The 56,193-nt window shown below is 54.6% G+C and carries 56 protein-coding genes and 2 tRNA genes (1 of these 58 only partly in view); 31 read left to right on the top strand and 27 right to left on the bottom strand.

Going from position 1 to position 56,193, the window contains the following annotated elements; translation table 11 throughout:
• Positions 1-1,440, top strand: partial view of an NAD-dependent DNA ligase LigB gene (gene ligB / locus ENTMO_RS0101240; RefSeq protein ID WP_010426437.1) — the 3' portion only. 231 nt of this gene lie to the left of the window's left edge; 1,440 of the gene's 1,671 nt are visible here — the last part of the coding sequence; its start codon lies beyond the left edge, outside the window; the stop codon is at positions 1,438-1,440.
• A gap of 2 nt (positions 1,441-1,442) precedes the next feature.
• On the opposite strand, the gene ENTMO_RS0101235 is transcribed toward ligB, so the two are convergent.
• A complete protein-coding gene (locus tag ENTMO_RS0101235; RefSeq protein WP_010426435.1) occupies positions 1,443-2,060 on the bottom strand; it encodes a trimeric intracellular cation channel family protein in 618 nt (205 codons plus the stop codon).
• A 205-nt stretch (positions 2,061-2,265) separates the two neighbouring features.
• Positions 2,266-3,129 carry a YicC/YloC family endoribonuclease gene (locus ENTMO_RS0101230; protein ID WP_010426433.1) on the bottom strand — a complete coding sequence of 288 codons (864 nt, stop codon included), beginning with the start codon at positions 3,127-3,129 and terminating at the stop codon, positions 2,266-2,268.
• Between the two features lie 125 nt (positions 3,130-3,254).
• Between ENTMO_RS0101230 and rph the strand changes: the two genes are divergently transcribed.
• Positions 3,255-3,971, top strand: a complete 717-nt coding sequence (rph, locus tag ENTMO_RS0101225) for a ribonuclease PH (RefSeq protein ID WP_010426431.1) — start codon at positions 3,255-3,257, stop codon at positions 3,969-3,971.
• 67 nt (positions 3,972-4,038) lie between these two features.
• Positions 4,039-4,680, top strand: coding sequence for an orotate phosphoribosyltransferase (pyrE, locus tag ENTMO_RS0101220; protein ID WP_010426430.1), 642 nt, complete (start codon positions 4,039-4,041; stop codon positions 4,678-4,680).
• 83 nt (positions 4,681-4,763) lie between these two features.
• On the opposite strand, the gene slmA is transcribed toward pyrE, so the two are convergent.
• From slmA to coaBC, 3 genes are all read right to left on the bottom strand, one after another.
• A complete protein-coding gene (gene slmA, locus ENTMO_RS0101215; RefSeq protein WP_010426428.1) occupies positions 4,764-5,360 on the bottom strand; it encodes a nucleoid occlusion factor SlmA in 597 nt (198 codons plus the stop codon).
• A 120-nt stretch (positions 5,361-5,480) separates the two neighbouring features.
• Positions 5,481-5,939, bottom strand: coding sequence for a dUTP diphosphatase (gene dut, locus ENTMO_RS0101210; RefSeq protein WP_015570042.1), 459 nt, complete (start codon positions 5,937-5,939; stop codon positions 5,481-5,483).
• Entirely contained in the window at positions 5,917-7,128 is a 1,212-nt protein-coding gene (gene coaBC, locus ENTMO_RS0101205; protein WP_010426424.1) for a bifunctional phosphopantothenoylcysteine decarboxylase/phosphopantothenate--cysteine ligase CoaBC, read from the bottom strand. The genes dut and coaBC overlap by 23 nt, the downstream gene beginning before the upstream one ends.
• Positions 7,129-7,301: 173 nt before the next feature.
• On the opposite strand from coaBC, the gene radC reads away from it, so the two are divergent.
• The 4 genes from radC to mutM all read left to right on the top strand — a co-directional run bounded on the left by radC (position 7,302) and on the right by mutM (position 9,494).
• Positions 7,302-7,967, top strand: coding sequence for a RadC family protein (gene radC / locus ENTMO_RS0101200; protein ID WP_010426422.1), 666 nt, complete (start codon positions 7,302-7,304; stop codon positions 7,965-7,967).
• Between the two features lie 218 nt (positions 7,968-8,185).
• On the top strand, positions 8,186-8,422 hold the full coding sequence (gene rpmB / locus ENTMO_RS0101195) for a 50S ribosomal protein L28 (RefSeq protein WP_002436699.1): 237 nt from the start codon (positions 8,186-8,188) through the stop codon (positions 8,420-8,422).
• A gap of 22 nt (positions 8,423-8,444) precedes the next feature.
• Entirely contained in the window at positions 8,445-8,612 is a 168-nt protein-coding gene (rpmG, locus tag ENTMO_RS0101190; protein WP_003024094.1) for a 50S ribosomal protein L33, read from the top strand.
• Between the two features lie 72 nt (positions 8,613-8,684).
• The gene (gene mutM, locus ENTMO_RS0101185; protein ID WP_010426416.1) at positions 8,685-9,494 is read left to right on the top strand and encodes a bifunctional DNA-formamidopyrimidine glycosylase/DNA-(apurinic or apyrimidinic site) lyase; all 810 of its coding nucleotides are present in this window, start codon (positions 8,685-8,687) and stop codon (positions 9,492-9,494) included.
• Positions 9,495-9,496: 2 nt separating this feature from the next.
• Here mutM and coaD read toward each other — a convergent pair whose 3' ends face one another.
• The 7 genes from coaD to rfaQ form a co-directional block, all read right to left on the bottom strand.
• The gene (gene coaD / locus ENTMO_RS0101180) at positions 9,497-9,976 is read right to left on the bottom strand and encodes a pantetheine-phosphate adenylyltransferase (protein ID WP_010426415.1); all 480 of its coding nucleotides are present in this window, start codon (positions 9,974-9,976) and stop codon (positions 9,497-9,499) included.
• Positions 9,977-9,979: 3 nt separating this feature from the next.
• Positions 9,980-10,750 carry a glycosyltransferase family 2 protein gene (locus ENTMO_RS0101175; protein WP_010426413.1) on the bottom strand — a complete coding sequence of 257 codons (771 nt, stop codon included), beginning with the start codon at positions 10,748-10,750 and terminating at the stop codon, positions 9,980-9,982.
• On the bottom strand, positions 10,750-12,024 hold the full coding sequence (gene waaA / locus ENTMO_RS0101170; protein WP_010426410.1) for a lipid IV(A) 3-deoxy-D-manno-octulosonic acid transferase: 1,275 nt from the start codon (positions 12,022-12,024) through the stop codon (positions 10,750-10,752). Before waaA ends, ENTMO_RS0101175 begins: the two co-directional genes overlap by 1 nt.
• Positions 12,025-12,090: 66 nt before the next feature.
• Positions 12,091-13,080: a glycosyltransferase gene (locus tag ENTMO_RS0101165; RefSeq protein ID WP_010426408.1), complete on the bottom strand. Its 990-nt coding sequence runs from the start codon at positions 13,078-13,080 to the stop codon at positions 12,091-12,093.
• Positions 13,081-13,094: 14 nt separating this feature from the next.
• A complete protein-coding gene (locus ENTMO_RS0101160) occupies positions 13,095-14,192 on the bottom strand; it encodes a glycosyltransferase (protein WP_029484913.1) in 1,098 nt (365 codons plus the stop codon).
• Between the two features lie 2 nt (positions 14,193-14,194).
• Positions 14,195-15,322 (bottom strand): glycosyltransferase family 4 protein, encoded by a 1,128-nt coding sequence (locus tag ENTMO_RS0101155; RefSeq protein WP_010426403.1) that lies wholly within the window; start codon positions 15,320-15,322, stop codon positions 14,195-14,197.
• Positions 15,322-16,389, bottom strand: coding sequence for a putative lipopolysaccharide heptosyltransferase III (gene rfaQ / locus ENTMO_RS0101150; RefSeq protein ID WP_010426401.1), 1,068 nt, complete (start codon positions 16,387-16,389; stop codon positions 15,322-15,324). The genes ENTMO_RS0101155 and rfaQ overlap by 1 nt, the downstream gene beginning before the upstream one ends.
• Before the next feature lie 150 nt (positions 16,390-16,539).
• Here rfaQ and ENTMO_RS0101145 point away from each other — a divergent pair, with 150 nt between their 5' ends.
• Positions 16,540-17,496: a polysaccharide deacetylase family protein gene (locus ENTMO_RS0101145; RefSeq protein ID WP_010426399.1), complete on the top strand. Its 957-nt coding sequence runs from the start codon at positions 16,540-16,542 to the stop codon at positions 17,494-17,496.
• 23 nt (positions 17,497-17,519) lie between these two features.
• Here ENTMO_RS0101145 and ENTMO_RS0101140 read toward each other — a convergent pair whose 3' ends face one another.
• The 6 genes from ENTMO_RS0101140 to rfaD are packed head-to-tail and all read right to left on the bottom strand — an operon-like array spanning position 17,520 to position 23,714.
• Positions 17,520-18,731, bottom strand: a complete 1,212-nt coding sequence (locus tag ENTMO_RS0101140; RefSeq protein ID WP_010426398.1) for an O-antigen ligase family protein — start codon at positions 18,729-18,731, stop codon at positions 17,520-17,522.
• Complete coding sequence (locus ENTMO_RS0101135) at positions 18,719-19,627, bottom strand: glycosyltransferase family 2 protein (RefSeq protein WP_010426396.1); 909 nt, start codon at positions 19,625-19,627, stop codon at positions 18,719-18,721. Before ENTMO_RS0101135 ends, ENTMO_RS0101140 begins: the two co-directional genes overlap by 13 nt.
• Positions 19,628-19,632: 5 nt before the next feature.
• Positions 19,633-20,742, bottom strand: a complete 1,110-nt coding sequence (locus tag ENTMO_RS0101130; RefSeq protein WP_010426393.1) for a glycosyltransferase family 9 protein — start codon at positions 20,740-20,742, stop codon at positions 19,633-19,635.
• Between the two features lie 3 nt (positions 20,743-20,745).
• The gene (gene rfaC, locus ENTMO_RS0101125; RefSeq protein ID WP_010426391.1) at positions 20,746-21,729 is read right to left on the bottom strand and encodes a lipopolysaccharide heptosyltransferase RfaC; all 984 of its coding nucleotides are present in this window, start codon (positions 21,727-21,729) and stop codon (positions 20,746-20,748) included.
• A gap of 3 nt (positions 21,730-21,732) precedes the next feature.
• Positions 21,733-22,779, bottom strand: a complete 1,047-nt coding sequence (rfaF, locus tag ENTMO_RS0101120; protein WP_010426390.1) for an ADP-heptose--LPS heptosyltransferase RfaF — start codon at positions 22,777-22,779, stop codon at positions 21,733-21,735.
• 2 nt (positions 22,780-22,781) lie between these two features.
• Positions 22,782-23,714 (bottom strand): ADP-glyceromanno-heptose 6-epimerase, encoded by a 933-nt coding sequence (gene rfaD, locus ENTMO_RS0101115; RefSeq protein ID WP_008502707.1) that lies wholly within the window; start codon positions 23,712-23,714, stop codon positions 22,782-22,784.
• 215 nt (positions 23,715-23,929) lie between these two features.
• Here rfaD and kbl point away from each other — a divergent pair, with 215 nt between their 5' ends.
• Both kbl and tdh read left to right on the top strand, forming a co-directional pair.
• Positions 23,930-25,126, top strand: coding sequence for a glycine C-acetyltransferase (gene kbl / locus ENTMO_RS0101110; RefSeq protein WP_010426385.1), 1,197 nt, complete (start codon positions 23,930-23,932; stop codon positions 25,124-25,126).
• A 9-nt stretch (positions 25,127-25,135) separates the two neighbouring features.
• On the top strand, positions 25,136-26,164 hold the full coding sequence (tdh, locus tag ENTMO_RS0101105; RefSeq protein WP_010426384.1) for an L-threonine 3-dehydrogenase: 1,029 nt from the start codon (positions 25,136-25,138) through the stop codon (positions 26,162-26,164).
• A 27-nt stretch (positions 26,165-26,191) separates the two neighbouring features.
• On the opposite strand, the gene ENTMO_RS0101100 is transcribed toward tdh, so the two are convergent.
• From ENTMO_RS0101100 to gpmM, 5 genes are read right to left on the bottom strand one after another with little or no spacing between them, the layout of a single operon-like run.
• The gene (locus tag ENTMO_RS0101100) at positions 26,192-27,106 is read right to left on the bottom strand and encodes a hypothetical protein (protein ID WP_010426382.1); all 915 of its coding nucleotides are present in this window, start codon (positions 27,104-27,106) and stop codon (positions 26,192-26,194) included.
• Positions 27,107-27,121: 15 nt separating this feature from the next.
• The gene (locus ENTMO_RS0101095; RefSeq protein ID WP_010426380.1) at positions 27,122-28,327 is read right to left on the bottom strand and encodes a glycosyltransferase; all 1,206 of its coding nucleotides are present in this window, start codon (positions 28,325-28,327) and stop codon (positions 27,122-27,124) included.
• 9 nt (positions 28,328-28,336) lie between these two features.
• Positions 28,337-29,287, bottom strand: a complete 951-nt coding sequence (locus tag ENTMO_RS0101090; RefSeq protein WP_029484912.1) for a divergent polysaccharide deacetylase family protein — start codon at positions 29,285-29,287, stop codon at positions 28,337-28,339.
• 3 nt (positions 29,288-29,290) lie between these two features.
• Positions 29,291-30,550: a murein hydrolase activator EnvC gene (gene envC / locus ENTMO_RS0101085; protein ID WP_029484911.1), complete on the bottom strand. Its 1,260-nt coding sequence runs from the start codon at positions 30,548-30,550 to the stop codon at positions 29,291-29,293.
• 33 nt (positions 30,551-30,583) lie between these two features.
• The gene (gpmM, locus tag ENTMO_RS0101080; RefSeq protein WP_010426374.1) at positions 30,584-32,128 is read right to left on the bottom strand and encodes a 2,3-bisphosphoglycerate-independent phosphoglycerate mutase; all 1,545 of its coding nucleotides are present in this window, start codon (positions 32,126-32,128) and stop codon (positions 30,584-30,586) included.
• Between the two features lie 248 nt (positions 32,129-32,376).
• On the opposite strand from gpmM, the gene ENTMO_RS0101075 reads away from it, so the two are divergent.
• The 5 genes from ENTMO_RS0101075 to cysE all read left to right on the top strand — a co-directional run bounded on the left by ENTMO_RS0101075 (position 32,377) and on the right by cysE (position 35,486).
• Positions 32,377-32,808 (top strand): rhodanese-like domain-containing protein, encoded by a 432-nt coding sequence (locus ENTMO_RS0101075; protein ID WP_010426372.1) that lies wholly within the window; start codon positions 32,377-32,379, stop codon positions 32,806-32,808.
• Positions 32,809-32,819: 11 nt separating this feature from the next.
• A complete protein-coding gene (grxC, locus tag ENTMO_RS0101070) occupies positions 32,820-33,071 on the top strand; it encodes a glutaredoxin 3 (RefSeq protein ID WP_010426371.1) in 252 nt (83 codons plus the stop codon).
• A gap of 32 nt (positions 33,072-33,103) precedes the next feature.
• A complete protein-coding gene (secB, locus tag ENTMO_RS0101065) occupies positions 33,104-33,571 on the top strand; it encodes a protein-export chaperone SecB (RefSeq protein ID WP_003860835.1) in 468 nt (155 codons plus the stop codon).
• On the top strand, positions 33,571-34,590 hold the full coding sequence (gpsA, locus tag ENTMO_RS0101060; RefSeq protein WP_010426366.1) for an NAD(P)H-dependent glycerol-3-phosphate dehydrogenase: 1,020 nt from the start codon (positions 33,571-33,573) through the stop codon (positions 34,588-34,590). Before secB ends, gpsA begins: the two co-directional genes overlap by 1 nt.
• Before the next feature lie 74 nt (positions 34,591-34,664).
• Positions 34,665-35,486 (top strand): serine O-acetyltransferase, encoded by an 822-nt coding sequence (cysE, locus tag ENTMO_RS0101055; RefSeq protein ID WP_010426365.1) that lies wholly within the window; start codon positions 34,665-34,667, stop codon positions 35,484-35,486.
• A 55-nt stretch (positions 35,487-35,541) separates the two neighbouring features.
• Here the strand turns inward: cysE and ppiC (ENTMO_RS0101050) are convergent, their stop codons facing one another.
• Complete coding sequence (gene ppiC / locus ENTMO_RS0101050) at positions 35,542-35,823, bottom strand: peptidylprolyl isomerase PpiC (RefSeq protein ID WP_010426364.1); 282 nt, start codon at positions 35,821-35,823, stop codon at positions 35,542-35,544.
• Positions 35,824-35,873: 50 nt separating this feature from the next.
• Positions 35,874-36,155, bottom strand: a complete 282-nt coding sequence (gene ppiC / locus ENTMO_RS0101045) for a peptidylprolyl isomerase PpiC (RefSeq protein WP_010426363.1) — start codon at positions 36,153-36,155, stop codon at positions 35,874-35,876.
• A gap of 112 nt (positions 36,156-36,267) precedes the next feature.
• On the opposite strand from ppiC (ENTMO_RS0101045), the gene rep reads away from it, so the two are divergent.
• On the top strand, positions 36,268-38,292 hold the full coding sequence (gene rep / locus ENTMO_RS0101040; RefSeq protein ID WP_010426362.1) for a DNA helicase Rep: 2,025 nt from the start codon (positions 36,268-36,270) through the stop codon (positions 38,290-38,292).
• A 51-nt stretch (positions 38,293-38,343) separates the two neighbouring features.
• Here rep and gppA read toward each other — a convergent pair whose 3' ends face one another.
• Complete coding sequence (gene gppA / locus ENTMO_RS0101035) at positions 38,344-39,828, bottom strand: guanosine-5'-triphosphate,3'-diphosphate diphosphatase (RefSeq protein WP_010426361.1); 1,485 nt, start codon at positions 39,826-39,828, stop codon at positions 38,344-38,346.
• A 6-nt stretch (positions 39,829-39,834) separates the two neighbouring features.
• Positions 39,835-41,103, bottom strand: a complete 1,269-nt coding sequence (gene rhlB / locus ENTMO_RS0101030; protein WP_010426359.1) for an ATP-dependent RNA helicase RhlB — start codon at positions 41,101-41,103, stop codon at positions 39,835-39,837.
• A 144-nt stretch (positions 41,104-41,247) separates the two neighbouring features.
• Here rhlB and trxA point away from each other — a divergent pair, with 144 nt between their 5' ends.
• The 15 genes from trxA (at position 41,248) to ENTMO_RS0100955 (ending at position 56,172) form a co-directional block, all read left to right on the top strand.
• Positions 41,248-41,577 (top strand): thioredoxin TrxA, encoded by a 330-nt coding sequence (gene trxA, locus ENTMO_RS0101025; RefSeq protein WP_004386384.1) that lies wholly within the window; start codon positions 41,248-41,250, stop codon positions 41,575-41,577.
• 341 nt (positions 41,578-41,918) lie between these two features.
• Positions 41,919-43,178: a transcription termination factor Rho gene (gene rho, locus ENTMO_RS0101020; protein ID WP_001054528.1), complete on the top strand. Its 1,260-nt coding sequence runs from the start codon at positions 41,919-41,921 to the stop codon at positions 43,176-43,178.
• A gap of 244 nt (positions 43,179-43,422) precedes the next feature.
• Complete coding sequence (wecA, locus tag ENTMO_RS0101015; RefSeq protein WP_029484910.1) at positions 43,423-44,526, top strand: UDP-N-acetylglucosamine--undecaprenyl-phosphate N-acetylglucosaminephosphotransferase; 1,104 nt, start codon at positions 43,423-43,425, stop codon at positions 44,524-44,526.
• A 13-nt stretch (positions 44,527-44,539) separates the two neighbouring features.
• Positions 44,540-45,586: an ECA polysaccharide chain length modulation protein gene (gene wzzE, locus ENTMO_RS0101010; RefSeq protein ID WP_010426345.1), complete on the top strand. Its 1,047-nt coding sequence runs from the start codon at positions 44,540-44,542 to the stop codon at positions 45,584-45,586.
• 56 nt (positions 45,587-45,642) lie between these two features.
• The gene (gene wecB, locus ENTMO_RS0101005) at positions 45,643-46,773 is read left to right on the top strand and encodes a non-hydrolyzing UDP-N-acetylglucosamine 2-epimerase (protein ID WP_010426343.1); all 1,131 of its coding nucleotides are present in this window, start codon (positions 45,643-45,645) and stop codon (positions 46,771-46,773) included.
• On the top strand, positions 46,770-48,032 hold the full coding sequence (gene wecC, locus ENTMO_RS0101000) for a UDP-N-acetyl-D-mannosamine dehydrogenase (protein WP_010426341.1): 1,263 nt from the start codon (positions 46,770-46,772) through the stop codon (positions 48,030-48,032). The genes wecB and wecC overlap by 4 nt, the downstream gene beginning before the upstream one ends.
• Complete coding sequence (gene rffC, locus ENTMO_RS0100995) at positions 48,029-48,706, top strand: dTDP-4-amino-4,6-dideoxy-D-galactose acyltransferase (protein ID WP_010426340.1); 678 nt, start codon at positions 48,029-48,031, stop codon at positions 48,704-48,706. The genes wecC and rffC overlap by 4 nt, the downstream gene beginning before the upstream one ends.
• Positions 48,707-48,710: 4 nt before the next feature.
• Positions 48,711-49,841 carry a dTDP-4-amino-4,6-dideoxygalactose transaminase gene (rffA, locus tag ENTMO_RS0100990; protein WP_010426339.1) on the top strand — a complete coding sequence of 377 codons (1,131 nt, stop codon included), beginning with the start codon at positions 48,711-48,713 and terminating at the stop codon, positions 49,839-49,841.
• A gap of 1 nt (position 49,842) precedes the next feature.
• The gene (gene wzxE / locus ENTMO_RS0100985; RefSeq protein WP_010426338.1) at positions 49,843-51,093 is read left to right on the top strand and encodes a lipid III flippase WzxE; all 1,251 of its coding nucleotides are present in this window, start codon (positions 49,843-49,845) and stop codon (positions 51,091-51,093) included.
• Positions 51,090-52,169: a TDP-N-acetylfucosamine:lipid II N-acetylfucosaminyltransferase gene (locus tag ENTMO_RS0100980; protein WP_010426337.1), complete on the top strand. Its 1,080-nt coding sequence runs from the start codon at positions 51,090-51,092 to the stop codon at positions 52,167-52,169. The genes wzxE and ENTMO_RS0100980 overlap by 4 nt, the downstream gene beginning before the upstream one ends.
• Positions 52,166-53,518: an ECA oligosaccharide polymerase gene (gene wzyE, locus ENTMO_RS0100975; protein ID WP_010426336.1), complete on the top strand. Its 1,353-nt coding sequence runs from the start codon at positions 52,166-52,168 to the stop codon at positions 53,516-53,518. Before ENTMO_RS0100980 ends, wzyE begins: the two co-directional genes overlap by 4 nt.
• Before the next feature lie 12 nt (positions 53,519-53,530).
• The gene (gene wecG, locus ENTMO_RS0100970) at positions 53,531-54,271 is read left to right on the top strand and encodes a lipopolysaccharide N-acetylmannosaminouronosyltransferase (protein WP_010426335.1); all 741 of its coding nucleotides are present in this window, start codon (positions 53,531-53,533) and stop codon (positions 54,269-54,271) included.
• A 196-nt stretch (positions 54,272-54,467) separates the two neighbouring features.
• A complete protein-coding gene (gene thrP / locus ENTMO_RS0100965) occupies positions 54,468-55,853 on the top strand; it encodes a bifunctional threonine/serine APC transporter ThrP (protein ID WP_010426333.1) in 1,386 nt (461 codons plus the stop codon).
• Positions 55,854-55,955: 102 nt separating this feature from the next.
• Positions 55,956-56,032, top strand: a tRNA-Arg gene (locus ENTMO_RS0100960).
• 64 nt (positions 56,033-56,096) lie between these two features.
• Positions 56,097-56,172, top strand: a tRNA-His gene (locus ENTMO_RS0100955).
• The last annotated feature ends 21 nt before the right edge of the window (positions 56,173-56,193 follow it).

Below are 56,193 nucleotides of genomic sequence, written 5' to 3'. Positions count from 1 at the left end.
TCAGAAGAGAAACTCCCCGCGCTGACGGGGAGCGTAAAGCATCCTGTTGCCCATACGGGCGTGCACAAAGTGACCAGCAAAGAGGAACTAAGACAGTGGATGCGTTACCGACGTAACCTCTGGATACAGCCTAAAGTAGACGGTGTGGCAGTAACGCTGGTCTATCGTGACGGAAAGTTAATCCAGGCTATCAGTCGCGGAAATGGGTTAAAAGGGGAAGACTGGACCGAGAAGGTGCGTTTAATCCCGTCTGTGCCGCAAAAGCTCACAGGAACGCTGGCGAATAGCGTATTGCAGGGCGAACTTTTCTGGTTACACGACAACCACATTCAGAGCCAGATGGGCGGAATGAACGCTCGCGCAAAGGTGGCGGGTGCGATGATGCGGCAAAAGGATAACGCGCTCCTGAGCAAGATCGGCGTATTCATCTGGGCCTGGCCGGATGGGCCGAAAGATATGAAGACTTCGTTGGTTGAGCTGTCTAAAGCCGGTTTTTCGCTCTCGGCGCGGTATACGCTTCCCGCCGAATCTGTTGATGCCGTCGAAAAACAGCGCGCGGCCTGGCACGAGACCGGATTACCCTTTGCCACGGATGGCATTGTGGTGCGTTCGGAGGATGAACCTGCAGGCGAGAGCTGGTTGCCTGGTGAAGGAAACTGGGTCGTCGCGTGGAAATATTCTCCTGTTTCGCAGCTTGCTGAGGTAAAGAATATCCAGTTTTCTGTAGGACGAACAGGCAAGGTGTCCGTCGTTGCAGGGCTTGAGCCTGTGCGACTGGATGATAAACAGGTGCGACGAGTCAGTCTGGGGTCGGTTGGGCGTTGGCAGAGACTGGATCTCACCAAAGGCGATCAGGTGCTGATCAGTCTCGCCGGACAGGGTATTCCGCGCCTGGATAAGGTGGTATGGCGAGGGACGGACAGACAAAAACCGCAGCCTCCTGACTCGCAGTACCATTCATTAAGCTGTTTTTATGCCTCGCCGAACTGCATGGAGCAGTTTTTTGCCCGGCTAACATGGCTCAGTTCTAAACAGGGGCTGGATATTGAAGGTTTAGGGGAGTCCGGCTGGCGTACGCTCTGGCAGGCTCATCATTTCGAACATATCTTTTCATGGCTGTTATTAACACAGGCGCAGCTTCAGGCCACACCGGGGTTTTCTGCGGCGCGCGGGCTAGCGTTCTGGCATCGTTTTAATCAGATACGGGAACAACCTTTTATCCGTTGGATTAGCGCGATGGGAGTTCCGCTATCCAAATCGACACTGAACGCTATTGATGGGCGATCGTGGCAGGCAATGAGCCAGCGAAACTCTGCCGACTGGCAAACCTTGCCGGGAACTGGAGAGGAGAAAGCGCGGCAAATCATGAACTGGATGCACGCGCCTCAGGTTGACGTGCTGGCGAAGTGGCTCGCTGAACAGCACATCAACGGATTTTGACATCAGTGTGCGCTGTGCTTGTAGTGAAAAACGGGCAGCCCGAGCTTCAGACGTAGCGCCAGCATGCGGGCCGTAAAGCCAAACAGCAGCGTCGAGATGACCACTACATCATGGTTCGAAACGTAATGCTGCAAGGCGATATAGAGTACCGCTGCGGCAAAGGAGATCCCGGCATAGAGCTCTTTTTGAAAGACCAGGGGAATACGTTTGCAGAACATGTCACGCAATACTCCGCCAAATACGCCCGTGACCACGGCGGCAATAGTGGCGATAACCGGCCCTTCACCCATATCGAGCGCGATTTGCGCACCGATGATTGAAAAGACGATCAGCCCCAGCGCATCAAGTACCAGGAACAGACGGCGCAGGTGGGGCATAACGGGTGCCACAATGGTGGTGAGCACGGCAGCCGTCGCCACGATAATCACGTACTCAGGGTGTTTAACCCAGCCGAGCGGGTAATGGCCAAGCAGGATATCGCGCACGGAACCGCCGCCCAGCGCGGTCGCTGTGGCAATAATAATCACGCCGAAGGTGTCCATACGGCGACGTCCGGCTGCAAGCGCGCCGGTCATGGCTTCTGCGGTGATACCAATCAGATAAAGAACGTGAAGCAGCATATACCCTCCGGTGTGAACGCGGGGGAGGTTAGCGATTTGTGCGCAAGATCACGATTGAGATTTTCTAAGGCGAGTTAGTTTGCCCTATAAATTTTTATCACATTTGTCTGGATAGGCTTGATGACGGGCGGAAGGTGGGATAATTGAGCATCAGCACGGATTAGAAATAGTAATGGGTGGTGCAGTCGACACCACCCGAAAGGCATTACTCGATATTCTGGATCTGCTCGCGCATCTGCTCAATCAGCACCTTCAGCTCAATCGCTGAATTCGTCACGTCTGCATTGATAGATTTAGACGCCAGGGTGTTCGACTCGCGGTTGAACTCCTGCATCATAAAGTCCAGACGGCGACCTACAGCTTCTTTCTTCTTCAGAATGTTGTAGGTTTCTTTAACGTGCGCTTCCAGACGGTCCAGCTCTTCAGCGACGTCAACACGCTGCGCCATCAGCACCAGCTCTTGTTCCAGACGGGTGTTTTCCAGCTGAACTTCCGCTTCTTCCAGTTTGGAGACCAGGCGCTCGCGCTGCCACTGCAGCACTTCCGGCATATGGGTGCGGACTTTGGCTACTTCGGTGCTCACGCCTTCAAGGCGCTGCTCAATCATCGCTTTCAGCGCCTGACCTTCGGTTTCACGGGCAACGATAAAGTCGTCCAGCGTGCCGTCGAGGGCTGCCAGGATTTCAGCGGCGATGGCATCCAGATCCTGCTCACCGGCAGCCATGACGCCAGGCCAGCGCAAAATATCAACCGGGTTGATTTCGCCTTCATCGCTCTGCATTTTGACCCAGTTCGCCGCATTCACGAGCTGTTTCGCCAGTTTTTCGTTAAGAATCAACTCGCCTTGCGCGCTGGCATCAGGCTCAAAGCGCAGGTTGCATTCCACTTTGCCGCGTGTCAGACGCGTACGGATACGCTCGCGTACGACAGGCTCAAGGCTGCGGAACTGCTCCGGCATACGGAAATACGTTTCCAGGTAACGCTGGTTTACCGAGCGCATTTCCCATGTGGCGCTGCCCCAGCTACCCTTGATTTCACGCCGGGCGTAGGCGGTCATACTGCGGATCATAGACATTCCCGTTTTTAAAGGAGAGATGGGGGGATTATAGCTTTCGGGGGCTTCTCAGGATAGGAATAAGCGTCCTTTATCCGTATAATGCGCAGCCACATTCGTTTCAAGCCGGAGAATCCATCATGCGTCCATCAGGCCGTAGCGCCAATCAGGTGCGTCCCGTCACCCTGACCCGTAACTATACAAAACACGCTGAAGGCTCCGTGCTGGTTGAGTTTGGTGACACGAAGGTTCTGTGCACCGCCTCTATCGAAGAAGGCGTTCCGCGCTTCCTGAAAGGTCAGGGTCAGGGCTGGATCACCGCTGAGTACGGCATGCTGCCGCGTGCGACTCATACCCGTAACGCCCGCGAAGCGGCGAAGGGCAAGCAGGGCGGTCGTACCATGGAGATTCAACGTCTTATCGCGCGTGCGCTGCGCGCCGCCGTTGACCTGAAAATCCTCGGTGAATTTACCATCACGCTGGACTGCGATGTCATTCAGGCAGACGGCGGTACGCGTACGGCGTCCATTACCGGTGCCTGCGTGGCGCTGGCGGATGCCCTGAACAAGCTGGTTGCGGCCGGTAAGCTGAAAACCAATCCAATGAAAGGCATGGTCGCGGCGGTTTCCGTGGGTATCGTTAACGGTGAAGCGCTTTGCGATCTGGAATACGTTGAAGATTCCGCTGCCGAAACTGACATGAACGTGGTGATGACTGAAGACGGTCGCATCATTGAAGTACAGGGCACGGCAGAAGGCGAGCCGTTCACCCACGAAGAGCTTCTCTCTCTGCTGGCGTTGGCCCGAGGGGGAATCGAATCTATCGTAACGACGCAGAAAGCGGCGTTAGAAAATTGATTTTAAAGGCGACCAATGAGTCGCCTTTTTTTTGCCTGTAAGACAGAAAAACCAAAGGAGCGAATCCATGAAATCGTATCAGCGCCAGTTTATTGAGTTTGCGCTTAACAAGCAGGTACTTAAGTTTGGCGAGTTTACGCTGAAATCCGGGCGTAAAAGCCCCTATTTCTTCAACGCCGGGCTGTTTAATACCGGGCGCGATCTGGCGCTGTTAGGCCGTTTCTATGCCGAAGCGCTGGTGGATTCCGGGATTGATTTCGACCTGCTGTTTGGTCCGGCCTACAAAGGTATTCCAATTGCGACCACCACCGCGGTGGCGCTGGCTGAACACCATGACCGCGATGTGCCGTACTGCTTTAACCGTAAAGAGGCCAAAACCCACGGTGAAGGCGGGAATCTGGTCGGCAGCGCGCTGCAGGGCCGCGTCATGCTGGTGGACGATGTGATCACCGCGGGCACGGCAATCCGCGAATCGATGGAGATTATCCAGGCCAATGGTGCGACGCTTGCTGGCGTCCTGATTTCTCTGGATCGTCAGGAGCGTGGTCGCGGTGAAATTTCCGCTATTCAGGAAGTTGAGCGCGATTACAGCTGCAAAGTGACGTCGATTATCACCCTGAAAGACCTGATTGCCTATCTGGAAGAGAAGCCGGAGATGGCGGATCATCTGGCGGCGGTACGTGCGTACCGGGAAGAGTTCGGCGTGTAATTGAATTGCCCGATGGCGCGACGCTTACCGGGCCTGCGTATTTCGTAGGCCGGATAAGGCGAAGCCGCCATCCGGCAACGGTGTTACTGCAACTGAGCAGCCACTAACGGCCAGCGGGCGTCAAAATCGTCCGTTGGTCGGTATTTGAATTCGCTACGCACAAAACGGGAGAGCATCCCTTCGCAAAACGCCAGGATCTGGCTCGCCAGCAGCGTCTCATCGATGGTGTACCCTTCGCCTTCACGCATTTTCTTTTCGCGCAGTACCTGTCGCAGCTGCGCTTCAATACGTTCGAAAAGCTGGTTAATGCGCCCCTGCAGCCTGTCCTGCTCGAACATCAGCGCGTGGCCGGTGAGGATACGGGTTAAGCCCGGATTGCGTTCACCAAAGCCCAGGATTAACAGCACAATCAGACGCAGACGCGCGGTGGTGTCTTTTTCGTCTTTCAGAATCAGGTTGATGCGCGTGATCAGGCTGTCTTCAATAAACTCGATCAGACTGTCGAACATCCGGGTCTTGCTCGGAAAATGACGGTACAGCGCCGCCTCAGACACGCCTACAGAGGCGGCCAGTTTAGCGGTAGTGATGCGTTGACTGCCATCGCTGGATTCAAGCATCAGAGCCAGAGACTGAAGTATTTCTTCGCGACGATTCCTTTTCGCGGTTTGTTTTTCTGCCATGTTACAAAATACCCCTGAAAATAAGCACTTGCCAGGCTGGCATCCACACAGCGACCGCAAACTGACGTTTGCGGTTTGTTATTGCATTATGGCGCTGTGAGATGCGTATCTATCGGACGGTTATTTACGCCCGGAATGGCCGAAGCCGCCTTCGCCACGGTCGGTGGCGTCGAAGTCTGCCACCAGGTTAAATTCTGCCTGCACAACCGGTACAAAGACCATCTGCGCAATACGCTCGCCCGGTTCAATGGTGAAGCTGTCCTGACCACGGTTCCAGACGGACACCATCAGCTGACCCTGATAGTCAGAGTCGATCAGGCCGACCAGGTTACCCAGTACGACGCCATGCTTATGGCCCAGACCAGAACGCGGCAGGATCACCGCCGCCAGAGACGGGTCAGCAATGTGAATTGCCAGGCCTGTCGGGATCAGGGTGGTTGCACCTGGAGCCAGTTCTACGGCGTCATCGAGACAGGCGCGCAGGTCAAGACCGGCAGAGCCGGAGGTGGCATAGGTCGGCAGCGGAAATTGCTCGCCAACACGCGGGTCCAGAATCTTAACGTCGATTTTTTTCATCATAACGGGTAACGATCTCGTCCAGTAATTGTTGGCCCAGGAGTTCCTTGCGCTCAAGCGGTAAGACTTTATCTCCATCCTGCCAGAAAAGGTGCAGTGCATTGCTGTCGCTGTTAAATCCTTGCGTGGCCAGCGATACGTCGTTCGCGCAAATCAAATCGAGGTTTTTGCGAGTACGTTTTTGCCGGGCATATTCTTCCACATTATTTGTTTCTGCGGCAAACCCAACAACGTAAGGACGATGGCTTTTCAGTGCGGCGACACCAGCAACGATATCCGGGTTTTTCACCATTTTTATCGTTAATTCATCACCTTGCTTTTTGATTTTGGCGTCTGCAATGGTCTCTGCCCGATAATCCGCGACGGCCGCACAGCCGATAAAAATCTGCTGGTTTTGCGCATGGGTCTGCACGGCGGCTTCCATTTCCAACGCGGTGGTGACGTCAATGCGTTGAACGAACGGAGGTGTCGGCAGTGAGACCGGGCCGCTCACCAGCGTGACGTTCGCGCCGCGTTTTGCAGCAGCAGCAGCAATGGCAAAGCCCATCTTGCCGGAGCTGTGGTTAGTGATGTAACGCACCGGGTCCAGCGGTTCGCGCGTGGGGCCCGCGGTAATCATGATGTTGAGATGTTGCAGATCGTTGACAGGCGAAAAATGGGCTGCAGCCATATCAACAATCGTCAGCGGGTCCAGCATACGACCTGGGCCAACATCGCCACACGCCTGGCTGCCGCTGTCCGGGCCCCAGATAAGCAGGCCGCGTGATGCCAGCGTCTCCAGATTGTGCTGGGTGGCTGCATTACGGTACATCTGCTGGTTCATAGCGGGCACGACGGCGACTGGCGCAGGTGTCGCGAGGCAAATGGTCGAGACCAGATCGTTCGCCATGCCCGCCGCCACGCGGGCAATCAAATCGGCCGTGGCGGGGGCAAGAATCACCAGATCTGCCCATTTCCCAAGCTCAATGTGGCCCATCGCCGCTTCTGCAGCAGGGTCAAGCAGGCTGTCGGATACCGGGTACCCCGAGACAGCCTGCAGGCTCAGAGGCGTGATAAAGGCTTTGCCACCTTCGGTTATCGCGACCCGCACATCTGCCCCGCGCTCGCGTAGACGACGCACCAGGTCCGGCGCTTTATAGGCTGCAATACCGCCGCTTACGCCAAGAACGATTTTTTTACCGGCCAGGCTCATCATGATTCTTTCCTGTTGGGTTTCACCAGAGAGCGGGCATTTTATCACAATCACAAAAACGGGGTGATTTTGTCCTTCGTTCACTTTGCGAGGCGTTACGCAAGAACGAAAAGTCAGCGTCGAGCCCCGGATTGGCCTGTGGCAGCATGATGGCAAACAGAAGGAGGCTGGGCATGGAAGAGACGGAACTGCTGCTACCGCGCGAAAAACTGCTGCGATATGGCGTCACCTTGTTAAAAGACGATGAGCTGCTGGCGCTCTTTTTGCGTACGGGTACGCAGGGGAAAACGGTATTTACGCTGGCAAAAGAGCTGATAGAACATTTCGGTTCACTGCATGGTTTGCTGACCGCCGATCTGGCAGCGTTTGCGCAGGTTGAGGGGATTGGCGTGGCGAAATATGCCCAGTTGAGGGGGATTGCTGAACTTGCCCGCCGTTTTTACAATGTCCGTATGGAGGAGGAAGATCCGATCCTTACCCCGGCGATGACCCGCGAATTCCTGCAAAGCCAGCTGTCAGATATGGAGCGGGAGATCTTCATGGTGATCTTTCTCGACAATAAGAACCGGGTGTTGAAACACACTCACCTTTTCTCTGGAACCTTGACCCACGTAGAGGTTTATCCGCGAGAAATTGTGCGGGAAGCGATAAAAGTGAATGCAGCCGGCGTGATCCTCGCGCATAATCACCCCTCTGGCTGTGCAGAACCGAGCAGAGCGGACAAAGAAATCACCGAGCGCATTATCAAATGCTGTCAATTCATGGACATTCGTGTGCTGGACCATCTGATAATTGGCCGCGGAGAGTACATTTCTTTTGCGGAACGTGGTTGGATTTAGACCCTTTCTCGCGATCCATCGGGATCTTTGTCTGTTCGGGACTTGAGCACACCGCCGAGTCAGCGTATACTACGCCACCTTTGAGAATCTCGGGTTTGGCATTTGGGCCTGGCAATCGAGAGTTCACTTAGAACTATGCGATGACCGGGCTGTAAAGCCTGACGAGGCGCCGATACCCCATACGAAGCTCGAGCTAATTTGATTTTTGGAGAATAGACATGTCCCGAGTCTGCCAAGTTACTGGCAAGCGTCCGGTGACCGGTAACAACCGTTCCCACGCACTGAACGCGACTAAACGCCGTTTCCTGCCGAACCTGCACTCTCACCGTTTCTGGGTTGAGAGCGAGAAGCGTTTTGTCACCCTGCGTGTATCTGCTAAAGGTATGCGTGTTATTGATAAGAAAGGCATCGATACAGTTCTGTCCGAACTGCGTGCCCGTGGCGAAAAGTACTAAGTACTTAAAGAGGAAATAAATCATGGCTAAAGGTATTCGCGAGAAAATCAAGCTGGTTTCTTCTGCTGGTACAGGTCACTTCTACACCACCACGAAGAACAAACGTACTAAGCCGGAAAAACTGGAACTGAAAAAATTCGATCCAGTTGTACGCCAGCACGTACTGTACAAAGAAGCTAAAATCAAATAATTTTAGTCTCCTTGTATTGAAAAACCCCGCATCTGCGGGGTTTTTTGCATTCTGCATCTCAACGGAGGAACCATGCCTGAATTACCTGAGGTAGAGACCAGCCGTCGCGGCATTGAGCCCCATCTGGTCGGCGCAACCATTCTTCACGCAGTTGTCCGTAATGGGCGTCTGCGCTGGCCGGTGTCCGATGAGATCCACGCGTTAAGTGACAAACCCGTCCTTAGCGTGCAGCGTCGTGCCAAGTACCTGCTGCTGGAGCTGCCTGACGGCTGGATTATTATCCATCTGGGGATGTCCGGGAGCCTGCGCATCCTTACTGAAGAGCTGCCTGCGGAAAAGCACGATCACGTTGACCTGGTGATGAGCAACGGCAAAGTGCTGCGTTACACCGACCCGCGGCGTTTTGGCGCATGGCTGTGGACGAAGGAGCTGGAAGGGCACAACGTGCTGGCGCATCTCGGGCCTGAACCGCTGTCAGATGCGTTTAATGCGGAATACCTGAAAGAGAAGTGCGCAAAGAAAAAGACCCCGATTAAGCCCTGGCTGATGGATAACAAGCTGGTGGTCGGCGTGGGGAATATTTACGCTAGCGAATCGCTGTTTGCGGCCGGGATCCATCCCGATCGGCTGGCCTCTTCGCTGTCGGCGCAAGAGTGCGAATTGCTGGTCAGAGTGATTAAAGCGGTGCTGCTGCGCTCTATTGAGCAGGGCGGGACTACGCTGAAGGACTTCCTGCAAAGCGACGGGAAGCCGGGCTATTTTGCCCAGGAGCTGCAGGTATATGGCCGTAAGGGTGAACCGTGCAGAGCCTGCGGGACGCCAGTTATTGCCACGAAGCACGCCCAGCGCGCCACGTTCTATTGCCGTCAGTGCCAGAAATAGCGTTACTTTAACTTTTCCATCAAGGCCGGGTGGACGTTAACCGGCAGGAAGGGGGTGACGGCGCCGTGATGACGCGCCACCTCTTTTACCAGCGTGGAAGAGATAAACGACCACTCTTTGGAGGGCATCAGGAACACGCTCTCCAGCTCTGGCATCAGATGGCGGTTCATGTGCGCCAGCTGCATTTCATACTCAAAGTCTGCTACCGCGCGTAAACCCCGGATCAGAATGTTTGCCTGCTGAGCGCGGGCGAAGTTAGCCATCAGGTCGCTAAACCCAACCACCTCAACGTTCGGCAGATGCGAAATGGCATCGGTGGCGAGCGTAACGCGCTCGTTCAGGTCAAACATCGGCTTCTTGCTGGGGCTGGCGGCAATCGCCAGGATCACCTTGTCGAACATGCATGCCGCACGGGTGATGATATCAACATGACCGTTGGTAATCGGATCGAAGGTACCCGGATAAATCGCTTTTGTGCTCATGGCTCACGTTTTCTCAGAGTAGCCGCGGCAGAGCGCCCACAGCTCGGTGTATTTGTTGAAAGTATACTGGGCATTGACCACTGCGAGTAACCAGCCCTGTTTACCGTCCAGCACGCCGCCGCGCAGCAGCAGCGTTTTCAGAAACGCGCCCAGTGTGTGGGTGAAGATACCCGTCAGCGAGGCCTTCTTGCCGCGCTGGTGACGCTCCTGCGCCCATGCAGTGGCATAGTTGAGCTGTTTACGCTGGAAGCTCGCGAAATCACGGCAGGTCAGGTGCAGCAAATCGCCCGTCAGGGGGATGACCTGGGCGCTATCGCAGCGCAGGGATTCATGGACCAGATTGTCGTTGTACTGATACCGCTCGCGCTCGTAGAGGCGCATCACGCGGTCAGGGTACCAGCCGCTGTGGCGCATAAAGCGGCCAAGAAAGTAGTTGCGGCGGGCAATGCTGTATACCGCACCTGGCTGAGGCGAGGAAAGCACCGTTTGAATAGCCTGCTGCAGTTCTGGCGTGATGCGTTCGTCAGTGTCGAGCATTAACACATAATCGCCGGTGGCATATTCCTGCGCGCGCTGGCGCTGAATGCCATAACCTTGCCAGTCAGTATTGGTATAGATTTTTGCGCCCGCCGCGCGGGCGACATCTACCGTGTTGTCCGTGCTGCCGGAGTCCAGGATGACGATTTCATCAGCCCAGGCGACGGAGGCCAGGCAGTCCGGAAGCAGGTCGGCGGCGTTTTTGGCGATCATCACGACCGACAGACGCGTTGACATTAGTGGCTCCGCTGAGGCAGATAAGGTTGCAGAAGCTGCAGCAGACGGGTCAGTGCGCCCTGGTTCTGGTGCAGCACTTCGACGGCATGACGCCCGTACCACAGGCGATAATCTTCGTCAGTCAGAAGGGTAGACACCTCTTTGACCACCGAATCCGCGTCGGTCACGGTAATTAAACCATCGGCCTGCTGCAATTTCGCGCAGATATCTTTGAAGTTAAACGTGTGCGGTCCCATCAGCACCGGAATGGCGTGTGCTGCCGGTTCCAGTGGGTTATGACCGCCGCGCTCGACCAGGCTGCCGCCGACAAAGGCGAGGTCAGCAATGCCGTATAGAAGCATCAGCTCGCCCATCGTATCGCCAATCACTACCTGAGTGCTGCCGGAAGGGATCTCACCGCTGCTGCGCAGGGTGTAGCTGAAACCCCCTTTTTGCACCATATCGCGGGCATCTTTGAAGCGCTCAGGATGGCGAGGCACGAGGATAAGCAGTAAATCAGGGAATGTTTCCAGCAACTTACGGTGCGCCTGGAGGATGATCTCTTCTTCGCCGTCGTGGGTGCTGGTCGCAATCCAGACCTGACGTCGCGGGGCCCACTGGCGACGCAGCGTGATCGCACGGGCGGCGAGTTCAGGCGTGACGGAAATATCGAATTTAAGGCTGCCCGTTACCGCAAGCTGGTTGCGTTTCAGGCCTAGCGCGATGAAGCGCGCCGCATCTTCTTCATTTTGCGCCGCAATCAAGGTGATTTTACTCAGAAGGCGACGCATAAATTTGCCCAGCTTGCCGTACCCTTTCGCCGAGCGCTCAGACAGACGGGCATTAGCGATAACCAACGGGATCTTACGGGCATGGAGGGCAGAAATCATATTCGGCCACAGCTCGGTTTCCATCACGATCACCAGTTTCGGGCGAACGGTATTCAGGAAACGGTTCATGGCGCAGGGCAGATCGTAAGGCAGATAGACGTGATGCACGTCTTTTCCGAAAGCGGATAACGCACGCTCAGAGCCGGTGGGCGTCATGGTCGTGACGGTGATCGGCAGTGACGGGTATCGGTGACGCAGGGCGCGAACCAGCGGGATAGCCGCCAGCGTTTCACCAACTGAAACGGAATGGAGCAAAATACCGTCCGGGGCAACTTTATTACGGCAGTAGCCATAGCGTTCAGCCCAGCGTTTTCGATACGCGGGAGCTTTACGGCTACGAAGCAACAGTCGCAGCCACACCAGTGGCTGAATGAGATAGAGCAGGGCGGTATACAACAATTCCAATCGATTATCCGTTTTTTTAGTTTCGGCGGGCAAATTCTAAGCATTTAAGCCAGGTAAAGCTATCTCTTATGCCAGATACCGCTTTAAGCGGAAGTAACGGCGGCCCAGTCGCCAGCGCAAACGCGGACTTTTTGCACTTTTCCAGATGAGTTTCCAGATGCCCGTTTCGAAGAACTCTTTAATAATCATGGATTTCTTCTTCTCATCCTTCATATTGTCGAAGGTGTGAATAATCCCTAGTCCCTCTTTGGCGATTTGCCAGTGGCAGGCCGGGATACCTTTCACTTTATCCGGGTAGCGCTGATTGATGGCATCAAGCATCTGCAGGATTTTCATGTAATGGCGCGCCGAGCGAATGAGCGTGTCGTCATTGTCCGGCATATGGGACACCGATGCGGAGTGAATGTAGTAGTCATAATAACGTTCACTGGTGTACTGCACCCGCTCTGCCGCGAGCAGCACTTCAGTCGTCCACGGGATATCCTGATGGCGCAGGCCGGGTTCGAAATGGAAACTGTGTTTACGGATAAAGTCGTGGCGATAGATATTCAACCAGGTGACGTGGAGGAACTTACGAGAATCCAGCGCCATCTTTAACCACGCCGCGCCAGTCATCACGCCTGTCGAGGCCAGTTTGTCCTCAGGGAAAATCGGGCGCGAGGGTTTTTTATTATTTTCCCAGACGTAGTTCCCGTTACAGGTGGCGACGTCCAGATCCTGCGTAACGGCCATATCCAGCAGATGCTGATACATGCCAGGTTTGAAGACATCATCAATATCCGGGAAGGAAAGATATTGACCCGTCGCGATGGCCAGACCGCTATTCCGCGCGATGGAGACACCCTGGTTTTGCTGCTCAATGACCTGCAGCTGCGGCAGCTTTTCTCGCCAGTTGTCGACGATCTCCATCGAGCGGTCAGTGGAGCCGTCATTAACGATGATGACTTCCATACTGTCGATGCGTTGATTGACAAGGCAGGTAAAGAACTGATCCAGGAACGCTTCACCGTTATAAACGGCAACCACCACGCTTAATAATGGCGCTGAATTTTGCATAAGAAACCTGATTATTATGGATTGTCGACCAAAGCAATATATTGCTGGCAGATAGCATTGATGCCGAACGATGCGATCGTTGCGCGATCAACGACTGGCGGAGAGGCATAGATATCTGCCAGCGTTTTTGCCAGTGACTCATCATTTAATGCTGTCAGCCCGCGCGCTAAGTCGCCTGTGAGAATTTCAGCGGGTCCACCCGGACAGTTTGTACTGACGGGCGGTGTCTGACAGATAATGGATTCGACCAATACATTACCAAAACCTTCACAGTCAGAGCTTAACACTAAGAGGCGTGCGCCTTTGATCCATGGATAGGGATTGGGCTGGAATGGACGGAAAACAATTTTGTTTTCAATGCCCAGCTCGGTAGCCAGCTGTTTTAGTTTTTGAATTTTAGCATCGGCGCCATTTCCCATCATGACCAGTGTTGTCTCTATCTGGCTCAGCGCAAAGGCGCGTAAGAGACGATCATGACGTTTGTGCTCGTGGAAGCGGCCGACGTGAATGAGGTAATCCTGTCCCTGCATCTCATAGGGTTCGTCCGCCAGACGCTGGATTTCTGGAATATCGAAAGGATTATGGATAACTGCCTGGCGACGAAGATCGATTGCCAGCGTTTCCGAGAGGTCTTTCAACACGGCGGCTGAGACGGCCACAACATTGCGATTTTCGTAGGTATGACGAATCTTATAATGTTTAAACCAGCGCGAAAGACCGCTGCGATGGCGCAGATAGGAGAACGAGAACATGCCATGTACGCAGAACCAGACTTTATCGCGTTCCAGTGCGCGGCAGTGCGCCACGATGCGGTCAGTTTTATGCAGGTGGGAGAACACCACATCAAATTTTCCACTGCGTTCAGCCTGCTTAATCGCATTATCCAGCAGTCGGGCGCGGCGCGGGATCTCCGTCAGCTTCCGCCACGGCTTTTTGCACGTATCCTGAATAACCTGAAAATCGATGCCTTCCGGGATGGCGTAGTCGCACACTTTCCGCAGGGAGAACAGGGAGACCTGATGTCCCATTTCGATCAATCCGCTGGAAAGTGTAAGAACTGTTTTTTCAGCTCCTCCACCGGGTAAACCATCAATAATCATTAGGATGCGCATTTTTAATCCAGTAATTTTTGATAAAGCGAAATAAGCTGACTTGATAGTTTTTCGGGGGTGGCCTCTTTTACACGTTCACGTGCCGCTAGCCCCATATTGTTATTCTTTTCCAGAGAAGGAATGGCGGCTACTGCCTCCTTCAATGTGTTGATATCAAGTGCGTCACAGTAAAATCCGTTGTTGCCTTGCTCAATAAATTCGGCTCCGCCGCAACTCTCTGAAGTAATGACAGGTAAACCGCAGGCCATCGCTTCAAGAATAACGTTAGGAAAGGGATCATACAGCGTTGGCAGCAGTAAACCATCGGATAGCTGGTAAAATGGCAACGTCTCTTTTTGCATCCCCAGGAAACGGATTTGCCCTTCACAGCCGAGTGAACGGGCGAGTTCACGATAACGATTTTCCGCTTTATCCTGCCCAACCACAATCAGCCACGCCGCTGTTCCCGCGATAGCGCGTATGGCGCTGGCTAACCCCTTTCGTTCAAATCCTGAGCCTACAAAGCAAAACACAACGGCGTGGGTTGGTAGACCAAACTGCTGACGCAGCGTGGCACGCTGTGCTTCCTCGGCCGGAACGAAGCGGCTGGAATCAATTGAATTATAAATCACATGTATCTTTTTTGCGTCAATATCAAAGTCTTCGACGATTTCGCGTTTGATCATCTCAGCATTACAGATAACGGCTTTTAACTCAGGAGCCTGGTACATTTCACGTTCGGCATTCATCACGTAACGGTGGTAGCGATCGTGCATGAGCATTTGTGCGCGCCAGGCGGGCAGGATCCGCGCACGCTGCAGCAACCAGCGGCGATGAACGCCATCGCCTGCGCGGTAAATGTCGCAGCCCGGGATACGCTCGTGGCTTTGTACAATATCAAATTGCTGCTGCTGCCACAGTGTGCGGGCGGCATGCGCAAAACCGCGTTCGCGGCTGATGCGTCCCCACTTGCGCGGGTCACAAATGTGGATATGCCAGTCGTCCTGCTTTTCTCCCTGCCATTCGCGGGTGATAACGTTGAGCTCAAGATTTTGATTGCTTAACGCCGTCAGCGCGCGGGAGACGAAACGTTCCGCTCCGCCATCAGGGCGATATTTTTGGCGAACAATCGCCAGGCGATGGTGTTTCATTACAGGTATCTCTTTGCAGCGGAGACGACAGCATCCACGGGAATGGCGTCGAGATAGCGTTCTTTGGTGCTGGTATCAATGGCGTCCGGATTGGGGAGCGGGCCGTAGTCACCGGCCCAGATAACCTCCCCGTTGACCTGCCACGGAGACCAGAACGTCAGCTTTGAGGGGCCAAACAGCGCCACACAGGGTGTCTGAAGCGCCGCGGCCATATGCATCGGCACGGAATCCACGCCGATAAACAGACGCGCATGATCGATAAGGGATGCCAGTTGACGCAGCGTCAATTGACCTGCCAGCGAGACGACACCCGTTTTCGGTGAGGTAGCGAGAATGCGATCGATCATTGCCATCTCTTTTTTATCCGGGCCAGCCGTGAGAACGATGGTGTGGCCTTCCTGCTGCAGGGCGGTGATGGTTTGCGCCATCTTTCCTTCATCCCAGCATTTGAAGAACCAGCGCGACGTGGGTTGAATCACGATGTATCGCTCACCTACACCTTTTTGCGTTAAGAGGTGGTGTGCGTGTTGCCAGTCATCCGGGCGATAAGCCATGGTGACGGCGGGTTTTGGGTCAACCGGCAGCGCTGACAGGACGGAAAGGTTTTGCTCAACGGTGTGCAGGGACGGGTGATTCGCGACAGAGACCAAATTGGTATGACAAAACCGCCAGAATGCACTCTTGCGCTTATTAAAGGCAAACCCGAGGCGAACCGGGGCACCGGTGAAGCGCGTGACGATGGCGCTGCGCCACTGATCGGCAAGGTTAATCACCAGGTGATAATGCTGTCTTCTTAATGTGCTAAGCAGCTGCCACTCTTTCTGGAGATGCTTCAGCGTGCCCAACTGCTTCCATTTGCGATCGATACCATAAATTGTGCCGATCGCCGGGTGCGCGGCGAGCATATCGCGTGTCTCTTCATAAAGAAGCACGTCGATTTGCGCCTCAGGCCATTTTTGGCGTAACGAATCGATGACGGGAGTGGTGAGTAACATGTCACCATGATGGCGAAGTTTGATCAGTAAAATGCGCAAATCAGGCGTGTCAGGTAAGTTATTCATCATCATCTTATCGGCGTTGTACTGTTGGCAATTCTAATAGACCTGGTAGCGACTTGCACTCTTTCTCCACAATGTCAGGAATTTCCCTGGAAGGGTTTACTCCTGCTTTGAGGCGTGCGTAACATAGCGCTAACTACTTTGTCTCATGGACTCATTATGAAAAAACCAGCGTTTATCATCACGATCGATACCGAAGGCGATAATCTCTGGCAAAACCATCGGGTGATCAAAACGGAAAACGCACGCTACCTGGCGCGCTTTCAGGCGCTTTGCGAACGTTTTGGTTTTAAGCCCGTCTGGCTGACAAACTATGAGATGGCAATCGAGCCCGTTTTCATTGAATTCGCAAGGGACGTTATTGCTCGCGGTCAGGGGGAAGTGGGTATGCACCTGCATGCCTGGAATAGCCCGCCGGAGCACGATCTCACGGGTGATGACTGGCGCTGGCAGCCGTATCTGATTGAGTTTTCAGACGAGATGATGCGCGAAAAAGTGCTCTTCATGACCCGCCTGCTGGAAGAGACCTTCCAGACCAAAATGCTGAGCCATCGTGCCGGGCGCTGGGCCTTTGACAGCCGCTATGCCAAATTGCTTATTGAACTGGGCTATCAGGTTGATTGTTCCGTTACGCCGCGCGTGAACTGGCGCAACGCGAAAGGTGCCCCGCAGGGGAGTGGCGGAACGAATTATCAGCATTTCCCTGACCATGCCTACTTCATGGACACGGATGATATTTCCCGGGCGGGTAATAGCCCGCTACTCGAAGTCCCGATGAGTATTCAGTATAAACACCCGGCCTGGTTGAATGCCGTCAAGCAGGGCTACGATCGTATTCGCGGTAAATATCGCTCACCGTCCGTGAACTGGCTACGACCGTCTGGTGGGAACTCCGCGCAGATGATTCAGGTCGCGCAACAGTGCTTATCGCAGGGGAATGATTACGTGGAGTTTATGCTTCATTCATCTGAGTTTATGCCTGGCGGGAGCCCCACGTTTAAGGATGAAGCGGCGATTGAGGGCTTGTATCGCGATCTGGAAGCGCTGTTTACGTGGTTGTCAGATAAAACCGTAGGGATGACGCTGGCGGAGTTTTATCAGTACAAAAAAAATTAATGCCCGCGCAGCGGGCATTGTCATCAGCGTTGTCTGGTTTGCGAAAAGGGTGTACTCAAGGCAAACAGGGTAACAAAGAAGATCAAGGCTTCTGAGCTCAACAATATAACGTCGGTCAGGCCATACAGTAAAAGCAGGAGCATGGTCGTTAGCAACAGGCCATTGTTATTTTTAAGCGCGTAAGCGATCATCGACGCAAAGAAAAAGAATAATATCACCAGCCCAGGGATACCCTGCAGCGAATATTTCTCAATAAATTCGTTGTGTAAATGTACCTTAATAAAATCCAATGCCCCGACAAGATATGGATGACCATTTTTTATATAATTCTGCGTCCATATTTGACGATCTTCAACTGACTGCCCTAATGGATGTGCCAGGCCATTCTGTATACCCACACTCCACATTGAAAAACGTGCACCGAGTGAAGTACGGTCGATTCCTTGCTGATATTTCTCAACTTCGGTCTGAGTTTGGGCAATCTTAGGAGCAATTAAAGGCTTGTAGCATACGATGACAATGCCAGCCACAATGCATAAAAAGATCAGCGTCGATTTAAGATGAATTCGTCTGAAGTGGTAAAGCGTAAGCACGATGGCCAAAAGTAAATACAGGCCCATTGCGGCACGTGTCCCAGTCAGAAGAATGACGAAGTAAGAAAGTAAGATAGTAAGGCCCGCAGCAACATACAGTTTTACGTTTTTCTGAAGGTAGAGACTGTATACGAAAGCCAGAGACAATACTGAGTAGACATAGGCTGATACCGTCGCACGGTTGATAGCCATCTCAACACGAGTCATACCCTGCGTTGCTTGCCATAAGCCATAACCAGTAGCGAGAGCAAACCCTGCGCCTGTGGCATAGAGGAAATACTTCTGGAAGGAGGTCTTATCAACGTAGAACTTGAACCGGTCAAGATAAAAAACCAAGAAACTTGCGAGTATCAGCTTCTTACTTGAACCGAGATAATCGCTGTAAGCGTTCAAACCTTCACTATGGTATTCATAAACCATGTACCAGGTAAAATTAAGTAACCCAATCAACAAAATGGGCAGTGCTATTGAAAAGGGGCGCAGTGTGATTTTTTTATATTCGAGCGCTAATCCGATAATGCTGGCATATATCGCGATATAGAAAAACTCTCGCTGCTTACCTGAACTGATCAAGGTCAATGCAAGCGAGATAAGGCTCAGAATTAGCGTCAGTTGATAAAGACGCAATTTTACTTTTTCCATAATGCCTCAATAACCCTTTTTTTATAGCTAAAACGAACATCGCTGGATAAGAAAAATGATAGCGAATAAAGCGCATTTACCCGTGATTTAACGAATTTGAGCTGTTGATCGGTAAGGTGTTGCCGATGGTTACTGTAGATATCAAACCAGTGACAATTAATCAGATTTTTAAACGCTTGCGGAAACGTTTTTTCCATCTTTAATGTACATTCAACAAGTGTAGTGATTTTACTGGCGTCGAGACGACTCGACAAACTTTCGCTACGTTTGATGTAATAGTAATGGCCCTGGCGTTGATAGCAGATTTTTTCTGCCTGCATGAGCATGGCAGGAAATACCGCAAAGTCTTCGTAACAGACCATCGAGGGAATAGGGTTGCTCTCGTACAACTTCCGATGAAAAAATTGACCGATGAGATGTGCCTGAAACTCTTTATGCTGCAAGAAACGCTTTATCGCCTCATTCTGTGAAAAAGAGACGGGCGTAAAGCCCTGCCAGAATGCGGTGATTTTTCTGATATCACGAGTTTCCAGCAAGCGCGTCAGTAGCATATCTGGACGCTGTGCTTTCAAAAAAGCCACTGCGTCCCTGAGGCTGCAAGGCTTCAGTCGATCATCACTATCCAGCATCGTGATGTAATCGCCTGATGCCAGAGACACTGCACTGTTCCGAACATGACCGACGTTACGGTACTCAACGTACCGGGATTGCGCGTGTGGGAACGCAGGCAACCATTTTTCGATAATATCCTGTGTGGCATCATCGGAACTGTCATTAAAGATAATGACTTCAACAGCATCTCCCGCATTATCCATCGCGGCGTGCAGGCTTTCTAACGTAGCATGAAGCGTATCTTCGGCGTTATGTGCGGCAATAATGACGCTAAGAAAAGCCATAGAAATTAGTTTCCTTGCGCATCAATATTACAGACGATGGGATCAACGTTAGGTAACTCGCAGATAAAATGTTTAAGCTCGCGTAGCGCGTCTTCTGTTACCGCGAATAATGCTTCGCGTTCTTGTGAAAAATAATAACGTGTTTCAAACACATAAGAACAAATGTTGTCGTCATTACCAATCAACAACACATTGCCAAGCGGACGCTGTTCATGGTGGCAGCATGGTCCAAACAGCAACACCACCGGCACACCTACCGCGTCGGCAATATAAACGTTCCCCGAATCCGATGCGATATAACAATCCATCTTTGAAATCGCCCAGGGAAGCTCTTCAAGGGAAATTTGCCCGATGAGGTTGGTGAAATTGGGCATTTCACCATAAGCACGGGTGATATCATCCATCCACGGCTGCTCATTGGGCGCACCAAATACATAAAACTCGCAGGGCAGGTCAGCGAGATGCTCAACAATTCGCTTCCAGATAATGGGCGGAACGGTTTTCGCTTTATTCCCGGCGGCGATACTGATGCCGATACGGATAACGCCAGGTTTATCGAGCACCGCTGGCCATGTCTCTGGTTTGAAGAGTGGCTTTGTAGCGTGCTTTGGGGAGTCTTGCCACGTCAGCGAGCGGTCCGCCAGCTTCAGATAGTTTGTGACCGATAACGTTTGTTTACCATGCTCAACGGTACCGTCAGCCGTGGTATAGAAAATGCCGTGATACCATCTGCGCGTATAAGTGCTTAAAAATTGTTTGTTTTTTGCATTACAGACGGAGGCGAAAAAGAGGTTCACGCTGTTGGGTTGCAGGAGATACACGTTGTCATAGCGATTCATAATCCTGCAGGCAAAGCAGAGCTTGCGCCACAGATTGCGCTTATGCTGCTCGATAAAATAAATCTGCTCGATAGTGTCATCATGCTTCGCCAGCGCACCCACGCTGCGACTGATAAGCACATCGCTTTTTTGCAGGTACGCCAGGAGGGGCGTAGCATTAACAAAGTCACCGATTTTGGCTGTTTGAATGACAAGGTTTTTACCTGTGTCCTTGCGAAACAGCTTCCGGATGAGCTTCACCGGAAAGAGTAAAATCAGCAGAAATACATAACTCATGGGTTAAATATCCCTGTTGGAAAGCCAGTGGCTGCCCTGTAAAAATGGAAAAAGCGCATCTGCGCTAATATCCTTTGTTTGCTGAGTCGGGCTGACCATCTGATGCTGGTTTTTACCGTAACCCCCAATCAAACCCGGATCGGTCGGGCCAAAAATCGTCAGATTTGGACGATCCAGCGCAGCGGTTAAATGGCTTAATCCCGTATCAACGGAAACGACAGCATTCGCTCCCGCTAACTGCGCAGCAACCTGTGCCAGCGTGAGTTTAGGCAAAACCTCAACATGCGAAAATCCTGCGGCCAGACGCTCCGCACGCTGTCGTTCATGTTCAGCGCCCCACGGGAGTTTAATATGGATACCGTAAGGTTGCATTAGTTCAATCAGCCTTCGCCAGTGCGTTTCCGGCCAGTGCTTATCGTCGCGCGTTGTGGCATGCAGGAAGACAAGATAAGGCTGAGTGTAGGGGTCTGTATTGCGCAAAAAATGCTGCGCAATGGCGTAATCGCCCTGAGTGTCGGGTTTCGCATAGCCGAGGCTTTTCGCGAACAGCTCCCGGGTGCGTTCGACGGCGTGCTGCTGTTTTGCAATGTGGTGGCGACGGTTATAGAACAGGCTTGCCAGCGGTTCGCGGGCGGTGTGCCAGTCCATACCGTGCTTTACGCCGTGCGCCAGACGCGTCACCAGCGCGGCGCTTTTGACCAGTCCCTGCGCGTCGATGATGGCATCGTAACGCTGAGCCTGCACCGCATCGCGAAAGGCTTTGCGCTCGGCTTTAATGGGGGCGGAGAACCACGCTTTGCGCCAGCGGCGAATCGCCACCGGGATCACGCGATCAACCGCTTCATGCCAGGTGGGGATCTGCGCGAAGCCTTCTTCCACCACCCAGTCGAAACGAATGCCGGGAATGGCCCGCGTGGCGTCCGTCAGCGACGGCAGCGTATGCAGAACATCACCCATTGAAGACGTTTTAACGATCAATACCCGCATTCGTTATCCTTCTTCGCTCAACAGCAGGGCGTTGAGTTCCTCAAGGACGCGCTCTGGCGTAATGTCGATCAGGCTCTGATGATAACCCTCAGCAGCATCACCTTTACGCACCTTGTGGTAGCCGGTGATGAGACGAATGACGCGCGCTTTATGCGACAGCGGCGGCGTGAAGTCTGGGCTGCTTGGGCCATATAGCGCCACCAGCGGGCGGTCCAGCGCGGCGGCCACGTGCATCAGGCCAGAGTCGTTGCTGACCACGGCCTTACAGGCGGCGATCAAAATAACCGCCTGCTCAAGCTGCGTTTCGCCGGCCAGATTGCGGCACCAGGCCTGCTGCTCGTTGCTCAGCGTGGCGAGAATTTCGTTACCCGCCTCGTGATCTTTCGCCGAGCCAAACAGCACAATCTGGTAGCCTTCGTCGATCAGCTGTTTCGCCAGTTCGGCGTAGTGATAGTGCGGCCAGCGTTTCGCCGGACCGAACTCTGCACCGGGGCAGAAGCCAATCATCGGGCGTTCGGATGAAAGTCCAAACGCATTGCAGGTGTGGGATTTTTCCCCGTCGTTAACCTGAAGCTGTGGCCAGAGCAGCGGCTGCGGCAGGTCTTTCGCGCTGCGCATCACCCCTTTGTCGTAGGCCAGCGCCACGTAGCGCTCCACCATCAGCGGCCAGGCCTCTTTATCCAGCACCCGCGCGTCGTTCAGCAGGCCATAGCGCATTTCACCGCGCCAGCCGGTACGGTGCGGAATGCCCGCAAAGAAAGGCACGAGGGCGGACTTAAAGGAGTTTGGCAGCACGAACGCGCGGTCATAGCGCTTCTCTCGAAGGCTGTGGCCGAGCTTGCGGCGTTCACCGATTTCCAGCGCCCCGTGGCCGAGTGGCATCGGGATCGCCTCGTTCACTTCCGGCATACGCGACAACAGCGGACGGCACCATGCGGGTGCCATCACGTCGATTATCGCCTGGGGATAACGCGCCTTGAGCGTGCGATAGAGACTTTGCGACATCATCATGTCGCCCACCCATGACGGGCCGATCACCAGAATCTTCATACTTATGCGTCGCGGTTCAGCCAGGCCATATATTCCGTTACGCCTTCGGCAACGGTCTTGAACGGCTTGTCGTAGCCTGCGGCGCGCAGGTTGGTCAGATCCGCCTGCGTGAACGCCTGATAACGGCCTTTCAGCTTATCCGGGAACGGAATGTACTCAATGCTGCCTTTCTTGTGGTACGCCAGCGTCGCGTCTGCCACCGCCTGGAAGGATTCCGCGCGGCCGGTGCCCAGGTTGAAGATACCGGACACGCCGTTTTCCCAGAACCACAGGTTTACGGCTGCAACGTCGCCTACGTAGACGAAGTCACGCTTGAAGCCGTCGCTGCCTTCAAACAGTTTTGGACTTTCGCCGTTATTCAACTGGGTGTTCAGGTGGAACGCCACGCTTGCCATGCTGCCTTTGTGGCCTTCGCGCGGCCCGTAAACGTTGAAGTAGCGGAAGCCGACGATCTGCGAGTTCGCTTCTGGCAGAACCTGACGCACGTATTCGTCGAACAGGAACTTAGAGTAACCGTAGACGTTCAGCGGCTGCTCGTACTCGCGCGATTCGATGAAGTCAGAGGTGCGGCCGCCGTAGGTTGCCGCGGAAGAGGCATACAGGAACGGAATTTCACGCTCCAGGCAGTAGTGCAGGATCTCTTTGGAGTACTGATAGTTGTTGTCCATCATGTACTTGCCGTCCCACTCGGTGGTGGAGGAGCACGCACCTTCGTGGAAGATGGCTTCGATCTCGCCGAACTCTTCACCCGCCATAATCTGGATAAGGAAGTCTTCTTTATCCATGTAGTCAGCGATGTTCAGATCCACCAGGTTTACAAACTTAGTGCCGTCTTTCAGGTTGTCCACCACCAGGATGTCGGTGATGCCTTTGTCATTGAGGGCCTTAACAATATTGCTGCCGATAAAGCCCGCGCCGCCGGTAACGATGATCATAACTGTAACCTTTGAAGTGTGGAGCCCGGGGACAATCCCGGACGCTAATATTCATATCATATCATTAGTATGGCGACCCTTCAGCCATTCACCGATATGCAGCAGGGTTACACGTGATTTATGCTGCAAAAACGAGAAGAGATACTGCGTCATCTCGTCATGAACTATAGGTTTGGGTAATATGTGCCGAAATTTGCCGAGTCTGGAGAATTGCAATGCGTGGTGATTTTTACAAACAGTTAAACAGCGACCTCGACACCGCACGTGCGGAAGGGTTGTTCAAGGAAGAGCGTATTATCACGTCTGCTCAGCAGGCGGACATCACCGTTGCCGACGGCAGCCATGTGATCAACTTTTGTGCGAACAACTACCTGGGTCTTGCGAATCACCCTGAGCTGATTGCCGCTGCAAAAAACGGCATGGACACCCACGGTTTCGGCATGGCCTCCGTACGCTTTATCTGCGGTACGCAGGACAGCCATAAGCAGCTTGAGCAAAAGCTGGCGAGCTTCCTCGGAATGGAAGACGCGATTCTGTACTCCTCCTGCTTCGACGCTAACGGCGGTCTGTTTGAGACCCTGCTTGGCGCAGAAGATGCGATTATCTCCGACGCCCTGAACCACGCCTCCATCATCGACGGCGTACGCCTGTGTAAAGCGAAGCGTTTCCGGTACGCCAACAACGACATGGTTGAGCTGGAAGCACGCCTGAAAGAGGCTCGTGAAGCGGGGGCTCGCCACGTACTGATCGCCACCGACGGCGTGTTCTCCATGGACGGCGTGATCGCTAACCTGAAGGGCGTGTGCGACCTGGCGGATAAATACGACGCGCTGGTGATGGTCGATGACTCTCACGCGGTCGGCTTTGTCGGCGAAAACGGCCGCGGCTCGCACGAATACTGCGACGTGATGGGCCGCGTGGACATCATCACCGGTACGTTGGGCAAAGCGCTCGGCGGCGCATCTGGCGGCTACACCGCCGCGCGCAAAGAGGTGGTGGAGTGGCTGCGCCAGCGCTCTCGCCCGTATCTGTTCTCCAACTCCCTGGCACCGGCGATTGTTTCTGCCTCCATCAAAGTGCTGGAGATGGTGGAGTCCGGCGCTGAGCTGCGCGACCGCCTGTGGTCCAACGCCCGTCTGTTCCGTGAAAAAATGAGCGCCGCAGGCTTCACCCTGGCCGGTGCTGACCACGCGATCATTCCGGTCATGCTGGGCGATGCGGTCGTTGCGCAGAAGTTTGCCCGCGAGCTGCAGAAAGAAGGGATTTACGTCACCGGGTTCTTCTTCCCGGTGGTGCCAAAAGGTCAGGCGCGTATCCGCACCCAGATGTCTGCGGCGCATTCGCCTGAACAAATTGAGCGTGCGGTGGAAGCCTTTACCCGCATCGGCAAACAGCTGGGCGTAATTGCCTGAGGACGTGTGATGAAAGCGTTATCCAAACTGAAAGCGGAAGAAGGGATTTGGATGACCGACGTGCCGGAGCCGGAAGTCGGTCATAACGATCTGCTGATCAAAATTCGTAAAACAGCCATCTGCGGCACTGACGTTCACATCTACAACTGGGACCAGTGGTCGCAGAAAACCATTCCGGTACCGATGGTTGTCGGTCACGAATACGTCGGCGAAGTGGTCGGTATCGGCCAGGAAGTGAAAGGCTTCAAAATTGGCGATCGCGTTTCTGGCGAAGGCCACATTACCTGCGGCCACTGCCGTAACTGCCGCGGCGGACGTACGCACCTGTGCCGCAACACCGTCGGCGTGGGCGTCAACCGTCCGGGCTGCTTCGCGGAATATCTGGTGATCCCGGCGTTTAACGCGTTCAAAATCCCGGACAATATCTCTGACGATCTTGCCTCCATCTTCGACCCGTTCGGCAACGCGGTACACACGGCGCTCTCCTTCGACCTGGTGGGTGAAGACGTGCTGGTCTCCGGCGCGGGTCCCATCGGCATTATGGCGGCAGCCGTAGCGAAGCACGTGGGGGCCCGCAACGTGGTGATCACCGACGTGAACGAATACCGTCTGTCGCTGGCGCGTAAGATGGGCGTTACCCGCGCGGTGGATGTCTCGAAAGAGAGCCTGACCGACGTGATGGAAGAGTTGGGCATGACCGAAGGCTTTGATGTGGGTCTGGAGATGTCCGGCGCGCCACCGGCGTTCCGCACCATGCTCGACACCATGAACCACGGTGGCCGTATCGCGATGCTGGGTATTCCGCCGTCAGATATGTCCATCGACTGGAACAAAGTCATCTTCAAGGGGCTGTTCATCAAGGGTATCTATGGCCGCGAGATGTTCGAGACCTGGTACAAGATGGCGGCGCTGATACAGTCCGGTCTGGATCTGTCCCCGATTATTACTCACCGTTTCTCCATCGATGAGTTCCAGCAGGGCTTCGACGCGATGCGTTCCGGCCAGTCAGGGAAAGTGCTCCTGAGCTGGGATAAGTAATCCAAAAGGGGCCTGCGGCCCCTTTTTTCACTGATTTTTTTTCTCTTCGTCCGTCAGGTAACGCACCTTGCGGGTGTAGTCCTGACCTTTGAACAGCAGCGCGTTATCCGGCGATTCAAGATACTTCTGCCATTCGGAGAGAGGGAAACCGCCGTGCGCGCCAATCACCTCTTTCGGTACAACGGCTTCCTGACCACCGATCTTCTTGGAGACCGGCCAGTTCATCCAGTCACCCAGGTTAACCGTTTTTAAATCCAGCATGTCCAGCAGCGCAGCGAGCGGTAGCTGATCGGTCGGCGGCTGCGTGTCGTCCATCAGCTCCCAGGTATCCTGGAACAGCGTCAGCCACAGCGGGCAGATGCGGCGCCAGGTTTTTTTGGTTGCCGCAAGAAACGCGCCGTTAACGTGATCGACCAGATACGGACGCACCGTCTCCTTGTAATACGCCGGCACTTTCTCCGCTGGCGCGCCGTCCAGCTTGGCAATCATTTTGCCCTGACGGAAGCTGGAGTAGATGTGCATGTCGGCCATGTTGATCTCGGGCATCTTGAGCAGGTTGAGATCGGAGTCGATCATCAATACGCCTTCACCGCGCGCCTGCAGCGGGGCGTTAAGCTTCACCAGACGGCTGAGGTAGATCTGCTTATAGCGGTATCCTTCCTCACGAACCGGAAGATTCAGCGTCACTACGCGGGTTTTCGGCGGCAGTACCCCGAAGGCGGATTCAGGCTGATCGCTGACGATGACGATCTCGCTGACGGCAGTGGCGTAACGTTCTGCAAACGTCGCTGACAATAACGCTTCTTCGACGAAATCTGCGCCCGTACACGGGATCACGATGGAATCCACCGCAACGAGATCGCGCGTGACCGGAAGGGAAGCGTACGGAATGTTATGTCGCCCGGTGATGTGGCGGTAGCGAGCATTCAGGAATTTAAACATGTTCTTCTCGTTTGGTTAGTGCGCGCCAAGAACGGCTTCGACACCGCTGACATAGTTTTCGATAGCGTAGGTATGGCAGACGTTCTGGTATGCAGCCGCAGCCAGTCGAGCCCGCAGGTCTGCATTCGCCCAGATATTATTCAGATGCTGAGCAAGCTGTGAAACATCGCTCCAGGGGAAGAGCAGCCCCGTTGACTCATGATCAATCAATTCAGCCGTACCCGTCACCTGAGAGCCAATAACAGGGATTTTAAGCAGCATCGCTTCCAGCACTACGCGAGGCAGCCCTTCGCTTTTTGAGGCGAGTATAAACGCGTCAAACGTGGCAAGGTAGTCAAATGGCGTATTCTGGAAGCCCGTGAAAATCACGTTGTTCTCAATGCCCAATTCTTTGGCTTGCGCGGTTAATGCGGCACGCTCCGCACCTTCACCCACCAGCACCATCTTCCATTTTGCGTCGGGTTCCCTGCGGCTGAACTGTGCCAGCGCCGCCAGCGTGTGGTGGTTGGCTTTGCGAGGAATTAACGATCCAATGCTGCCAAAGACAAACGTATCGTCATCAATGTTCAGGCGACGACGCATGGCGTGTCGATCCGGTAAAGGCTGGTGGATGTCGATGGCATTGTTGACCGTTGTGCACAGCTCAGGCCGGACGCCATGCTGAAGTAACACGCGCTCTACGCCGTGCGAGACGGCGATGATTTTTGTGGCATGGGCATTCACCAGCTTTACCAGCGGCGGCGTCAGCACCGGTTCAATGCGGCAGTGCTGGATGATCCGCGCACGCAGTTTAGCTCCCGCCAGGTAACCCTCTTCGTTAGAACCTGGCTGGTTGTTCATGTACAGCGTATCGAAACCGCCTTCCCTGAAAATCGTCTCGATTTTGCTGACGTTGGGGCGAATACGCCAGAGCGTATCAATATGGCGCGTGACGGCCTTGCGGCCGCTGCGCGAGAAGAAAAGCAGGCTGCGACCCAGTTCTTTTGCAATCTTCGCCCACGCGGGCTGCTTATGCTGAGGGATGACAATTAACGGGATGCCAATGCCATTCAACACCTGACCGATGGTTTGCCCTTCTGCTCGGCTGTAGTCGGAGTAAAAACAACAGGTGATATCAAACTTCTCGCGATTAATGCGCTTCAGAAGTTCGAGCATGCTGTTGGTGCCTCCTCCCCATTCTTTACCGGTATCGAGGAGCAGGATTTTGTGTCGTTGCGGCATCTTTCTACCTTAGTCACCTGTCGCGGGGAAGGGCTTTTTACCCCAACCTTGCCACTGATGCTGGAAATATTGCACCAGCGTACTCTGGCTCACGCTTTCGCTAATTACTGTGAAGAAGCGGGTTGCATGCACCGGTTCAAGCGGCCGTTTTGGCTTGCAGTTTTTTACGCCGCTGAACGGATTACGCGGCTGCGTTGCTGGCGGCTGTGCGCTGCCAGGACGAGACGTATCCACTTGCGGTTCATTGAGTAGATCGCTCGGCCGCACCAGCGTGATATCAGAAGGTAAGGTCGGCAGCATCTGTTGCAGCACGCGCACCGTTGAAGGATGCGGATGGCCGATGGCAATGGCTGAGCCGTTGCGGCGGGCTAGCTGTACAGCACGATTAAACTGCACCCGAATATCCGCTTCATTTTGCGTGTCATCCAGGAACACCTTGCGCTTGATCACCTTCACGCCGGTTCCCTGAGAGGCTCGCAGGGCCTGGCTGTTGCCGATGGTCATGCTGTCGAGGAAATAGAGGTTGTAGCGCTCCAGCGACTGCATCACTTTCAGCATTCCGTACAGGCTGGACGTCATCGCGCTGCCCATGTGGTTATTCAGGCCGACGGCATACGGCACTTTATTGTAGGCGTCGCGGATGATGCGGTCGATCTCATCGCTGCTCATGTCCGGACGAAGCGTGTCTTTTTCCAGCGGCTGTTTGCTAAGTGGTGCCATTGGCAGGTGGATCAGGACCTGATGACCGCTGTTATGGGCCTTGGTCGCCATTTCCCGCGCGTGAGGCGCATTAGGAAGGACCGCAACGGAGATCGCTGATGGCATCGCCAGCACCTGATTTTCATAGTGCGGACGATAACCGAAGTCATCAATGACAATAGCGAGTTTGCCGGCGTATACCGGTGCAGCCAGCGCCAGTGCGCTGGCGACGGAGAGAATCATTCGACGAAATTGAAGCAAAACTTATCTTCCCAACCACGGCTGTGGATTGACCGCCTGACCCTGGCGACGAATTTCGAAATAGAGTGACGGGCGGCCCTGACCGCCACTGCTGCCCACAAGGGCGATGGGTTGACCTGCGCGCACCTGAGTGCCGACGCTGACCAGCGCGCTCTGGTTGTAGCCGTAAAGGCTCATGTCGCCTTTACCGTGTTCGACCACCACGACCAGCCCGTAACCCTGCAGCCAGTCGGCCAGGATCACGCGGCCATCGGCGATGGCTTTCACTTCGCTACCTTCAGACGCACCGATAACGATCCCTTTCCAACGTAGTTCACCCTGCAGCTGTTCGCCATAGCGATGCAGAATGGAACCGCGAACCGGCCAGTAAGCCTGGCCGCGAGGCGAGCCTAAACCGCCGGTGCGCGACATCAGAGAGCGTTCGCTTTCGCTTGGTTTGTAGGTCGTACCTTTACGGGACGCTTCCTGCTGCTTGTTGCGAACGGCCTGCGCCTCGCGCGCCTCTTTTTCCGCGCGCGCTTTCGCCGCGGCTTCGGCTCGCGCAATGCTGTTACGCAGTTTCGATTCGTTAGCGCGCATTTCGCTCAGCTGGCTCTGGCCTTCCTGAATGGAAGACTCAAGGCCGGACAGGGTTTTCTTACGCTCGTTGCGCGCCTGCTCCAGCTTCGCCTGCTGAGCCTGCTGATCGTAGAGTAACGTCTGCTGCTGGGTCTGCTTCTCTTCCAGCTCGGCTTTCTGGGTGGTGACCTCTTCGCGCGTCTGCTTCAGCTGCGCGATCGTCTCCTGACGCGCCTGGTTCAGGTAGCCAAAGTAGGCCTGCAGACGCTGGCCGCGCTGGCTCTCTTCCCCGCTAAGGATCAGCTGAAGGCCGGTGTGTTCACCCTGACGAAACGCGGCGTCAAGCTGTGCGGCAAGATTGCGCTCCTGGGCATCACGCTGGCGTTCCAGTTTGGCTATCGACGCGTTCATCTCATCGATCTGTTTGTTCAACTGGGCGAGGGTGTTTTGCGTTTCACGGAGTTTGCGTGCGGCGGCGGAGATCGCCTCTTCCTGCTGCTTAAGCTGGGCAAGAAGTGAGGAACGCTGTTGCTGTTGCTGGCGTACCGCACGCTCTTTGGCGGCGATATCGGCCTGAATGGATTTCAGCTGGTCGCGGTCATCCGCGTGGGCGGATGCGGCGCACAGCAATACGCCAGCGCTGAGTGCGCTGGCGTAAAACAGAGGTCTGACTGATAACCTAAGCGGCTTCACGACCCATGTGATTGAAAAAATCGCCTTTCCCCTCATGGGGAGCGATTATTCCACGATGAACAGCGGCTTACCAGTCATCTCTTCAGGGATCGGCATGCCCATCAGCGTCAACATGGTTGGCGCGATGTCGGAAAGCTTGCCGCCTTCCACTGCTTTCAGTGATTTATCACCCACATAAATCAGCGGAACAGGCAGGTTAGTGTGCGCGGTGTGTGCCTGGCCGGTCGCCGGGTCGCGCATTTGCTCTGCGTTACCGTGGTCAGCGGTGATCAGCAGCTGGCCGCCCACAGATTCAACGGCTTTTGCTACCTGCTCGACACAGTTGTCCAGCGCTTCAACTGCTTTAACCGCTGCTTCCATCACGCCGGTGTGGCCCACCATGTCACCATTCGGGTAGTTACAGATGATGGTGTCGTACTTACCGCTTTCGATGGCCGCAACCAGTTTTTCAGTCAGCTCGGCAGAGCTCATCTCTGGCTGCAGATCGTAGGTAGCGACTTTCGGCGAGTTGATCAGAATGCGGTCTTCACCTTTGAACGGCTCTTCAACGCCGCCGTTAAAGAAGAATGTGACGTGCGCGTATTTTTCGGTTTCAGAGATACGCAGCTGCGTTTTGTCGTTCTTCGCCATCCACTCGCCGAAGGTGTTTGCCAGTGATGCTGGTGGATAAGCGCAAGGCGCTTTGATGTCTGCGGCGTATTCAGTCAGCTGGATGAAGTCCAGTTTCACCACTTTCTTGCGGGCGAAACCGTCGAAGTCGCTGTTCACGAATGCGCGGGTGATTTCGCGCGCGCGGTCAGCGCGGAAGTTCATGAAGATCAGCGCGTCGCCATCTTCCATGGCGGCATCAGCCTGGCCTTCGGCGCGAATGACGGATGCTTTCACGAATTCATCGTTTTCATCGCGTGCGTAAGCGGCTTCCAGTGCTTCAACGGCGGTCGCGAACTGGAATTCACCTTTTGCCTGGGTCATCAGATCATAGGCCTGTTCAACGCGATCCCAGCGGTTATCGCGGTCCATCGCGTAGTAACGACCAATGATGGACGCCACGCGGCCTTTGCCCAGCGCGGCGAATTTCTCTTCGAAGGCTTGCAGAGAGCCTTTTGCGCTGCGTGGCGGCGTATCGCGGCCGTCCAGGAAAGCGTGCAGATAGATTTTTTCCGCACCGCGCTCGGCGGCCAGTTCAACCATCGCCATGATGTGATCTTCGTGGCTGTGCACGCCGCCTGCAGAGAGCAGGCCCATAATGTGCACGGCTTTACCTGCGGCAACGGCTTTATCTACCGCACCTGCGAGCGTTGGGTTGGAGAAGAAGGTGCGTTCTTTGATTTCAACGTCCAGACGCGTCAGGTCCTGATACACGATACGACCCGCGCCCAGGTTAACGTGACCGACTTCGGAGTTGCCCATCTGGCGGTCCGGCAGGCCCACTTCCAGGCCAGACGCGTCAATTAGGGTATGAGGGCGTTTCGCCCACAGTGCATCCATCACCGGCGTTTTGGCGTTGAAAATAGCGTTATCCTGGCTGTCTTCACGGTAGCCATAGCCATCCAGAATCACCGGTACCATAGGTTTTTTAGAAACCGACATTGCGACAACCTCATGCTCAAGAGACGAAAAATTTGCGTAATTTTACTACAGCTGAATCGATCAAATAGCCGCAGAAGATCAAAGAATGCGTAGGGGCAAGGCACTTCCCCGGATATTTTGAGGCTTTTTTTTCGTGGCATGCCGCAGAAAATCGATTAGCTTATTGTCGCTGGCTGTATTTGCCACAACGCACAGGTATACTCCTGTCCTGGTTTTTTTAATCACTTAGTCGGGAGTTGTTACCCCCCATGCAAGAAATTATGCAATTCGTTAGCCGCCACCCGGTTCTGAGCATCGCGTGGATTGGCCTGCTGGTCGCTGTGCTGTTCACCACCTTTAAGGGACTGACGTCTAAAATTAAGGTGATCACCCGCGGTGAAGCGACACGTCTGATCAACAAAGAAGACGCCGTCGTCGTCGATTTGCGTCAGCGCGACGATTTCCGCAAAGGTCACATTGCAGGCTCTATTAACCTGCTGCCTGCTGAAATCAAAGCGAACAACATTGGTGAGCTGGAAAAACATAAAGCCCAGCCGATCATCGTTGTTGACGGCACCGGCATGCAGGCGCAGGAATCTGCCAACGCACTGCATAAAGCAGGCTTCGAAAACGTAACGGTACTGAAAGAAGGTATTTCCGGCTGGAGCGGGGAAAATCTTCCTTTAGTTCGCGGTAAATAAGGAGTTCAGTGATGGCCAATATTGAGATCTACACCAAAGCAACTTGCCCGTTCTGCCACCGTGCGAAAGCACTGCTGAACAGCAAAGGCGTAACGTTCCAGGAACTGCCAATCGATGGTGACGCGATTAAACGCGAAGAGATGATCCAACGCAGTGGTCGCACGACGGTTCCGCAGATTTTCATTGATGCGCAGCACATTGGTGGCTGTGATGACTTGTATGCGCTCGACGCCCGTGGTGGACTCGATCCGCTGCTGAGCTAAGAGACTTTAGGACAATTAAAAAGGGTTTTTCCATGTCAGAACAAAACAACACTGAAATGACTTTCCAGATCCAGCGCATCTACACCAAAGATGTCTCTTTCGAAGCGCCAAATGCGCCACACGTTTTCCAGAAAGATTGGCAGCCAGAGGTTAAACTTGATCTTGATACCGCATCCACCCAACTGGCGGATGATGTGTATGAAGTTGTACTGCGTGTGACCGTAACCGCATCTCTGGGCGAAGAAACGGCGTTCCTGTGTGAAGTACAGCAGGGCGGCATCTTCTCCATTGGCGGTATCGAAGGCAACCAGATGGCACATTGCCTGGGTGCATACTGCCCGAACATCCTGTTCCCGTATGCTCGCGAATGCATCACCAGCCTGGTCTCTCGCGGTACATTCCCGCAACTGAACCTTGCGCCAGTTAACTTTGATGCGCTGTTCATGAACTATCTGCAGCAGCAGGCTGGCGAAGGTGCCGAACAACATCAGGATGCCTGATGAGCACTGTTAATGCGTCAATGATTGTGATCGGTGCCGGCTCTTACGGCACCGCTCTTGCCATCACGCTGGCAAGAAATGGTCACGACGTGGTCCTGTGGGGCCACGATCCCAAACATATCGCGACGTTGCAGCGCGACCGCTGCAACGTGGCGTTTCTCCCGGACGTTCCGTTCCCTGACTCCCTTCACCTGGAAAGCGACCTCGCGACCGCGCTGGCGGCCAGCCGCAACATTCTGATTGTGGTGCCGAGCCATGTGTTTGGCGAAGTACTGCGTCAGATCAAGCCGCTGATGCGCCCGGATGCACGCATTGTCTGGGCGACAAAAGGGCTGGAAGCGGAAACCGGACGCCTGCTGCAGGACGTAGCCCGCGAAGCGCTGGGCGATGATATCCCGCTTGCGGTGATTTCCGGACCGACGTTTGCCAAAGAGCTTGCTGCTGGCCTGCCGACAGCGATTTCACTGGCATCCACTGACCAGGCTTTCTCTGACGATCTCCAGCAGCTGCTGCACTGCGGCAAGAGCTTCCGCGTCTACAGTAACCCCGATTTCATCGGTGTACAGCTGGGCGGCGCGGTGAAGAACGTGATTGCCATCGGTGCCGGGATGTCCGACGGTATCGGTTTTGGTGCGAACGCACGTACTGCGCTGATCACCCGAGGTCTGACCGAGATGTCGCGCCTGGGCGCAGCGCTGGGTGCCGATCCCGCCACCTTTATGGGCATGGCGGGTCTGGGGGACCTGGTGTTGACCTGTACCGATAACCAGTCTCGTAACCGTCGCTTCGGCATGATGCTCGGTCAGGGCAGCGATGTAAAAAGTGCGCAGGAGAAGATTGGTCAGGTGGTTGAAGGCTACCGCAATACAAAGGAAGTCCGCGAGTTGGCGCACCGTTTCGGTGTCGAAATGCCAATAACCGAGGAAATTTATCAGGTATTGTATTGCGGAAAAAATGCGCGCGAGGCAGCATTGACCTTATTAGGTCGTGCGCGCAAGGACGAGCGCAGCAGTAACTAGTCGGAACCGTTGTCACCTGAATGACCCAGCCAGCGCAGAACTGGCTGGTCATTAACTATCGTCTGGAGTAAGCAATGCCGTGTGAAGAACTGGATATCGTCTGGAACAATATTAAAGCCGAAGCCCGGGCTTTGGCCGACTGCGAGCCTATGCTGGCCAGTTTCTACCACGCGACGCTACTCAAGCACGAAGACCTCGGCAGCGCCCTGAGCTATATGCTCGCCAATAAACTGGCTTCCTCCATCATGCCTGCTATCGCTATTCGTGAAGTGGTGGAAGAGGCCTATGCCGCTGACCCGGAGATGATCGCCTCTGCCGCCTGTGATATCCAGGCCGTGCGCACGCGTGACCCGGCGGTCGATAAATACTCCACGCCGCTGCTGTATCTGAAGGGCTTCCACGCGCTTCAGGCTTATCGCATCGGACACTGGTTATGGAATGAAGGCCGCCGCGCGCTGGCTATCTTCCTGCAAAATCAGGTTTCTGTGACCTTCCAGGTGGACATTCACCCTGCGGCGAAAATTGGTCGTGGCATCATGCTCGACCACGCCACTGGCATTGTTGTCGGCGAAACGGCGGTGATTGAAGATGATGTCTCTATCCTGCAGTCGGTTACCCTGGGCGGTACCGGTAAAACCAGCGGCGATCGCCATCCGAAGATCCGTGAAGGGGTGATGATTGGCGCGGGAGCGAAGATCCTCGGTAATATCGAAGTGGGACGTGGGGCCAAAATAGGGGCGGGCTCAGTTGTGCTGCAGCCTGTACCGCCGCACACCACCGCTGCTGGCGTACCGGCGCGCATTGTCGGTAAACCGGATAGCGATAAACCGTCGATGGATATGGATCAGCACTTCAACGGTATTCATCATACGTTCGAGTATGGCGACGGCATTTAGCCTGTCGGCAGCCATTGACAAAAAAGCCCGGTGCATTGACTCACCGGGCTTTTTGTTAGTTGCGGTATAACACTTTGATAATGTGGTATCCGAACTGCGTGTGCAGGGGACCGGTTGGCTCCAGTACCGGGCAAGAGAAGACCACTTTATCGAATGCCGGAACCATCTGGCCCTGGCGGAATTCACCCAGGTCACCGCCACGTTTACCTGACGGACAGATAGAGTGCTTCTTCGCAAGCTTGCCGAAGTCGGCGCCGTTTTTAATCTGTTCCAGGAGATCCTGTGCCAGTTTCTCTTCTTTAACAAGGATATGCAGTGCTGCTGCTGTTTTTACCATGATCGTGCCTTGAATGGGTTGAGATAAATCGGGGCGCAATATACCACGCGTTAGCGGCGATAGAGCACCTTAATGATATGGTAGCCGAATTTGGTTTTCACCGGACCGTAGGGCTTCAGCAGCGGGCAGCTAAATACCGCCTCATCGAATGGACCCACCATCCCACCCTGCTGAAATTCCCCAAGATCGCCGCCATTTCGCCCGGAGGGGCACTTAGAATAGCGCTTTGCCAGATGATCAAAGCTGATGCCACGCTCCAGTTTTGCCAGGATCTCCTGGGCCAGTTTCTCTTCTTTTACCAGGATGTGCAGGGCTGCTGCGGACTTTTTCATGGTTCTGCTCTACGGGTTAATGGCCTTTTCGCCACTTTATCATTAGCCGGTAAATCTGCGCCCGGCTTTCTGCTACAATCCCCACCCCGTTCGAAGATTGAGCAATATTCCCATGCGTTTAAACCCTGGACAACAACAAGCGGTCGAATTCGTTACTGGACCATGCCTGGTGCTGGCAGGGGCGGGTTCGGGTAAAACCCGCGTGATCACCAATAAAATCGCCCACCTGATCCGCGAGTGCGGCTATCAGGCACGCCATATTGCGGCGGTAACGTTTACCAACAAAGCCGCGCGCGAGATGAAAGAGCGTGTGGGGCAGACGCTGGGCCGTAAAGAGGCGCGCGGGCTGATGATCTCCACCTTCCACACGCTGGGGCTGGATATTATTAAACGCGAATACGCGGCGCTGGGGATGAAGTCCAACTTCTCGCTTTTCGATGATACTGACCAGGTGGCGCTGCTTAAAGAGCTGACGGAAGGGCTGATTGAAGATGACAAAGTCCTGCTGCAACAGCTGATCTCGACGATCTCCAACTGGAAAAACGATCTGATGACGCCAGCCCAGGCGGCAGCCAGCGCGAAAGGGGAACGGGATCGTATCTTCGCTCACTGCTATGGTCTGTACGATGCGCACATGAAAGCGTGTAACGTGCTGGATTTCGACGACCTGATCCTGCTGCCGACGTTGCTGTTGCAGCGTAATGAAGAGGTGCGCGAGCGCTGGCAGAACAAGATCCGCTACCTGCTGGTGGATGAATATCAGGACACCAACACCAGCCAGTACGAGCTGGTGAAATTGCTGGTAGGGCAACGCGCGCGTTTCACCGTGGTTGGCGACGACGACCAGTCGATCTACTCCTGGCGCGGCGCGCGTCCGCAAAACCTGGTGCTGCTGAGCAAAGATTTCCCGGCGTTGCAGGTGATTAAGCTGGAGCAGAACTACCGTTCGTCCGGTCGCATCCTGAAAGCGGCGAATATCCTGATCGCCAATAACCCACACGTGTTTGAGAAGCGTCTTTTCTCCGAGCTGGGCTACGGTACAGAGCTGAAAGTGCTCAGCGCCAACAATGAAGAACACGAAGCCGAACGCGTCACCGGTGAGCTGATTGCCCATCACTTCGTGAATAAAACGGAGTACAAGGATTACGCAATCCTCTATCGCGGTAATCACCAATCGCGCGTCTTTGAAAAGATGCTGATGCAGAACCGTATTCCTTACAAAATTTCGGGTGGAACCTCATTCTTCTCGCGCCCGGAAATTAAAGATCTGCTGGCCTATCTGCGCGTGCTGACTAACCCGGATGATGACAGTGCCTTCCTGCGCATTGTGAATACGCCGAAACGCGAGATCGGCCCGGCGACGCTGCAAAAGCTGGGCGAGTGGGCGATGACCCGCAATAAAAGCCTGTTTACCGCCAGCTTTGACATGGGGCTAAGCCAGACGCTGACGGGACGCGGATATGACAACTTAACCCGCTTCACCCACTGGCTTGGTGAAGTACAGCGGCTGGCAGAGCGTGAGCCTGTGGCTGCCGTGCGGGACCTGATCCATGGTATCGACTACGAATCCTGGCTGTACGAAACCTCTGCCAGCCCGAAAGCGGCCGAGATGCGAATGAAAAACGTCAACCAGCTCTTTAGCTGGATGACCGAAATGCTGGAAGGCTCGGACATTGACGAGCCGATGACGCTGACCCAGGTAGTCACCCGCTTTACGCTGCGCGATATGATGGAGCGCGGTGAGAGTGAGGAAGAGGCCGACCAGGTGCAGTTGATGACCCTGCATGCGTCCAAAGGTCTGGAATTCCCGTATGTCTATCTGGTCGGTATGGAAGAGGGCTTACTGCCGCACCAGAGCAGCATTGATGAAGATAACGTCGATGAAGAGCGTCGACTGGCCTACGTGGGGATCACCCGCGCGCAGAAAGAGCTGATTTTTACCCTGTGTAAAGAGCGCAGACAGTACGGTGAACTGGTGCGCCCTGAGCCGAGCCGTTTCCTGCTGGAGCTACCTCAGGACGACCTCATCTGGGAGCAGGAACGCAAAGTCATTACCGCGGAAGAGCGCATGCACAAGGGACAGGCTAACGTGGCGAATATTCGCGCCATGCTGGCAAAAGCCAAAGAGAAGGGATAATGATGAGTAGGCCGGGTAAGGCGAAGCCGCCACCCGGCATTGTTCAGCGACTTACTTTATCTCAAGCGCCCAGTGCACGTAGCTCTGCCACTGGCACTCTTGCTCGATCAGCTCTGCCCCAAGTGGGTGATTATCCAACCAATTTTCCGGTAGCGTCAGCGTGAGCTTTTCATCGTCTGCCACCAGCGTAATTGCCGGGAGGAGATCGTCGCGGCGACGGCTGGCAAACAAAATCGCCAGACGAAGTAAACGGCACAGATGCTCGGCCACGCGCGGCGGCACCGCATTTTGCTGGTGGAGTGAAGAGAGATCCACGGCATTGGTCTGGTTTAGCAGCAGGGTAGCGAGCAATTTTTTCTGCGCAGGGGTATAGCCCGGCAAATCAAGATTACGCACCAGCCAGGCGGCATGCAGCGGCGCTTGCTTGTACTCAACGCTCAGGCCAATTTCATGCAGCGCACATGCACTTAGCAGCAAATCGCGACTTAATGGTTCAATATCCCAACGCGGTTTGACCTGGTCCGCAAAGAGCGATGCCAGCTGTCCCACCCGTTGTGCCTGCTCGGTATCCACAATGAAGCGGCGCTGGACGTTACGCAGCGTACGGCTGCGGATGTCCAGATCAACCGACAGATGCAGCATTCCGTAGACCAGACCTTCGCGCAGCGCGCCGCCTGCAAGGGTCATGCACTGGATATTCAGTTCGGTGAAAATGGCGATCAGAATGGCCAGACCGCTTGGAAAAACCAATGCACGCTCAAGCGTCAGGCCTTCAATTTCCAGCTCTTCCAGCCGACCACACTGAATAGCGCGTTGCTTCAGTTGCTGGAGTTTGGCAAGCGTGATCCGCTCGTCCATCCCCTGCGCCATCATGATTTCCTGCAACGCCTGTACGGTTCCGGACGCGCCAACGCACACTTTCCAGCCGTGGTAGCGCAATTCGTCCATGACCGGACGCAGCACCTCGCGCGCGGCATTTTCAGCCTCGTCGAAGTTCTCTTGCGCGAGATTGCGGTCGGTAAAGTAGCGCTCAAGCCAGGTCACGCAGCCCATCGACAGGCTGAACAGCGACGTCGCCTGGGCGCCCGTGCCGGTGACCAGTTCAGTGCTCGCTCCGCCAATATCCACCACCAGACGGCGATCGTCACCCCCGGTGGTGTGCGCCACGCCCTGATAGATCAGACGCGCTTCTTCTTCACCGCTGATGACCTGCACCGGGCAACCGAGAATTTCCTGCGCTTTGGCAATAAAATCCACGGCATTAACCGCCAGGCGAAGCGTCGCGGTAGCGACAACGCGGATTTGGGTATGGGGTATGTCCTGCAGGCGCTCAGCAAAGAGGCGCAGACACTGCCAGCCACGTTCCATGGCTTCGGGGGAGAGATGATTGTCGCTGCTCAGGCCCGCCGCCAGGCGGACCTTGCGCTTAATGCGCGTCAGCGTCTGTATGCTTCCCGCCACCTCGCGCACAACCAGCATATGAAAACTATTCGAACCGAGATCAATTGCCGCATATAGCGAGGTGGAACTGAGCATAATTTCTTAACCTGAACGACGACGATTACGCGGTGCGCCACCAGAACGACGCGGACCATTGCCGGAGCGTGGGCGAGTAAGACGCTTCGGCGGCGGCAGTTCGCTTAACAGCGCTTCCGGGTTGTATTTGCTCTGCGGAATAGAGTGACCGATGTAGGTCTCAATGGCTGGAAGATTCAGCGCATACTCTTCACACGCAAGGCTAATAGAGTGACCGCTTGCGCCCGCACGACCGGTACGACCGATACGGTGTACATAGTCTTCGCAGTCATCTGGCAGATCATAGTTAAAAACGTGCGTCACGGCTGGGATGTGCAGACCACGAGCGGCAACGTCGGTTGCGACCAGAATATCGAGATCGCCACGGGTAAATTCTTCAAGAATACGCAGGCGTTTTTTCTGTGCAACGTCGCCGGTCAGCAGACCAACACGGTGACCGTCTGCAGCCAGATGGCCCCAGATATCTTCACAGCGGTGTTTGGTGTTCGCAAAGATGATGGCGCGATCGGGCCATTCTTCTTCGATCAGCGTTTGCAGCAGACGCATTTTCTCTTCATTCGAAGGATAGAAGAGCTCTTCTTTAATGCGGTGACCTGTTTTCTGCTCTGGCTCCACTTCCACATACTCGGCGTTGTTCATTTGTTCGAACGCCAGTTCGCGAACGCGGTAAGAAAGGGTTGCAGAGAACAGCATGTTCAGACGCTGATTCGCAGCAGGCATGCGGCGGAACAGCCAGCGGATGTCTTTAATGAAGCCCAGATCGTACATACGGTCGGCTTCATCCAGCACGACAACCTGGATGGCACCGAGGTTGATATGGTTCTGTTTGGCGTAGTCGATAAGACGGCCAGTGGTACCGATCAGGATATCCACACCGCTTTCCAGCACTTTCAGCTGCTTATCGTAGCCGTCGCCGCCATAGGCCAGGCCAAGCTTCAGGCCAGTAGCCTGCGCCAGGGGTTCAGCGTCTGCGTGGATCTGTACCGCCAGTTCTCGCGTCGGGGCCATAATAAGCGCGCGCGGCTGGTTAACTTTGCGGTCTGCAATCGCTGGATGAGACAGTAAATAATGAAACGTTGACGTTAAGAACGCCATCGTTTTGCCAGTACCGGTTTGCGCCTGCCCTGCAACATCGCGACCGGCCAGCGTAAGCGGCAGGGCGAGAGCCTGAATGGGCGTGCAGTTATGAAACCCTTTATTTTCAAGGGCTTCGATCACTTTTGGGTGCAGGGCGAAGTCGGAAAACTTCTGTTCTGTTAAATGTGTTTTGCTCATAGTGTGGTAGAATATCAGCTTACTATTGCTTTACGAAAGCGTATCCGGTGAAATAAAGTCAACCTTTAGTTGGTTAATGCGACATCAACACGTCGTTGGTGGAGACAAAACCAACGTACCAGGCTTATTCCTGTGGAGTTATATATGAGCGATAAAATTATTCACCTGACTGACGACAGTTTTGACACGGACGTGCTTAAGGCTGACGGGCTAACCCTCGTCGATTTCTGGGCTGAATGGTGTGGTCCTTGCAAAATGATCGCCCCGATTCTGGATGAAATCGCTGACGAATATCAGGGCAAACTGACCGTTGCCAAGCTGAACATCGACCAGAACCCGGGCACCGCGCCAAAATACGGTATCCGTGGCATCCCGACCCTGCTGCTGTTCAAAAACGGTGAAGTGGCAGCGACCAAAGTGGGCGCACTGTCCAAAGGTCAACTGAAAGAGTTCCTCGACGCTAATCTGGCGTAAGGTTTCTCGGCTGAGCGTCCTGAGCGCCTAAATTGTGTGGATCTCTGGACGCCCGGCTTTAGTCGTGCTAAGTTAGCTATGACTTCGTTTTAAACATATCTTGTTGTTTGAATCTTGTTTTACCCGATACTTCCCGTTGTTAACATGAACAGTGCGTGAAGTTGCTAGATTCCGGGCTTGTCACTCAATCCGTCTTGTCGTTTCAGTTCTGCGTTCTTTCCCTGTGACCAGACAGCGAACAGACATGAGTTGATGGCCGCTAAACAGGCATGGATGACCCTGCCATACCATTCACAACATTAAGTTCGAGAATCACCCCGAGTTTAAGAACCCACACCATTATGAATCTTACCGAATTAAAGAATACGCCGGTTTCTGAGCTGATCACTCTCGGCGAAAATATGGGGCTGGAAAACCAGGCTCGTATGCGCAAGCAGGACATCATTTTCGCCATCCTGAAGCAGCACGCTAAGAGTGGCGAAGATATCTTTGGCGACGGTGTGCTGGAGATATTGCAAGACGGATTTGGTTTCCTCCGCTCTGCAGACAGCTCCTACCTCGCCGGCCCTGACGACATCTACGTATCCCCTAGCCAAATCCGCCGTTTCAACCTCCGCACTGGTGACACCATTTCAGGTAAGATTCGTCCTCCAAAAGAGGGTGAACGCTACTTTGCGTTGTTGAAAGTTAACGAAGTTAACTACGACAAACCGGAAAACTCGCGCAATAAGATCCTCTTTGAGAACTTAACGCCGCTGCACGCGAACTCTCGCCTGCGCATGGAGCGTGGTAACGGTTCTACCGAAGACTTAACTGCTCGCGTTCTGGATCTGGCATCACCTATTGGTCGTGGTCAGCGTGGCCTGATTGTGGCACCGCCAAAAGCGGGTAAAACCATGCTGCTGCAGAACATCGCGCAGAGCATTGCCTACAACCACCCAGACTGCGTGCTGATGGTACTGCTGATTGACGAACGTCCGGAAGAAGTGACCGAGATGCAGCGTCTGGTTAAAGGTGAAGTGGTTGCTTCTACCTTCGACGAGCCAGCATCTCGCCACGTTCAGGTTGCAGAAATGGTTATCGAGAAGGCGAAACGCCTGGTTGAGCACAAGAAAGACGTGATCATCCTGCTCGACTCCATCACCCGTCTGGCGCGTGCGTACAACACCGTGGTGCCAGCTTCCGGTAAAGTATTGACCGGTGGTGTGGATGCCAACGCCCTGCATCGTCCGAAGCGCTTCTTCGGTGCGGCACGTAACGTGGAAGAGGGCGGCAGCCTGACCATCATTGCGACCGCGCTGATTGATACCGGCTCCAAAATGGACGAAGTTATCTACGAAGAGTTTAAAGGTACAGGCAACATGGAACTGCACCTCTCTCGTAAGATCGCTGAAAAACGCGTCTTCCCGGCTATCGACTACAACCGTTCCGGTACCCGTAAGGAAGAGCTGCTCACCACTCAGGAAGAGCTGCAGAAAATGTGGATCCTGCGCAAAATCATCCATCCAATGGGTGAAATCGACGCAATGGAGTTCCTCATCAACAAACTGGCGATGACCAAAACCAACGACGATTTCTTCGACATGATGAAACGCTCGTAACGTAAATTATCCCAGTGAACGCCACGTTTTTACGTGGCGTTTTTCATTTATGGACTATACGCTATTACCACAGACTCCCATTTTCGACCTGTCGGTGCGACAATAAGCAGGTTTAAACAGTCAAAGAAATAATTGATTGAAAAACATACAAAGGGAGTTGTGAGAGGCCACCTTTTATTCCTTCAGAGGCAGGGTGCTTCATGGTTATACTTGCGGGACTAACTTTTGTTGAGAGCAATCCATTGTGAATCTACTCACTGCAGTAACTGAGCTGATCAGTATTTTTTTATTCACAACCTGTTTTTTGTTCATTGCGCGCAAGGTAGCAAAAAGAATCGGGTTAGTGGACAAGCCGAATTTCCGTAAGCGCCATCAGGGACTTATCCCGCTGGTGGGGGGGATTTCGGTTTACGCAGGTATCTGTTTCACGTTTGCGATCGCGGATTACTATATTCCGCATGCCGCCCTCTACCTGGCATGTGCGGGCGTCCTCGTGTTAGTCGGGGCGCTTGATGACCGATTTGATATCAGTGTGAAGTTTCGCGCGACCGTACAGGCGGCCATTGGCGTCATCATGATGGTGGTCGGCGGCCTGTACCTGAGAAGTCTGGGTTATGTTTTTGGCCCGTGGGAACTGGTGCTGGGGCCGTTTGGTTTCTTCCTGACGCTGTTTGCCGTCTGGGCGGCAATTAACGCTTTCAACATGGTCGATGGTATTGACGGCCTGCTCGGCGGGTTGTCCTCCGTCTCGTTTGCCGCGATCGGTATTATTTTGTGGTTTGATGGTCAGTACAGCCTGTCAATGTGGTGTTTCGCCATGATTGCCGCCATCCTGCCCTATATCTTCCTCAACCTCGGTGTATTGGGGCGTCGCTATAAAGTCTTCATGGGTGATGCGGGAAGTACCTTGATTGGCTTTACCGTTATCTGGGTCCTGCTGGAAACCACACAAGGTAAAACACATCCGATTAGCCCGGTAACGGCGCTGTGGATTATTGCTATCCCGCTGATGGACATGGTGGCGATTATGTATCGCCGTCGGCGCAAAGGGATGAGTCCATTCTCCCCTGACCGTCAGCATATCCACCATCTGATCATGCGCGCCGGGTTCACGTCCCGTCAGGCTTTTGTCCTGATCACCCTCGCAGCGGCTATCCTCGCCGGCATTGGTGTGGCCGCGGAATATGCTCATTTCATCCCTGAATGGGTAATGTTGGTATTATTCTTGCTAGCATTCTTTATGTACGGTTACTGCATCAAACGCGCATGGAAAGTCGCACGATTCATTAAACGTTTAAAACGCAGGATGCGTCGGAACAGTGGCAAAAACACAACATTAACTAAGTAAAACCGGGACTATGATGACTCAACCGTTGGCGGGAGCGAAATCAGTGGTAACTGAGAATGAGCTGGATATTCGTGGTTTGTTTCGCGTGTTATGGCGGGGCAAATTCTGGATAGCGGGGATCGCGTTGGGGTTCGCTCTGTTAGCGCTGGCCTACACATTCTTTGCAAAACAAGAGTGGAGCGCGACGGCGATTACCGACAGACCAACGGTTAATATGCTCGGCGGCTTCTATTCCCAGCAGCAGTTCCTGCGTAACCTGGATATTAAAGCGAATCTCGCCACGCCGGATCAGGTTTCCGTAATGGATGAGGCCTACAAAGAGTTCGTGATGCAGCTCGCCTCGTGGGATACGCGTCGCGATTTCTGGTCGCAGACCGATTACTTCAAGCAGCGTCGGGTTGATAACACAAAAGTCGATGCCGCGCTGCTGGATGATCTCATCAACAATATCCAGTTTATGCCGGGCGATGCGCTGCGCAATGTCAGCGACAGCGTGAAGCTGATTGCCGAAACGGCGCCGGATGCGAACAACCTGCTACGTCAGTATGTGGCCTTTGCCAGCCAGCGTGCCGCCAGCCATCTCAATGATGAGCTGAAAGGTGCCTGGGCTGCGCGAACGATTCAGATGAAGGCGCAGGTGAAACGTCAGGAAGAGGTGGCGAAAGCCATTTTTGCCCGCCGTGTCCACAATATTGAGCAGGCGCTTAAAATTGCGGAGCAGCACAATATCTCGCGCAGCGAAACGGATGTTCCGGCTGATGGACTGCCTGATTCCGAAATGTTCCTCCTTGGTCGTCCAATGCTGCAGGCGCGACTGGAAAATCTCCAGGCCGTTGGCCCTGATTTTGACCTCGATTACGACCAAAACCGCGCCATGCTTAACACCCTGAACGTCGGTCCAACGATGGACCCCCGTTTTCAGACGTATCGTTATTTGAGAACGCCTGAAGAACCTGTAAAACGCGATAGTCCGCGACGCGCATTCCTGATGATCATGTGGGGGATTGTGGGCGCATTGACTGGCGCTGGCGTAGCATTAATGCGTCGTCGCACAAATTAAGAACGCCGTCTACGATGAAGGCTACGGCCTTCATCGCCTAATCGAAGAGAATCGATGTGAAAGTACTAACCGTATTTGGCACCAGGCCGGAGGCCATCAAGATGGCGCCTCTGGTTCATGCGCTGGCCAGAGATCCTGATATTGAAGCAAAAGTATGCGTGACTGCCCAGCACCGGGAGATGCTCGATCAGGTCTTAACTCTCTTTTCTATCGTCCCGGATTACGATCTCAATATTATGAAACCGGGGCAGGGGTTGACGGAGATCACCTGCCGTATTCTGCAAGAATTGAAGCCTATTCTGGAATCCTTCAAACCTGATGTGGTGCTGGTTCATGGTGACACCACGACCACCGTGGCGACCAGCCTGGCTGCATTCTATCAGCGTATTCCCGTTGGTCATGTTGAAGCGGGCCTGCGCACGGGCAACCTTTACTCGCCCTGGCCGGAAGAGGCCAACCGCACGCTTACCGGACATCTGGCGATGTACCACTTTGCGCCAACTGAAAACTCGCGTCAGAACCTGCTGCGGGAAAATATTGCCGACAATAAGATCTTTGTCACCGGGAATACGGTTATCGATGCGCTGATCTGGGTACGTGACCGCGTGCTGGCGAACACCGATCTGCAGGCAGAACTCGCTGCGCGCTATCCTTTCCTGCATAACGGCAAGAAAACGATCCTGGTGACGGGCCACCGTCGCGAAAGTTTTGGTCGCGGCTTTGAGCAAATCTGCCACGCGCTGGCTGAGATTGCCGCGCAGAATGAAGATGTGCAGATTGTCTATCCGGTACACCTCAATCCTAACGTCAGCGAGCCGGTGAACCGTATTCTGGGTCATGTGGATAATGTCCTTCTGATCGAACCGCAGGACTACATGCCATTCGTCTGGCTGATGAATCACGCCTGGCTGATCCTCACCGATTCCGGCGGGATTCAGGAAGAAGCGCCGTCTCTCGGCAAACCGGTGCTGGTCATGCGTGAAACCACCGAGCGCCCGGAAGCGGTAAAAGCGGGCACGGTACGTCTGGTGGGCACGGATATGCGCCGGATCGTCGACGAGGTGACGCGCCTGCTGCACGATGAAGAAGAGTATCAGGCGATGAGCCGCGCCCATAACCCGTATGGTGATGGGCAGTCTTGTGGTCGTATTTTGCATGCACTTAAACACAATCGGGTAACGCTATGAGTTTTACTACCATCTCTGTCGTGGGTCTTGGCTACATTGGACTGCCTACTGCGGCGGCCTTTGCCTCTCGTCAAAAGCAGGTTGTAGGCGTCGACATCAATGCGCGCGCAGTGGACACCATTAACCGTGGCGAAATTCATATTGTGGAGCCCGATCTCGACCTCGTGGTGAAAAAGGCCGTCGACGGGGGATTCCTGCGCGCCAGCATCACGCCGGTCGACGCCGATGCCTTTCTGATTGCGGTTCCGACGCCATTTAAAGGCGATCATGAGCCCGACATGGTTTACGTTGAGGCGGCAGCAAAATCTATCGCGCCTGTGTTGAAAAAAGGGGCGTTGGTGATCCTCGAGTCCACGTCTCCGGTGGGCGCTACCGAGCAGATGGCCCAGTGGCTGGCAGAAGCCCGTCCAGATTTAACCTTCCCACAGCAGGCGGGTGAGCAGGCCGATATTAATATCGCCTACTGTCCGGAGCGTGTGCTGCCGGGTCAGGTCATGGTCGAGCTGATTAAAAACGACCGCGTGATTGGCGGCATGACGCCGGTATGTTCCGCGCGCGCCAGCGAGTTGTATAAGATTTTCCTTGAAGGCGAATGCGTGGTGACCAACCCCCGCACCGCCGAGATGTGCAAACTGACCGAAAACAGCTTCCGCGACGTTAACATCGCCTTTGCGAACGAACTGTCACTGATTTGTGCCGATCAGGGGATTAACGTCTGGGAGCTGATTAGCCTTGCGAATCGCCATCCACGCGTCAACATTCTCCAGCCGGGTCCGGGCGTGGGCGGTCACTGCATCGCCGTCGATCCCTGGTTTATCGTGGCGCAAAACCCCGATCAGGCGCGCCTGATCCGCACCGCGCGTGAAGTCAACGACAGCAAACCTCACTGGGTACTCAATCAGGTAAAAGCGACGGTGGCGGATTGTCTGGCTGAAAGCGGCAAGCGCGCCAGCGAGCTGAAAATTGCCTGCTTTGGCCTGGCCTTTAAACCGAACATTGACGATCTGCGCGAAAGCCCGGCGATGGAAATTGCTGAGATGATCGCAGGATGGCACAGCGGTGAGACGCTTGTGGTTGAGCCGAATATCCATGAGCTGCCAGCGAAGCTGGCGGGCCATTGTACGCTGACCGCGCTAAACGATGCGTTGGCGACGGCGGATGTGCTGGTGCTGCTGGTGGATCACAATGCGTTCAAAGCGATCCCCGGTAAGACTGTGTCCCAGAAGTATGTGGTTGATACCAAAGGCGTGTGGCGTTGAGTCAACTCAACGGCGTGCTGGAAGCCCTTGAGTGGGAAAGCACTTTTTTTGCCCGGCCTTCGGCGATTGTTCGTCTGCGTGACGATGCGCCTGCTTTGCAGGCGTCCGACTTCGCGGCCTGGCCGCGCGTGCAGGCGAAGATCCCGGCGGGCCGTGCCGATCTGCTGGATGCGCTGCAGCAACATGGTTTTCAGCTGGTCGAAGGCGAGGTTGATCTCTACATAACGGTTTCCCGCCACCCGTCGGCAGGCGCAGAAATTGCAGCAGAGCAGGACATTCCCGCGCTGCGCCAGATGGCGGCGCAGGCCTTTGCCCAAAGCCGCTTTCGTGCTCCCTGGTATAAGCCTGAGGACAGCAGCCGTTTTTATGCTCAATGGATTGAAAATGCGGTAAAAGGCACGTTCGACCACGTGTGTCTGGTTTTCCGCGCGGTGGATGGACAGATTCAGGGCTTTGTCTCCCTGCGTAAGGTGAATGAGCAGGACGCGCGTATCGGCTTACTCGCCGGACGCGGCATGGGTAAGAAACTCATGAAGGCCGCGCTGCACTGGGCTGAGCAGGAACAGTTATCGACGCTGCGGGTGGCGACCCAGATGGGCAACACCGCCGCGCTTAAACGTTATATTGCGAGTGGGGCCAACGTCGACGCCACCGCTTACTGGTTATACAGGTGACATGATGATTCCATTTAACGCACCACCCGTCGTGGGGACGGAACTCGACTATATGCAGGCTGCCATGGGCAGCGGCAAACTTTGCGGCGACGGCGGTTTTACCCGTCGCTGCCAGCAGTGGATGGAGCAGCGTTTTCACAGCGCCAAAGTGCTGCTGACGCCATCCTGTACGGCCTCCCTGGAGATGGCCGCACTGCTGCTGGACATCCAGCCCGGCGATGAAGTGATCATGCCGAGTTATACCTTTGTCTCTACGGCGAACGCGTTTGTCCTGCGCGGGGCGAAAATTGTCTTTGTGGATATCCGTCCGGATACCATGAACATCGACGAAACGCTGATTGAAGCGGCGATCACCGACAAAACGCGCGCGATTGTCCCGGTTCATTATGCGGGCGTGGCGTGCGAAATGGACACGATTATGGCGATCGCCAAAAAGCACAACCTGTTCGTGGTGGAAGACGCCGCGCAGGGCGTGATGTCCACCTACAAAGGGCGCGCGCTGGGCACGATCGGCCACATCGGCTGCTTTAGCTTCCACGAAACCAAAAACTACACCGCAGGCGGTGAGGGTGGGGCGACGCTGATTAACGACCGTGCGCTGGTGGAGCGTGCCGAGGTGATCCGCGAAAAAGGTACCAACCGCAGCCAGTTCTTCCGTGGTCAGGTCGACAAGTACACCTGGCGCGATATCGGCTCAAGTTACCTGATGGCCGATCTGCAGGCCGCATATCTTTGGGCGCAGCTGGAGGCGGCGGAGCGTATTAATCTGCAGCGCCTGTCCCTGTGGCAAACCTACTACGACGCGCTGGAGCCGCTGGCGAAAGCCGGGCGTATTGAACTGCCGACGATCCCGGCAGACTGCGTCCACAACGCCCATATGTTTTACATCAAGCTGCGCGATAACGACGATCGCAGCAGCCTGATTGCCTGGCTGAAAGAGGCTGAGATTCTGGCGGTATTCCACTACATTCCGCTGCACTCCAGCCCGGCTGGAGAAGCGTTTGGCGTATTCGCGGGCGAAGACCGTTACACCACCAAAGAGAGCGAGCGTTTGCTCCGCCTGCCTCTGTTCTACAACCTCGCACCCGTTAATCAACGCACGGTGATCAATACCCTTCTGAGTTATTTCGGCTGATATGTCTCTGGCAAAAGCATCGGTGTGGACGGCTGCGTCCACCCTTGTAAAAATTGGTGCCGGATTGCTGGTCGTCAAGTTGCTGGCTGTCTCATTCGGCCCGTCGGGCGTCGGGCTGGCGGGCAATTTCCGCCAGCTGGTCACGGTACTCGGCGTGTTGGCCGGGGCGGGAATATTTAACGGCGTCACCAAATACGTGGCTCAGCATCATGATGATGCCGAAAAACTGCGCACGGTTGTGGGAACGTCCTCGGCCATGGTCCTGGGATTTTCCACGCTGCTGGCCGTTGTGTTTTTACTGGCGGCGGCACCGATTAGCCAGGGGCTGTTTGGACACACGCAGTATCAGGGGCTGGTTCGTCTGGTTGCGCTGGTTCAGATGGGGATTGCCTGGGCCAACCTGCTGCTGGCACTGATGAAGGGCTTCCGTGATGCGGCGGGCAATGCGCTGGCGCTGATCCTGGGAAGCGTCATCGGTGTGATTGCCTATTATTTCTGCTATCGTCTGGGTGGCTATGAGGGCGCACTGCTGGGGCTGGCGCTCGTGCCTGCTCTGGTTGTCGTTCCGGCGGCGTTTATGCTGATGCGCAGAGGGGTCATCCCGCTACGTTACCTGAAACCGCAGTGGGACAAGATGCTGGCGGGGCAGTTAGGCAAATTTACCCTGATGGCGCTCATCACTTCGGTGACGCTTCCGGTGGCCTACGTCATGATGCGAAACCTGCTGGCTGCGCATTACAGTTGGGATGAAGTCGGGATTTGGCAGGGCGTGAGCAGCATTTCCGATGCCTACCTCCAATTTATAACGGCTTCCTTTAGCGTCTATTTGCTGCCAACCTTATCCCGGCTGACCGTAAAAAAGGATATTACCCGCGAGATTTTCCGCTCATTGCGTTTTGTGCTCCCTGCCGTGGCGGCCGCCAGCTTTACCGTCTGGTTATTACGTGATGTCGCCATCTGGCTGCTCTTCTCGGCAAAGTTTATCGCCATGCGCGATCTGTTCGCCTGGCAGCTGGTAGGCGATGTGTTGAAAGTCGGCGCTTACGTTTTCGGTTATCTGGTGATTGCGAAAGCCTCGCTGCGGTTGTATATCCTGGCGGAGATTAGTCAGTTTGCACTGCTGACGGCGTTCTCTCACTGGCTGATCCCTTCGCACGGCGCGCTGGGGGCTGCTCAGGCCTATATGGCAACTTATATCGTTTATTTCGCTGCCTGTTGCGGCGTATTTTTACTTTGGCGTAAACGCGCATGACTGCACTGATTCACATCCTGGGGGCGGACATCCCACACCATAACCAGACCGTACTGCGGTTCTTCAACGATGAGCTGGCGTCGGGCAATCCTGATGCGCGCGAGTTTATGGTTGCAGGTCAGGACAATGGCCTGGGCGCGGCGTGTCCGGCGCTTAACATCACCTTCTGGCCAGATAAAGCCGCGCTGGCGAAAGCGGTCATCGCGAAGGCAAAAGCCGATCGTGAACAACGCTTCTTCTTCCATGGGCAGTTCAATACGGGCCTGTGGATGGCTCTGCTGAGCGGCGGGATAAAGCCTTCCCAGTGTAGCTGGCATATCTGGGGCGCCGATCTCTATGAAGTGTCGCGCGGCTGGAAGTTCCGCCTTTTCTATCCGCTGCGCCGTATGGCTCAGGGGCGCGTGGGCTGCGTGTTCGCGACCCGTGGTGATCTTAACTACTTTGCTGAACGGCATCCGAACGTGCGCGGTGAGCTGCTCTATTTCCCGACCCGCATGAACCCGGCGCTGAACAATATGGCGAACGATACGCTGCGCGAGGGCAAACTGACGATTCTGGTGGGGAACTCCGGGGATCGCAGTAACGAACATGTTGCGGCGCTCCGGGCGGTGCATCAGCAGTTTGGCGATACGGTGAACGTGGTAGTGCCAATGGGCTACCCGGCGAATAACGACGCCTACATCGCTGAGGTCCGTCAGCAGGCGCTGGCGTTATTCAGCGCTGAGCATGTGAATATTCTGCAGGATAAGCTGGAATTTGATGACTATCTCGCACTCCTGAGACAGTGCGACCTGGGTTATTTTATATTTGCCCGTCAGCAGGGGATTGGTACCTTATGTCTGCTTATCCAGGCAGGCGTTCCGTGCGTGCTGAACCGCGAAAACCCGTTCTGGCAGGATATGACCGAGCAGCATATTCCGGTATTGTTTACCTCGGACACGCTGAACAGCGATATCGTGCGGGAAGCGCAGCGTCAGCTGGCGCTGGTGGATAAAAATAGCATCGACTTCTTTAGCCCGAACTACCTCACGCCGTGGCACCGCGCGCTGCGTATCGCTGCAGGAGACAACGCATGAGCCAGTTGCAATTTAGCGGCTTGTTGGTGGTTTGGCTGCTGAGCACGCTGTTTATCGCCACGCTCACCTGGTTTGAGTTTCGTCGCGTGCGCTTTAACTTCAACGTCTTCTTCTCGCTGCTGTTTTTGCTGACCTTTTACTTCGGCTTCCCGCTGACCAGTATTCTGGTTTTCCGTTTTGATGTGGCCGTTGCCCCGCCGGAAATTTTGCTGCAGGCGCTGCTCTCCGCAACCTGCTTCTACGCCGTCTACTACGTCACCTATAAAACGCGCCTGCGCTCAGCGACAGCGTCCGCGCCACGGCGACCGATTTTCACCATGAACCGGGTGGAGACGCACCTTACGTGGGTGATGCTGATGACTATCGCGCTGGTCAGCGTCGGCATCTTCTTCATGCATAACGGCTTCCTGCTGTTTAAGCTCCAGTCCTACAGCCAGATTTTCTCTGCTGAAGTGTCAGGTGTGGCGCTCAAGCGTTTCTTCTACTTCTTCATTCCGGCGATGCTGGTGGTCTTTTTCCTGCGCCAGGACAGCAAGGCGTGGCTGTTTTTCCTCGTGAGTACCGTCGCCTTCGGCATCCTGACCTATATGATTGTGGGTGGGACGCGCGGCAACATTATTATCGCCTTCGCCATCTTCCTGTTTATCGGCATCATTCGCGGGTGGATCTCCCTGTGGATGCTGGCGGCGGCAGGCGTATTTGGCATTGTGGGAATGTTCTGGCTGGCGCTGAAGCGCTATGGGTTAAACGTTGCCGGTGACGAAGCGTTTTACACCTTCCTCTACCTCACGCGCGACACCTTCTCGCCGTGGGAAAACCTGGCGTTGCTGCTGCAAAACTACGACAAGATCGACTTCCAGGGGCTGGCACCCATTGCCCGCGACTTCTACGTCTTTATTCCGACCTGGCTGTGGCCGGACCGTCCGGGCGTGGTGCTCAATACGGCGAACTACTTTACCTGGGAAGTGCTGAACAACCATTCTGGCCTGGCGATCTCGCCAACGCTGATTGGCTCGCTGGTCGTGATGGGCGGTGCGTGGTTTATCCTGCCTGGCGCGATTGCGGTTGGGTTGATCATTAAGTGGTTCGACTGGCTTTACACGCTCGGTAACGAAGAGACCAACCGCTACAAGGCGGCTATTTTGCACAGTTTTTGCTTTGGTGCCATTTTCAATATGATTGTTCTGGCACGCGAGGGGCTGGATTCGTTCGTCTCGCGCGTGGTGTTCTTCATGGTCGTTTTCGGTGTGTGTCTGGTGCTGGCAAAACTGTTGTACTGGCTGTTTGACAGCGTAGGGCTTGTCCACCGACGCGAGCATCAGGGCAGCACAACGCTGTCGCAAGTCTGAGTAGGGAGTGTAATGACTGACACAACTTCTGCGCCGCGCTATGCGCTGCGTGGTCTACAGCTTATAGGCTGGCGTGATATGCAACACGCGCTGGGTTTTCTGTTCTCGGACGGGCAGATGAAATCGGGCACGCTGGTGGCCATCAATGCGGAAAAAATGCTCGCGGTTGAAGATAACGCGGAAGTGAAAGACCTGATTATCGCCGCCGAATTCAAGTACGCAGACGGCATCAGCGTCGTGCGCTCTATCCGCAAAAAGTATCCTGGCGCTAATGTTTCACGCGTGGCGGGGGCTGACCTCTGGGAGCAGCTCATGGCGCGCGCGGGAGCGGAAGGCACGCCGGTCTTCCTGATCGGCGGTAAGCCGGAGGTGCTGGCCCAGACGGAGCAGAAGCTGCGTAGCCAGTGGAATGTTAACATTGTGGGTAGCCAGGACGGCTATTTTAAACCTGAGGATCGGCAGGCGCTGTTTGAACGCGTGCGCGACAGCGGGGCGAAAATTGTTACCGTGGCGATGGGCTCGCCGCGTCAGGAGATCCTGATGCGCGATTGCCGTCTGGTCTGCCCGGATGCCCTGTACATGGGCGTTGGTGGCACCTACGACGTCTTTACCGGCCACGTTAAGCGCGCACCGAAAGTCTGGCAAAACCTCGGCCTGGAGTGGCTGTATCGTCTGTTATCACAACCGACGCGTATCAAACGGCAGATCCGTCTGCTGCGCTATCTCGCCTGGCACTACACCGGTAAAATGTAATCAAAATGTAGCGCGATATGCTGTTCGCGCTGCAACTCCCCTGCAATACTGCTGCTAATCTGTGCAATGCATTCATTTTTTTAATGCATCGTTTGCCATTTAGCAGAATTTAAGAAACCATTCGCACCGTATTTTAGTTCCCCTAAAAAACAATAACTGGCTTAAGCCGGTAAACAGCAGACACAACCGAGGATTTATGGCAGAGAAAAAACCGGAGCTACAGCGTGGGCTGGAAGCTCGACACATTGAATTGATAGCGCTGGGCGGCACTATCGGCGTTGGCCTGTTCATGGGCTCCGCAAGTACGCTCAAATGGGCGGGTCCTTCCGTATTACTGGCGTACATCATCGCCGGGCTGTTCGTTTTCTTCATCATGCGTTCAATGGGCGAAATGCTCTTCCTAGAGCCGGTCACCGGCTCTTTCGCCGTTTACGCGCACCGCTATATGAGCCCGTTCTTTGGCTACCTTACGGCCTGGTCGTACTGGTTTATGTGGATGGCCGTGGGCATCTCGGAAATCACGGCGATAGGGGTCTACGTGCAGTTCTGGTTCCCGGACATGGTCCAGTGGATACCTGCGCTCATTGCTGTGGGGTTGGTGGCGCTGGCTAACCTGGCTGCCGTGCGACTCTACGGTGAGATCGAGTTCTGGTTTGCGATGATCAAAGTCACCACCATTATCGTGATGATTGTCGTGGGTCTCGGGGTTATTTTCTTTGGCTTCGGCAACGGCGGGCACGCGATTGGCTTCGGCAACCTGACCGAGAACGGTGGCTTCTTCGCGGGTGGCTGGAAGGGCTTCCTGACGGCGCTCTGTATCGTTGTCGCCTCTTATCAGGGCGTTGAGCTGATCGGTATTACTGCCGGTGAAGCGAAAAACCCGCAGGTCACGCTGCGTAGCGCGGTGGGCAAAGTGCTGTGGCGTATCCTGATTTTCTATGTGGGCGCAATTTTCGTTATCGTGACTATCTTCCCGTGGAACGAAATCGGCACCACCGGCAGCCCGTTTGTCTTAACCTTCGCGAAGATTGGTATTACGGCGGCGGCAGGGATTATTAACTTCGTGGTGCTGACGGCTGCGCTCTCTGGCTGCAACAGCGGGATGTACAGCTGTGGCCGCATGCTCTACGCGCTTTCTAAAAACAACCAACTGCCTGCGGCGATGGGGAAAGTGTCCCGTGCGGGCGTGCCGGTTATGGGCGTGGCAGTATCGATAGTGATCCTGCTGATTGGTTCATGTCTGAATTACATCATCCCGAATCCGCAGCGCGTGTTCGTTTACGTTTATAGCGCCAGCGTGCTGCCGGGCATGGTTCCGTGGTTTGTGATCCTGATTAGCCAGCTGCGTTTCCGTCATGCGCATAAAAAAGCGATCGCCAGCCATCCGTTCCGCTCCATTTTGTTCCCGTACGCGAACTATTTGACGATGGCGTTCCTGATTTGCGTATTAATTGGGATGTACTTTAATGAAGATACCCGCATGTCGCTGTTTGTCGGGATGATCTTCCTGGCTGCCGTCACAGCGGCATATAAGCTTTTTGGCCTGGGTCGCCGCGCCACCACGCATAAAGTGGAGGAATAAGCGGCAAAATGTGCAAACCATAACCAAACGCGCATTTTTTTCAAAAAAGCACTAGACAGCGGGGACGGAGGTACGTAATATCCAGCCCCGCAACGGCGCTAAGCGCCCGTAGCTCAGCTGGATAGAGCGCTGCCCTCCGGAGGCAGAGGTCTCAGGTTCGAATCCTGTCGGGCGCACCATTAACCCGGTGCTAGAGCTGCGGTGGTCTGAGAAGTAGTCAGTACCGCGTGAAAGAATACAGTGGTGGCTATAGCTCAGTTGGTAGAGCCCTGGATTGTGATTCCAGTTGTCGTGGGTTCGAATCCCATTAGCCACCCCATTATTTGAAAGAGTTGTGAAT

This window comes from Enterobacter mori LMG 25706 (assembly GCF_000211415.1).
GTDB classification, from domain to species: Bacteria; Pseudomonadota; Gammaproteobacteria; order Enterobacterales; family Enterobacteriaceae; genus Enterobacter; species Enterobacter mori.
Note: the sequence above shows the minus strand (reverse complement) of the source record. Positions and strands in the feature narration are given on the sequence as shown.

Bases quoted from the DNA above. Each gene is read 5' to 3' on its own strand.
- secB (WP_003860835.1), top strand. From the start codon at position 33,104: ATGTCAGAACAAAACAACACTGAAATGACTTTCCAGATCCAGCGCATC.
- coaBC (WP_010426424.1), bottom strand. From the start codon at position 7,128: ATGAGCCTGGCCGGTAAAAAAATCGTTCTTGGCGTAAGCGGCGGTATT.
- gpsA (WP_010426366.1), top strand. From the start codon at position 33,571: ATGAGCACTGTTAATGCGTCAATGATTGTGATCGGTGCCGGCTCTTAC.
- pyrE (WP_010426430.1), top strand. From the start codon at position 4,039: ATGAAATCGTATCAGCGCCAGTTTATTGAGTTTGCGCTTAACAAGCAG.
- cysE (WP_010426365.1), top strand. From the start codon at position 34,665: ATGCCGTGTGAAGAACTGGATATCGTCTGGAACAATATTAAAGCCGAA.
- gppA (WP_010426361.1), bottom strand. From the start codon at position 39,828: ATGCTCAGTTCCACCTCGCTATATGCGGCAATTGATCTCGGTTCGAAT.
- wecC (WP_010426341.1), top strand. From the start codon at position 46,770: ATGAGTTTTACTACCATCTCTGTCGTGGGTCTTGGCTACATTGGACTG.
- ENTMO_RS0101175 (WP_010426413.1), bottom strand. From the start codon at position 10,750: ATGTCAACGCGTCTGTCGGTCGTGATGATCGCCAAAAACGCCGCCGAC.
- rho (WP_001054528.1), top strand. From the start codon at position 41,919: ATGAATCTTACCGAATTAAAGAATACGCCGGTTTCTGAGCTGATCACT.
- tdh (WP_010426384.1), top strand. From the start codon at position 25,136: ATGAAAGCGTTATCCAAACTGAAAGCGGAAGAAGGGATTTGGATGACC.
- ppiC (WP_010426363.1), bottom strand. From the start codon at position 36,155: ATGAAAAAGTCCGCAGCAGCCCTGCACATCCTGGTAAAAGAAGAGAAA.
- wecG (WP_010426335.1), top strand. From the start codon at position 53,531: ATGACTGACACAACTTCTGCGCCGCGCTATGCGCTGCGTGGTCTACAG.
- wzxE (WP_010426338.1), top strand. From the start codon at position 49,843: ATGTCTCTGGCAAAAGCATCGGTGTGGACGGCTGCGTCCACCCTTGTA.
- rffA (WP_010426339.1), top strand. From the start codon at position 48,711: ATGATTCCATTTAACGCACCACCCGTCGTGGGGACGGAACTCGACTAT.
- coaD (WP_010426415.1), bottom strand. From the start codon at position 9,976: ATGAGCACAAAAGCGATTTATCCGGGTACCTTCGATCCGATTACCAAC.
- ppiC (WP_010426364.1), bottom strand. From the start codon at position 35,823: ATGGTAAAAACAGCAGCAGCACTGCATATCCTTGTTAAAGAAGAGAAA.
- gpmM (WP_010426374.1), bottom strand. From the start codon at position 32,128: ATGTCGGTTTCTAAAAAACCTATGGTACCGGTGATTCTGGATGGCTAT.
- rfaQ (WP_010426401.1), bottom strand. From the start codon at position 16,389: ATGATGATGAATAACTTACCTGACACGCCTGATTTGCGCATTTTACTG.
- ENTMO_RS0101235 (WP_010426435.1), bottom strand. From the start codon at position 2,060: ATGCTGCTTCACGTTCTTTATCTGATTGGTATCACCGCAGAAGCCATG.
- ENTMO_RS0101230 (WP_010426433.1), bottom strand. From the start codon at position 3,129: ATGATCCGCAGTATGACCGCCTACGCCCGGCGTGAAATCAAGGGTAGC.
- dut (WP_015570042.1), bottom strand. From the start codon at position 5,939: ATGATGAAAAAAATCGACGTTAAGATTCTGGACCCGCGTGTTGGCGAG.
- slmA (WP_010426428.1), bottom strand. From the start codon at position 5,360: ATGGCAGAAAAACAAACCGCGAAAAGGAATCGTCGCGAAGAAATACTT.
- ENTMO_RS0101145 (WP_010426399.1), top strand. From the start codon at position 16,540: ATGAAAAAACCAGCGTTTATCATCACGATCGATACCGAAGGCGATAAT.
- wzyE (WP_010426336.1), top strand. From the start codon at position 52,166: ATGAGCCAGTTGCAATTTAGCGGCTTGTTGGTGGTTTGGCTGCTGAGC.
- wzzE (WP_010426345.1), top strand. From the start codon at position 44,540: ATGACTCAACCGTTGGCGGGAGCGAAATCAGTGGTAACTGAGAATGAG.
- ENTMO_RS0101135 (WP_010426396.1), bottom strand. From the start codon at position 19,627: ATGGCTTTTCTTAGCGTCATTATTGCCGCACATAACGCCGAAGATACG.
- rhlB (WP_010426359.1), bottom strand. From the start codon at position 41,103: ATGAGCAAAACACATTTAACAGAACAGAAGTTTTCCGACTTCGCCCTG.
- ENTMO_RS0101160 (WP_029484913.1), bottom strand. From the start codon at position 14,192: ATGCGCATCCTAATGATTATTGATGGTTTACCCGGTGGAGGAGCTGAA.
- ENTMO_RS0101140 (WP_010426398.1), bottom strand. From the start codon at position 18,731: ATGGAAAAAGTAAAATTGCGTCTTTATCAACTGACGCTAATTCTGAGC.
- ENTMO_RS0101100 (WP_010426382.1), bottom strand. From the start codon at position 27,106: ATGTTTAAATTCCTGAATGCTCGCTACCGCCACATCACCGGGCGACAT.
- rfaC (WP_010426391.1), bottom strand. From the start codon at position 21,729: ATGCGGGTATTGATCGTTAAAACGTCTTCAATGGGTGATGTTCTGCAT.
- ENTMO_RS0100980 (WP_010426337.1), top strand. From the start codon at position 51,090: ATGACTGCACTGATTCACATCCTGGGGGCGGACATCCCACACCATAAC.
- rph (WP_010426431.1), top strand. From the start codon at position 3,255: ATGCGTCCATCAGGCCGTAGCGCCAATCAGGTGCGTCCCGTCACCCTG.
- radC (WP_010426422.1), top strand. From the start codon at position 7,302: ATGGAAGAGACGGAACTGCTGCTACCGCGCGAAAAACTGCTGCGATAT.
- kbl (WP_010426385.1), top strand. From the start codon at position 23,930: ATGCGTGGTGATTTTTACAAACAGTTAAACAGCGACCTCGACACCGCA.
- rep (WP_010426362.1), top strand. From the start codon at position 36,268: ATGCGTTTAAACCCTGGACAACAACAAGCGGTCGAATTCGTTACTGGA.
- thrP (WP_010426333.1), top strand. From the start codon at position 54,468: ATGGCAGAGAAAAAACCGGAGCTACAGCGTGGGCTGGAAGCTCGACAC.
- ENTMO_RS0101130 (WP_010426393.1), bottom strand. From the start codon at position 20,742: ATGAGTTATGTATTTCTGCTGATTTTACTCTTTCCGGTGAAGCTCATC.
- ENTMO_RS0101155 (WP_010426403.1), bottom strand. From the start codon at position 15,322: ATGAAACACCATCGCCTGGCGATTGTTCGCCAAAAATATCGCCCTGAT.
- ENTMO_RS0101095 (WP_010426380.1), bottom strand. From the start codon at position 28,327: ATGCCGCAACGACACAAAATCCTGCTCCTCGATACCGGTAAAGAATGG.
- rfaF (WP_010426390.1), bottom strand. From the start codon at position 22,779: ATGAAGATTCTGGTGATCGGCCCGTCATGGGTGGGCGACATGATGATG.
- rpmB (WP_002436699.1), top strand. From the start codon at position 8,186: ATGTCCCGAGTCTGCCAAGTTACTGGCAAGCGTCCGGTGACCGGTAAC.
- mutM (WP_010426416.1), top strand. From the start codon at position 8,685: ATGCCTGAATTACCTGAGGTAGAGACCAGCCGTCGCGGCATTGAGCCC.
- rpmG (WP_003024094.1), top strand. From the start codon at position 8,445: ATGGCTAAAGGTATTCGCGAGAAAATCAAGCTGGTTTCTTCTGCTGGT.
- grxC (WP_010426371.1), top strand. From the start codon at position 32,820: ATGGCCAATATTGAGATCTACACCAAAGCAACTTGCCCGTTCTGCCAC.
- rfaD (WP_008502707.1), bottom strand. From the start codon at position 23,714: ATGATCATCGTTACCGGCGGCGCGGGCTTTATCGGCAGCAATATTGTT.
- ENTMO_RS0101075 (WP_010426372.1), top strand. From the start codon at position 32,377: ATGCAAGAAATTATGCAATTCGTTAGCCGCCACCCGGTTCTGAGCATC.
- ENTMO_RS0101165 (WP_010426408.1), bottom strand. From the start codon at position 13,080: ATGCAAAATTCAGCGCCATTATTAAGCGTGGTGGTTGCCGTTTATAAC.
- trxA (WP_004386384.1), top strand. From the start codon at position 41,248: ATGAGCGATAAAATTATTCACCTGACTGACGACAGTTTTGACACGGAC.